Source organism: Rhizobium sp. FG113 (assembly GCF_057809895.1).
Genome location: NZ_JBMDKV010000006.1, coordinates 57,672 through 115,194, shown reverse-complemented (window position 1 = coordinate 115,194; position 57,523 = coordinate 57,672). Strand labels below are relative to the sequence as shown.

Here is a 57,523-nt window from a genome sequence, read left to right as displayed (position 1 = left end):
CGGCTGCTCGGCGGGATCGATCCCAGCCGAACGGCAGGCCGCATGGATCGTCGGAAAGCGCGAGGCGAAGCGCGCGCCGATCGCGCGGCGCGCATCAAGAAAGACACGGCCGCCGCGGGCGATCTCGGCGCTGATTGCACGCGCGACGACATCGCGCGGCGCGAGTTCGGCACCGGATACATGCCTCATGAAGCACTCGCCGCGCTCGTTGATCAGCACGGCGCCCTCGCCCCTCACCGCCTCGCTGATAAGAGCCAGCGGACGCTGATTGCCGTCGAGTGCGGTTGGGTGGAACTGGACGAATTCCATGTCGGCGAGCACAGCACCCACGCGGGCAGCGAGCGCAATCCCCTGGCCGAAGTTGCCGGCCGGATTGGTCGTCGCCTCGTAGAGGCCGCCAATGCCGCCGGTGGCGAGAAGAATGCGCGACGACGGCAAGACCATGCCTCCGCGAGCACTGGCGCAGAGCAACCCGGAGACAACGCCATCAGTCGTCAATATCCGCCGCGCCTCCACCCCTTCGATAACGGTGATTGCAGGATCGGCAAGGACCGCCCTCGTGAGGGCAGCAATGATTGCCGCACCCGATCCATCACCGCCGGCATGCACGATGCGGCGGCGCGAATGGGCGGCCTCGAGCCCGAGCGCCAGACTCCCATTGCCATCATCGTCAAACGAGACCCCGAGACGCTGCAAGGCTCCGATCACGGACGGCGCTTCGGCGATGATTTCGGCGGCTGCAGCTGCATCGCAAAGACCATCGCCCGCAGCGAGGGTATCGGCAAGATGCAGGTCGGCACTGTCATCCGCACCGATGCATGCCGCAATGCCGCCCTGCGCCCATCCGCTCGAGCTCTCGGCGCCGAGATGTGCGCGGGTGACGAGCACGCAGGGTTCGGGAGACAGCGTCAACGCCGCGATCAGCCCGGCAAGCCCACTCCCGACAATGACGGGGCGATCGGCAAGGTTCTGGAGGATCTCGGTCATATCGCCAGCATCCTTTCGACAGCCCGGCGAGCCGCGACCGCAACATTGGCGTCGACGACGACTTCGTGCTGGTTTTCCTCAAGCGCGGTTCGAATGTTGCGCAAGGTGATGCGCTTCATGTGCGGGCAGAGATTGCAGGGGCGAATGAACTCGACGTCAGGGTGATGCACCGCGACGTTGTCGCTCATCGAGCACTCGGTCAGAAGCACTACGCGTGCAGGCTTCTTCTCTCCGACATAGTCGGACATGACCGCTGTCGAGCCCGCGAAGTCGGCTTCCGCCACGACATCCGGCGGGCATTCGGGATGGGCGAGCACGGTGACGCCTGGATGGTTTTCGCGAAGCCGGCGAACATCCTCGGCGGAAAACAGCTCATGCACTTCGCAGTGTCCGTGCCAGGCGATGATTTCGACGTTCGTTTCCTTGGCGACGTTGCGTGCCAGATATTCATCGGGGATCATCAGAACCCTGGGAACGCCGAGCGCTTCGACGACCTGCTTGGCATTGCCAGATGTGCAGCAGATATCCGACGCTGCCTTCACCGCCGCAGATGTATTCACGTAGGTGATCACGGGAACGCCGGGGTAAGCCTTGCGCAGCAGAGCGACGTCCTCGGGCGTGATGGAATCCGCCAGCGAACAGCCTGCCCCGGTGTCGGGGATCAGAACCGTCTTTTTCGGGTTCAGCAGCTTGGCCGTCTCGGCCATGAAATGTACGCCCGCGAGCACGATCACATCGGCATCAACGTCGATTGCCTTGCGGGCAAGCGCCAGACTGTCGCCGACGATATCCGCGACGCCGTGGAAGATCTCCGGCGTTTGATAGTTATGCGCCAGAATGACCGCGTTGCGTTTGCGCTTCAGCTCCAGGATTGCCTCGACATCCTCCTCGAAGCTCATCCATTCCGCTTTGGGAATGACCCGGCTGACACGATTGTAAAGCGACGCGGCAGACACTGCGGAATTCATATCGTCCTCCGTTATACTCATTTTGAGTATATTCCAGACAAATATATATTCTCACAATGAGCATATGTCAATTGCGGGCGAGAGGCAGCTTTGTCCCTGACAGAGCACGTTCTTCGACGACCGTCTGCCGGAAGCGGAAGAGCTTGGCGGGGCGGCCGCCAGTTTCGCTAGTGATGCCACCGGTTTCCTCGACTAGCTCCTGCTGCTCGATAAGGCGGCGGAAGTTCTGCTTGTGGAGGCAAAGGCCAGCCAAGGCCTCGACCGTTCGCTGCAGTTGCAGCAAGGTGAAAGCGCTCGGCATCAGCTCGAAGACGACAGGGCGGTATTTTATCTTCGCGCGCAGGCGCGCTATGCCGGTCGCCAGGATCCTGCGGTGATCGGCAAACATCGGCCGGCCAAAATTGTCGCTCACATCACCCGCTTCGGCGACCAGCCCGGCTTCGTAGAGCAGCTCGTATCGCTGCAACGTGAGATCCTCGTTCCAGCCGCCGCGATCCAGGCCGAAGGTGAAGTCGGCGCGCTGATGACGCTCGTCGCGTCGCCTTGGATCGGCATCGGCCCAGACCCTCAGCTTCTCGATGATCGCATCCAGAACCTTGGGCCGCCCCTGCCGATGATCCTCCCACGGTAGATATTCGTACCATCCGTGCCATGCCGGACGGCCCGCGCCCGGCGCCTCCTGTTCGAGCACCAGCCCGAGATAGCTGATCGAGATCGTCCGTCCGCCGCGGATGTCGTTGTTACGGTCCCGGTCGGCGAATGTGTAGAGCTGCTCGAGATAGCCGATCGGGTGGCCGGTCTGCTCCTGGATCCATTCGCGCAAGCCGCTCTGCAGCGTGCGATGGCCAAGCTCGAAAGGGCCGGACGGCAAGGATTCGCCGGAACGCACCGTCATTACACGTGGCTCGTTGCCAGTGACGGCTGCCACAACAGCCATGAGTTCCGCGTGGGCAAGCCCGATCGTCAAGCAATTCTCCCTGAATTTAGCAACATCAAGTGCATGCCGGCCGCTTTATCGCCTGCCCGCAACCTTTTGCCCCAAGAGGCCTGCAACGTCGAGCATCCGGTTTGCGAAGCCAAATTCGTTGTCGTACCAGCCGAACACGCGAAGCAGTCCACCCGGCGCGATCGATGTCTCCGGACCGGAGATGACCAATGACTCCTCGCGCGCCCGCACGTCCACGGAAACCACCGGCTTCTCCGTCCAACCAAGAACACGCGACGCGGCGACAGCCTTTTGCATTTGGGCACGCGCATCGGCAAGCGACGGGGTGTCTTGCAACAACACCGTGAGATCGATCGCCGAAACACTCGCCGTCGGCACCCTTATGGCGCGCGCCTCGATCGCGCCAGCCAGCGACGGCAGGACCTTGCCGAGAAGCTTGTGCGCGCTGGTGGTCGTCGGAACCATGGAAAGCGCGGCGGCGCGGCTTCTTGCGAAATCGTCACGCGGCTGATCAACCGTGGGCTGGCTGCCCGTGTAGCAATGGACGGTGGTCATCTGGCCGCCCACCACGCCCCAGGCATCGTCGATAACCTTGAGCAAAGGGGCAAGCGCATTGGTCGTGCAGGAGGCGTTGGAAACGATAAGGTGGTCCCCAAGCATTTCCTCGTTGGCGCCTAGGACCACGGTCACGTCGGCGGCCTCGGCGGGCCCTGAGATCAACACGCTCTTGGCGCCGGCTTCCAGCGCGCGAGAAATGAACTCGCGCGTATAGGGCTGGCCCGTGCACTCGAGAAAGACATCGACATCCGAGAGGTCAAGCTGGCGAACATCGCGAACATTGTGGAAGGCGATCAGCCTGTCGCCCACCTGCAGCGCCTGTTCGCGGGCCGCGACCTCTTCCGGCCACGGGCCGAAAACACTGTCGTACTGGAAGAGATAGGCACAGCTCTCCAGCGCGGCGACATCGTTGATCAGGATGAGCTCGAAGTCCCCGCCTTTACTCAGCAGGATACGCAACACCGTTCGGCCGATGCGACCGAAACCATTGATGGCTATTCTCGTCTTCCGCTTTGTCATGTGTGCCCGGACTCACATTGCCTGTCATTGCTCGGTACGCCCGTCAGACGGATTTCGCAACATGGAGATATGGCTTCCTCAGCCTCCGTGGCAGCCCAGCCGCCGACTGCGCGGATATGTCCCTCTCCGGTCTGCGATTGATTGTTACAAATGGAAAGATCGGGGGCACATCTCTGCGACAAATCAATGTTAGCTATGCGTCACGCAAAGCTGGCAGGCACGATCCAAATGCCAACGGCTAACTCGGGTCACGGTCAATCACCGAAGCGAACGTCCGTTGAGTTGGATCGGATTGGTGGCCGTTCTGTTTGCTGCAAGCTGTTGGCCGATGAATGCCAAGAACAGTGCGCAGCAACGCCGACGTGTGAAACAGACGAAAGAGAACGTGAATTATGTTAGAAAAAATGATCCACGTCCTGTTGGCGATCGTCAGCGGATTGCTCGTTCTTCTCGGCGCCACTGTCATGCTGTTGGTCGGAGGCAGCCCAAGCAGGGCATTTGCCGAATCGAACGCTGTCACCTTCCCGCCACTTGAGCAGTTTGTGCACTACACCACGGTGGAGCGTGGGGACTCCACTGAGCACATGATGGCAAGCCCGGCCACCTTGGCCTTGCTCAAAGCCGGCTCGCCTGTGCCGGTCGGCAGCCACCTTGTTCTCGTCGACTACCGCAATGGTACGGTTTTCCGATACTTCGTTTCCCAGAAGATTGGAGCAGGCGTCGCGGACTGGCAGTTTCAGTGGTTTCATCCCGACCGGTCGATAAAGAGCGACGAGAACACCGCGCGTTGCCACTCATGTCACCGCTCTCGTCAGGAGAGCCAGTTCATGTTCACGCTGTCTGAAGCAAAGAGCTTCAGCAATTGAGCACGCCGTTCACGAAGATCTCGGGCAGCGCACGCCAGCGGCTCGGCGGACGCATCGTCCTTGCCGTCTGCATGGGCGCGCTCATGTTGCTTGGTCTCGCATACTGGTGGCTCGAAAATTTCGCCCACGAGCTTTTCGGAACCGCGCTGTTCCTGCTTCTTGCAAGGCATATCTACCAGAACCGGAGCTGGTTTCGGAACATCGTCAAAGGGCGATATGGGTTGCGACGCACGGTCATCGTCACGTTTCATGCCGCGCTCGCTCTGAACATGGCTGCGCTTCTCGCAACAAGTCTCGCCATATCCCAATCCCTATTCGCGGCTCTGCCACGGCCGGATAGCGCCGTGCTGACCGAAATACACTGGTTCTCTGCCTATTGGGCCGTGATCGCGATCGGGTGCCATGTCGGGCTGCATTGGCCGAGGATCAGGGCAATCACGAGCGCTGCCCTCGACCTGCCGCCGGCCACACCGGCTCAGACACGGCTCCTGACGTTGCTCGCCGTCGTGCTTGTCGCAATCGGCATATCGAGCCTTTCAGCCCTCGATGTCCAAACGAAGCTATCCTTTGAGCTAAGTCCCAATTTCTGGGACTTCAGCACCTCGGTAACGCCATTCTTTGTCCGCTGGACCGGTGTTCTTGCACTGCCCGCGATCGCAACGCATTGCGCAATGAATATTATTCCACGCCTCCGAACGCGATCGAAGCTCTGACCCTAGGAGCGGCTTGCGCTCGTTGCGGCTATCGCATTGAGCGTCTGCGCATCACGACCATAGATGTCGTCGTAATAGTGAATGATCCCATCGGCCGTCGGCCATGCCGTAAAATAGGAGACATAAACGGGAACTTCCTCGGGAACCGGAACGTCCTTCTTCTCACCGCCGGCGATTTCCTGCGCGACCGAATCCACCGATGTCTTCAAGACGGCGGCGGCCATGGCTCTCGGATTTTCCAGCCGCACGCAACCGTGGCTGAACATTCTATCCTGAGAAGCGAATTTTCCGCGCGCCGGCGTATCGTGCATGTAGATGGCATGCGGATTGGGGAACAATATCTTCAGCTGGCCGAGCGCATTATCGGGGCCTGGCGGCTGTACGACAGCGATATTCTCGAGCGGTTGCGCCCAATCGACTTTCGCCGAGGCCATCGGCTTACCGTTCACCGATACCTTGTAGCCCTCGCGGTCGAGGTAGGACGGATCCCGCTTCAGATGCGGAAGCATCTCGTTCTTGATGATCGACTGCGGCACCCCCCAATCGGGATTGAATTCGACCGTCTTGATCGAAGCATCGAAAAAGTTCGTCTGGTGATCTTGCTGTCCAATCACCGCCTTCATCGAAAGCGTGACATCGCCGTTCTCGGTGTAGTAGGCCATATAGGCTGGCTGATTGATGAATACGTACCGATCCGGAAACTCCTGCGGCAACCACCGCAGCTCCTCCATGGCGACAATCACCTTGTTCTTGTTGACGGTAGTATCCCCGCCCTGGCCGGATGTTCGCAGCCAGTGCAATTCGGCGGCGAGCTGGGCAAACTTCGGGCTGCTCGGCATGAAACGGTCGACCGCCGACGCCAGGTTTTGCGCTGCTGCCAACTGAGCAAGCGTCGCTTTCAAATCGACGGGCTTACGCTTGAAATCATAATAGTTCGACAGCTTGTTCGGATCGATGCGCCCCCTGAAATTATCCTGGAGAAACATCAGCATATTGCTCGAGAGGGACAGTTCGAACGCTGCCAAAGCTTTCGCGCGGTCGGGCGAATTCTGCTGCAAAGTCTCCGGAGATGGCGAAACGGCGTAATCCGAGGCGGTCAGTCCCCAATCGTCGGCCTGCCGCAAGAGGTCAAGCGCTTGCCTTGCCTTGGCGTTCGGTCCCTTCGCGTCCGTCCAGATGAGCTTTGTTTTCGGCTGGCCATAATAGGCTTCAAGCGCGGCGGCAATGTCGCTGTTCATCGATGGAGAAAGGCCAGCCATCTCCCGCAGGACCTTAGCCGGGTTTCCAGCCCCGCTTTCGAACAGCGTCGACAGCGCTGAATCGTCACCGTGACCCATGACATGCACGGGCCGGCGCTCGGGAACGGCATATCCCTTCGACGCGGAGAGCTGCGCAGCGGGCGCGGCGGGCTGCGGCTCCGCACGGGCGCCTATCCCGCTTGCCATAAGCGCGACCACGCTCATCAGAGTGATCTTCAGGCGTAAAGCTGATGTGTCTGCCATTCCAAATATCCCCAGCACTCGACGAGAAAAGCCACTCCGAATGAGCACACTATCTTCGCTTGTCGTCACCGCGGACTAGAGCGGCAACATTCAGGCAGAAGCTGGGCAAAACGCCATCACGAGAGGTTGAAAGCAGGACCACGACAAAAATGTCACGCGTATGAAATGCAGGCGCAACAGCATGGTGGGCGGGTCATCACTCAGGTGAATCGATTACCCCCGATTGATTCATAAGTCTCGTTGGACGCCAGCACGTGCATCCCCGATTCTATGGGCATGATCGCTCAGCCATATCATCACCATGTCGAACGCACGGATGCCAAGAGGAACATGGCCCGGTATTACATCATGGAGATCTCCCTGACGCTATTCGGCGAGATCCGCCTGACACGCAGCTGGGGTCGGATTGGCCAAAATGGACAAACCAAGGAGCACCATTTCGAGCGTGAGACGGACGCAGTCGATCTGTTTCTCGCGCTCGTCCGGCAGAAGCGGGCACGCGGTTATCGGCCGCGTGTCGCACCTGTCACCCATGATATCGGGCTGCAGCCGGTCGATTTGACACCGTATCAGGCGCCACACCGGCGACGCCTGACACGATCATAGGCTCAGAAGTCTTCCCAGGCTTTGTCCACGACCGCTACCGCAGCCGCCCGGCCACCAAAGGCGTTTGCGATCTTGCGTCCAAGCACGCGCGCCGGAGACGGCACGGCGTTGCTGGCGGCCGATGCCTCGCGAACCGTACCCGGTGCGGAGACCACACGCTGAGCGTCGTCGCCGAAATTGAACCGTGACAGCAATTGGTTGAGCGAGGCCGCGTCCCGGGCAAGGCTATGGCTGGCCGCCGTCGACTGCTCGACCATCGCGGCATTCTGCTGTGTGCCCTGGTCCATGGCGTTCACAGCGGTGTTGATCTCCTGCAGTCCGATCGATTGCTCGCGGGCCGATTTGACGATGGCATCCACGTGCCGGTTGATCTCCTGCACCTCCGCGACAATGACCTCCAGCGCGGTACCGGTATTGCCGACAAGCGCTACGCCGGAACGCACATGGTCGCCCGACATGATGATCAGCGCCTTGATCTCCTTGGCGGCCTGGGCGGAACGCTGCGCGAGTTCGCGCACCTCCTGGGCGACAACGGCAAAGCCCTTGCCCGCCTCCCCGGCACGGGCGGCTTCCACCCCAGCATTGAGAGCAAGCAGGTTCGTCTGGAAAGCGATCTCATCGATAACGCTGATGATGTTGGTAATCTCTCCCGACGAACGTTCGATCTCCTTCATCGCAACGACAGCGTCGCGAACGACCAGGCCGGATTTTTCGGCTCCGGTACGCGCTTGCGCTACAAGATTGCCCGCATCCTCCGCCCGCTTGGTGGCATCCTTTACCGTCGTGGTGATCTCCTCAAGCGCGGCGGCCGTCTCCTCGACGGAGGCGGCTTGCTGTTCAGTCCTCTTCGACAGGTCGTCGGCCGCGGCGCGGATTTCATTTGCGCTCGCATCAATTCCCCGCGCATTGCTGCCGACGGCGCGGAGCGCCTCGCTCAGATTGGCAACGGATTCATTGAAGTTGGCTCGCAATGCATCGAGATGAGCGACGAAAGGCGTGTCGATGCGATAGGCGACATCACCCTGCGCCAGTCGACCCAGCGCGTCGCCCAGCTTGTCCACTGCGAATTGCGTGTCTGCGTCGTCCCGAGCTTTCTGGGCGTCGCGCGCGATACGCTCCTTGTCTGAAAGGCTGCGATTGGCCTCGGCCTCATCTTCAAGGCGGATACGCTCCAGCGCGTTGTCGCGGAACACGGACACCGCCTTTGCCATCTGGCCGACTTCGTCGCGCCGGTCCTGTCCTTCCACGGCCATGGCCGTATCGCCGCTTGCAAGCGATGTCATGCGTTCGCGCAATCTCGCGATCGGTGCGGTAATCCCGCGCGCGGACACCAGAAGGGCCGCCGCGATACTTGCCGCGAAGACGAGGGTGAGCATCGTTAGGGAGATGAAAATCGTCGAACGCGTCTGCTGGGTCAGCTCGTTTGCTCGCGCATTGATATTCTTCTTCATCAATGTCGTGAGATCGCGCATATCGGACAGCAGCGGCCTGATCAGGATATCCGCCTGCGCCAGAATCACCAGCGCTTCGGCTGCACGCCCGCTTCCCAGTTTGACGGCGGCATCGGTCTTGGCAATCACGTCATTCGACCTCGCGATGAAGGCATCGATCGCCTCAGCATCCTCTGGACGACCACCCTTGGATTGCTGGAGGCGAGCGATCAGGCTGCCGGCGTTGTCCTTGTAAAAGTCGCTCGCCGCCTTGAAGGCCGGATCCTGAGCGTCGTAGGCAAGCGTCTGGTAGGCCGCGTAACCGATGGAAACCAGGCTTCGCGTGGAAGCGACGAGGTCGACCTCTGCCTGGTAGTCCTGCGCGATGAACTCCGAATAGGTGGAATCGACGGCTTTGAACTTATCGGACATGAAGAGCGTGGCGCCGATGCCCACCACACAGATGGGAATGATGAGAGAGAGAATTTTCGTGCGAATGCGCGCGTTTTTCAGAAACGACATGTGACCTCTGTTTGACGGGATCGAGTGTCACGAGGCCGCAAACTCCCATTCGACAGCACGACGGCGCCGGCACAACGGCACGTGACGTGACGTGCCGAAGCGATGCGTATCGTTACGCCATGCAGGGATAGGTCTATGGTTTCTTGGCCGCCAATCCACTCATCGATCGGGTGGGGATATCGACATGGCAGAGATCTTGGCCATCATGGCGACTTGAGCGGCTTCTACCAGTTACAAATTCGGCTCAAGGCTAAGGGTTTTCAGTATGTCTTACAGGCAAATCGAAAGCATGGCGTAGCATGCGCCATGCCTACGCTTAAATCATCTAAGCAAATGCAATCTAAGACTATTTACTAGTTGTGAGAGCGCGGCAGCACAATCAGTCTTTGCTGGAATCAGTTTTCATAAAAATTGAACCAATATGCATCTTCCCGGCATCTCAAAACGATGCCGGGACGCGGCTAGTAGCCCCGATCGAAATCGATCCCATCGGGCAGGACGCCGTTCGCGCGGTATTCGCTGATCCTGTTGGCAACGATCTTTGCTGCGGTCGACGGGTTGGTGGGAGCCGAGATATGCGGCAGCACGGTCACGCCCGGGTGATCCCATAGAGGGCTCTGCTCATCGAGGGGTTCGCTCTCGAAGACATCAAGCACAGCGTGCTTGACAGCGCCTGCATCGAGCGCGGCCATCAGATCGAGCGTTTTGACGATGCCGCCGCGTCCGAAATTGATGAAGCCGGCATTCGCCGGTAGCAGCGCGAATTCGCGCGCGCCGAGGAGCCCCGTCGTCTCAGCCGTCAGCGGCAGCAGGCAGACCACGATGTCGGATGTCCTGAGCATGGCGTCCAAGCCGTCTGCGCCGAAATAGGTCTCGACACCGTCGACCTGCTTTTCGGTCCGGCTCCAGCCGCTGACCTCAAAACCCGCCAACTGCAGTTGTCGTGCGGCTGCGCAGCCGAGCGCCCCGAGGCCCAGCAGGCCGACCCGCGTGTCGGGTGCCGACCGATAAGGAAGCTGCCGCCAAAGGCTTTGGCGTTGCTGCATGTCATAGGCGGGCATGTCGCGGGAGAGATAGAGCGTCCAGGCAAGCACGGCCTCGGCCATGGTGCGCGCGAGATCCGGATCGACGAGGCGTACGATCGGACGCGAGAAACCCTTGAGTTCCAAGACCAACCGCTCGACACCCGCCCAGAGGCTGTGCACCCATTTCAAGTTCGGCAGCCGCTCGAGATCGGCGGGGTCGGGATTGGCGACGATGGCGATATCGACACGGGCGAGCTCATCCGGCGACAGCTGACGAATGGAACGGATGGTTTCCTGCGGCATGGCTGCGCTGAGCGCCATGAGCCAGTTGCTTTCGGCTGCTTCCGACAAGCGCGTGGCAAGCGCGATGAGAGGCGACATCGATCTGCTCTACATGGATTGCCCGGCGTGAAAGCCGGGCGGTATCAAGGAAGAAAAGGCCGGGCACTTTCGGTGCCCGGCCATGCGATCATTACTGAATGGTCTTGATCGGGTCCTTCGGCGCCGGATCGAAGCCGACCAGATCGGTCGTCAGCTTGGCGTAGGTGCCGTCGGCAACCATGTCGGCCAGCGCCTTGTTCACGGCCTCGACCAGATGCGGCTTGCCCTTCTTGAAGGCGAAGCCCTTCTGAACGTGGCTGACATAATCGTCGGTCATGGTCAGCGGCATCTTCGCGGACTTGATGGCATAGGCGGCGGCGATCGCATCGGTGATGACGGCGTCGACATTGCCGTTGACGAGGTCCTGCATGGCGTCGGATTCGGCCTTGTAGCCCTTGGCGGTTGCGCCCTTCTCTTCGGCGATCTTCGTCCAGCTCGATGCAACGAGCGCACCGACCGTCTTGCCCTTCAGATCGGCAGCGCTCTTGATCGCGGAATCGTTCGGGATGACCACGCGGCCACCGGATTCGAGCCAGCCGTTCGAGAAGGTGACCTGCTGCTGACGGGCTTCGGTGATGTCCATGGCGGCGCTGATGACGTCGTACTGGTCAGCCTGGAGGCCGACGAGCAGCGAGTCCCACTTGATCAGGACGGGCGTGTATTCGAGGTTGAGGCGCTTTGCGACTTCGGTCATGACGCGGATTTCGAGACCATCGAGCTTGCCATCAGGCGCGCGCATGCTGAACGGCGCGTAGGTGCCTTCGGTGGCGACCATCAGCTTGCCCGGCTGAAGCAGCTCGAGGTCGGCGGCATGGGCGAGAGAGCCGACAGCCATGCCTGCAAGGGCGGCGGCGGTCATGATGAGAGACTTCAATTTCATGGTTCAGTTCCCTTTATGTTGGTTCAGTGCATTCACTCGGCATCGCACGCCGGTTTTCGTTAGCCCTTCGCCTGAGCGCGTTGGGAAGCAAGCAAGGCCATCAGTTCCGCCATCACGGTTGCGGCCATCAAGGCGGTGATCTGTCCCGGGCCGTCGTAGAGCGGATTGGCCTCGACCACGTCGCAGCCGACGAGGTTGATGCCGTGGAGGGCGCGCAGGATCTGCAAGGTCTCACGCGCTGTCGGCCCACCCGCCTCGGGTGTCTGGACCGCGGGGGCTGCGGACGGATCGATGAAATCCATGTCGAAGGAGATGAAGGCCGGCCGGCCGCCGACACGATCCGCGATGCGCTGGGCGAGACCATGAGGGCCGAGATCGAGCGTATCGTCGGTCGTCAGCACGTCGTAGCCGAGATCGATCGACTGGCTGATATCGTCCTTCTGGAAAAGCGAGCCCCGCATGCCGATCTGGATCGAGTGCGCGGGATCGATGATCGCTTCCTCAGCGCCACGGCGGAACGGGGTTCCAGCGCTGTACTTCTTGCCGGCGAAATACTTATCCCAGGTGTCGGTGTGGGAATCGAAGTGGATCAGTGAGATCGGGCCATGGACCTTGGCGAGCGCCCTGATCTCGGCCAGCGTGATCGAGTGATCGCCGCCGATCGCGAAAGGGACGATGCCGGCATTGACCAGCGCCGCGACAGATTCCTCGATGCGCTCAAGGGATTCGATCTCGTATCCCGGCACGACGTTGGCGTCGCCGACGTCAGCCACGGCAAGCTCTTCGAAGACATTGATATTGCCGCGATAGGGATTGATCGGACGCAGCATCACCGACATGGCGCGCACCGCGTTCGGCGCGAAGCGCGCGCCGGTGCGGTACGGGCCGCCGGAATCGGAGGGAAGTCCGATCACGGCCGCGTCCAGCCCGCTCAACGTTGTCGCCTGCGGCAGGCGCATGAAGGTCGGGACACCGCAGAACCGAGGCGTTTCAAGCGAGTCGATCGGCAGGACACTCATGGCTGACCTCAACCCAGGTTGGCGTAGCGTCGCTCAAGCCAGGAGGCGACGAATGTGAGGATCGTGGTCAGCACGAGATAGATGACGGCTACCGCGATGTAGAACTCGAAGGGACGGAAGGTTGCCGCGATCAGGGTCTGCGCATAAAGCGTCAGCTCAACGACGGTGATCGTCGAAAGAAGCGAGGTGTTCTTCAGGGTCGAGATCGCCTCGTTGGTGACCGCAGGCAGGATGATGCGGAAGACCTGCGGCAGGATGATCGTGCGCATGGTCTCGCTCGGGCTGAAGCCGAGTGCCAGCGCCGATTCATTCTGGCCGCGCGGGATGGCGTTCAGGCCACCGCGGACGATCTCGGCGACATAGGCGCCGCTGTTGATACCGAGCGCGATGACGCCGGCCGTAAACGGCGAAAGCCGGATGCCGATCTGAGGCAGGCCGAAATAGATGATGAAGACCTGGATCAGCGTCGGCGTGCCGCGAATGAACCAGATATAGAAGCCCGCAGCCACACGAGCGGATTTCCATTTGGAACGCTGCGCCAAGGCAGCCAGCAGGTCGCATGCCCAACTGACGACGATCGTCAGTATCGTCAGGCCGAATACCGTCCAGGCGGCTTCAAGAAACCCTGGACCATAAAGCTGAACTTCTTCGATAAAACCGCTCATTACGCCTGCGCTCCCTGACCTTGATCGTTCGAGAAGGAATGACCAACGTCGTCATGCAGGATGCGATGAAGGAACTGCTTCAGGCGGTCGCTTTCGGGGTGCCTCAGAATATCCGGCGGCCCCTCTTCGGCGATCACGCCCTTGTCGAAGAACAGAACGCGCGAGGAGACGTCGCGCGCGAAGGCGATCTCGTGGGTAACGAGCAGCATGGTCATGCCCTCGGACGCCAACGATGCCATCAGCACCAGAACTTCGTGGACGAGCTCCGGATCGAGCGCCGAGGTGACCTCGTCGAACAGCATCAGGCGCGGCTTCATGGCGAGCGCACGGGCGATCGCCACGCGCTGCTGCTGGCCGCCCGAAAGTCGCGACGGGTAGCTATGGCGCTTTTCGAACAGGCCGATCCGCGACAGCAGAGCTTCGGCCTCCTCAATCGCCTGCGCGCGCGGCAGCTTCAAGAGACGGATCGGCGCGTGCGTGACATTTTCCAGCACCGTCATATGCGGCCAGAGATTGTAGCTCTGGAACACCATGCCGACGCGCGCCCGCAAGGACTGCAGCTGCGACGGCGTCGGGAAGAAGCGCGAGGCTGGACGGAAATCGAAAGACAGGCCCTCGAACTCCATGAAACCCGACTGCGGCATTTCAAGCGCGTTGATCGAGCGCAGGAAGGTGCTCTTGCCGGAGCCGCTGGCACCGATGATCGAAACGACCTCGCCCGCCTTGACGTCCAGCGAGACGCCTTTCAGCACCTCGTTCTCGCCGAAGCTCTTGCGGATTTCGCGCAGTTTCAGAAGCTGCTCGCTCATGCTGACACCTCCGACGGATAGGTATCGAGGATATTGACCGCCACATCGCGCGGGGTGCGCGCGGCGCCGTTGATCGGCGTGATGTCCTGCGGACAGGCAGACAGGACGAAGATCAGATCCATCTCGGCGCGCATGACAACATAATCGCCGGCAGCCGTATCGGGCGGGACGCGATCGACCGTGCCGTCAGCGGTGACGGGCACGTTCATGAAGAGGTTCAACGACGCGGGCGTGAACGGCATTTCGACGCCTACGCCAGACAGCGCCTCGTGGAAATTGTCGGTGCAACTGCGATGATACTCCTCGCATCCGAGCTGCTGATAAAGCTCGCGATTGCACGGGCAAAGCAACGTGTCGTGCCTGACCTTGGCGCTGTCGGCCACCATTGTCAGCATGGGGCGGCGGCGTGAACTCATCAGCGCCATCCCCTCGGTGAAGAAGATGTTGCTGTTCATCGAACGCGTGTGATCGAGCGAAGACGTCTCGAAGTGATCGCTGTCCGCCAACGCCCAGGCATCGACAACCTGGTTGCCGTGGGTGTTCGTCACGAGGGCAAATTGCCCGGCCTTCATCTTGAAGGAGCGCCCCCTGCTGGCGGGCACGATATCTGCGTCTAGGCTCATTTCAAACTCGTCTTTCTTCGATGCGATCGGCATTGAGTGAGGGTCGATCGATCAAGTCCCGGCAACCCTATTCAGTATACCAGTGGAGTTCAAGTAGCAATTTCAATAAATTATAGCCTATATAATCGGCTTCGTGTGTATAATTTAAACAGAGAATGCTTATATCGTGAGCATATTTCGTCGATTGATGCTTTAATTAGCAGAGCCGCACATCGCTCGATTGACGTTCGGATACTGGTGGTGTACCGAAAATCAAGGCTTTACCGCAAGAGTGCATACGGAGTGACATGATGGATCGCTATTTTCCGCTGGACGAATACGAGGCGCGCTGGGATCGCGTTCAAAACGAGATGAAACGACGTGGCTTTGCCACGACGGTCGTCTTCGGACGCGGCGGCGGAACGACCGACAATTGCGGCGACATCCTCTACCTCTCCAACCACTATGCCATCAGCAGCGGCATGGACTCGTTGATCTGGACCGCGCGATCCTTCGCGGGCGTCATCTTACAGGAAGGACTTGCGCCGCAGCTGCATATCGACGAGCCGGAAGTTCGTCGCGATCTGGTATCGATCGATGATGTGCTCAGCAGCAACCATCCCTTTGAAAGCGTCGCCCGCTCGCTCGTCGAACGCGGCGTGAAGGGCCCGGTCGCGCTTGTTGGCACCAACCTGATCCCGGTGAAATACTACCGCGAGCTGGAAGCCATTGCGCCCGATATCGAATGGGTCCCGGCCGACGACCTTGTCAGATCCGTTCGGCGGATCAAGAGCAAGCGCGAACTCGACTGTTATCGCGTCGCGGGCGAGACCGCGACGGCGGGAATGACGATCCTGATGGAAAGCCTGATCAGCGGCATGTCGGAACGCGAAGCAGCCGGCGAGGCCGCGCGCGAGGTCGTGCGCCGTGGTGGCCGCATCCAGATGATCGGCACCAACCATGGCGATACGCTGGGCTTCGACCAGCGCTTCCCGCTCACGGGCTACAGCGCCGACGTGCCTGCTGTCGGCGACATCGTCACCGGCACGCTTCATGGTCCGCTGTTTCAGGGATATTACCTCGACCCGGGCCGGACAGCGGTGCGTGGCAAGGCCAACAGCGAACAGCTGCGCCTGATCGAAGCCGCCGGCAACATCGTGCATCGCTTGTCGGATATGCTGAGACCCGGCACGAAACTGCTTGACGTCGCGGCCGAAGGTGATCGCATGACAGCGGCATTCGGCGGCTCGATCTCACCGATCATGAAGAACTTCCCTTTCTATGGCCACGGCATCGGTCTCGGCTTTGAGCTGCCCCGCATCTCGACGACCATGTCGATGCCCGAAGATGTCGTAGAAGAGAACATGGTATTCGGCGTCGAGGCGTTTCTATCGCTCGACGGCGTTGGTGCTGCCTTCTTCGAAGACATCATCATCATCGGCAAGGATAGCAACGAGCTGCTGACGAAGTCGCCGAGCGTCTTCTAGGCTGGGCGCCAACCGCAACCTGAATAAGAAAGGACCGGGCGAGATAATCGCCCGGTCCTTTTTGCTTAGTGTGCGAAAACGCTATCGAAGTCCTTGAAGCCTTTGACCTCGATCGGGTTGCCGCTCGGGTCGAAGAAGAACATCGTCCGCTGCTCGCCCGGCTCACCCTCGAAGCGGATGACCGGCGGAATGTCGAAGGCGATACCGCCCTTCTGCAGACGCTCGGCAAGCACGAACCAATCATCGAGCGGCAGCACCACGCCGAGATGCGGCATCATCACCATGTGATCGCCAACCTTGCCGGTGCGCGTGACTTCGAACGGCTTGCCGAGGTGCAGCGAGATCTGGTGACCGAAGAAATCGAAATCAACCCATGTATCGGTCGAACGGCCTTCGGCGCAACCGAGGACGTCGCCGTAGAAGCGTCTCGACGCGTCGAGATCGGTGACGTGGTAGGCGAGGTGGAAGAGTGAGCGCACGGTGGTCTCCTTTGTGATGGCGAAATGATCTTGATCAGCGAATGGTGAGGGTTCTGGGCAGGCTCGATAGCAGCTCGGCGCCGTGTTCGGTGACGATCACCGTCTCCGACGCACCGACCGTCCAATGGCCGTAGCTGCGAAGCGTGGCAGGCAGGTGGAACACCATGCCGGGCTCGATCACGCGCGAGACGCCGGTAAACAGGCTGAGGATACCCCCCTCGCCCCAATCGGGCGCGAAGGCGACGCCCATCGAGTAGCCGATGCGCTTGCGAAACGCGGCGGTGTAGCCGGCCTCGTCGATGACGCTCTGTGCGGCCTCATGCGGCGCCGAACACGGCGCGCCCGGACGGATCGCCGATAGCGCGGCATCAAGGGCGCGCAGCGAGCAATCCATCATCCGCTGTGCGTCATCAGGCGGGCCGCCGATCCAGACGCTGCGCATGAGCGCGGAATGATAACGGGCGTGGCTGCCTGCGAGTTCGAGGAACACGGGATCGCCCGCTTCCAACAGGCGCCGGCGCCAGGTCATGTGCGGCAGGCCGCTGCGCGGTCCCGACGAGACGAGCGGCTCCATGGCCATGGCCTCGGAGCCGGCCTGCGTTGCAGCCTGCAGCATGGCGGCTGCTATGTCGTTTTCGTTGGCACCACCCCGGCAGGCGTCGATGGCCGCGATCATGCCCGCTTCGGCATAACGCGCGGCAGCACGGATCGCGGCGAGCTCGTCGGCGGATTTGACCATGCGCAGCGGCGGCAGGATATCCGAGCCATCTGCAAGACGCTGCTGTCCAAGCTCCGTGGCGATCTCATCTGCGAGCCTGGGCGGCAGGAACCAGCCACCGAGCTCGATCGCCGGCCGCATGATCTTGCGGTCTCGCAGCAGTGCCACTAGCGCCGAGACAGGGCTCTCGCCATCCTGGTAGACGACGATGTCGGAAAGCCAGGTATTGGCCACCGTTCCGTAGAATTCCAGCTGCCGAACCAGCAGCGTGAGCTCACCCGATGCCGTCAGGATCAGCGCCTGAAACGCGAAGTAACCGGCAGTCTGGCGCCCTGTCAGCCAATAGATCGTCTCAGGCCCGGTGACGACAAGCGCCTCGTGGCCGCTGGCCGCTAGCGCCGACACTGCCCGCGCCTGACGCCTGGCGAATTCGTCTCGCGAAAACGAAGCCTCGCTTCCGCGAAGAGCGTCCAGGCTGTCATTGGATATCTTGGATTGCATGTTCATTGCCTCAGCTCCGCGCCAGCCAGCCCAGGAAACGGGCGCGTACGCTGTCGAAGTGGGCCTCCATCGCCAGTCTCGCAGCGACGCCGTCGCCTGCTTCGATCGCATCGATGACGGCGATGTGCTCGAGCGCCTGCTGGTCGAAGCGGTCGTGGGTGCGAGTGATGGTGCAGCGGCGGGCGATACCGCGCATTTCGGTCAGCATGGCCGCGAGCAGAGGAAGCTCGGCGGCATAGGCGACAGCATTGTGAAACGCATCGTCGTCGAGCCAGAAGTGATCGAAAGCGATGTCGCCGCCATTGGCGTAGGCGCGCATGCGTTCGCGCGACTGGATGAGATCGGGCGTGAGCGGTCGCGTGGCCGCTGTCTCGGCTGCTGCTCCTTCAAGCAAGCGCCTGAGCTGGACGATCTCCAGCAGCTGCTCCACGGTCACCTGGCGCACCATGAGCGCGCCGTTCGGCAGCCTTGAGATCACGTCCTCTTTTTCCAGGCGCGAGATCGCAGCGCGCAGCGGCGTCCGGGAAATGCCCGAGTCCTGCGCGAGCGAGCGCTCCGTCAGCATATCGCCGGAGGAAAACTGCCCTTCCAGGATACGCTGCTTCAGATCGCGATAGACCTGTTGTGTCAGGTTTTCCTTTTCACTCATCGTGAACCGCCCGTCTCGCCGGCAATCGCGGCGTACAAGGTTTCGACTGCCGCGGCCAAATCCGCATTGTCCATGGCTTCATCGGGATTGTGGCTGCCGTTCCAGTTGCGCAGGAACACCATGACGGAGTCCCAGCCCGCCTGCGCGAAGGCTGCCGCATCATGGCCGCCCCCCGACAGCATCCGGCGCGGCGAGTGGCCAAGCCGTTTCGCCGCATCGGCAATCATGTCGCCGAGATCAGCCGACAGCCTGGTCGGCTGGCTACGCGACTGCTGACCGAAATCGAAGCGCACGCCACGCGACGCGGCGATCGATGCCGCCTCGGCCTGCAGCAGCGCGTTGGCGCGTTCGAGAACCGCGACATCGTCGCTGCGCAGATCGACGCAGAAATCGACCCGGCCCGGCACTTTGGCGAAAGCGTGTTCCGAGCTTGCAGCATCGACCCGGCCGAAGGTGACGGCGAGATCGTCGCCACCATCGAGGATGTCACCCCAGTGCTTGTCCATGGCAACGATCAGATCGGCCAGCGCAAAGACCGCGTCCGAGCGTGCCGCGCGCGGTGCTCCGCCCGAATGCGCCCATGTTCCTTCGATGCGCGCCTCGCGATATCGCAAACCACCGCGTACGCCATCGACGATGCCGAACGCTTCCTTCGCATCGTCGAGCACGGGCCCCTGCTCGATATGCAGCTCGATGAAGCGCGCGGGTGAGAGGCCCGGACCGCCCAATATGGCATCGGGATCCCCACCTTCCGCGCGGATGTGGTCGCTGAGAGTGCGGCCATTATCGGCCCGCTTCGCCTGCAGTTCAGGCGCAGTCAGGCGCCCGAGCGCAGCACGCGAACCGGCATAGGAGACGGGGAACCACACGCTCTCTTCAGCGCGCGTGACGATGACGACCAGATCGACCGGCGGCGCCTGTCCGCTGTCCACGAAAGCCGCCGCAAGGGCAACAGCGCCGGCGACACCGGCTGCGCCGTCATAGGCGCCTCCCATGGCAACCGTATCCACGTGCGAGCCGATGTAGATCGGCGGCGCATCGCGATCACGTCCCGGCAGACGCGCGAAGAGATTGAGCCCGGCATCCCGCGTCACGGTCATGCCCAGCCGCTCTACTTCCTCTGCCACCACATTATGCGCGCGGCTTTCGAGCGGGCTGTAGGATGGGCGGGTGAAGCCCGGGCCGGGGTCGGAAATGGCGTTGATGCGATCGAGCAGGCGATCGATCGTGTCCCTGATGATTGCGCTCACGCGGCTACCTCCGGCAGAAATTCAATGGTTGTGGCCGGCTTCTCGCCGGAGAGCGCCAGGAGCACATTGCGGGCGGCGCCGACTGCGACCCGCTGCAACGCCTCTGGCGTCGTGCCGCCGAGATGCGGGGTGAAGATAACCCGCTCGGTGGTGCCCAGCGGACCGTTCGGTGCTTCTGGCGAATAGACGTCCAGTGCGGCCGCAGCGACAATCCCGCCTGCAAGTGCCTCGGCAAGCGCCGGTTCGTCGATCAGACCTGCGCGCGCGGTGTTGACGAGAATGGTGCCCGGCTTCATGGCCGCAAAAGCACCGGGACCGATCATCCCGCGCGTCTCATCACGCATGGGGGTGTGGAGCGAGACGACATCGGCCTGTGCGAGGCCCTCGGCAAGCGTGGTCACCCGCTGGAACGAACCGGTATCCGAGCTTCTCGGCGAAAAGACGAGAACCCGCATGCCGAGCGCTGCGTGAAGCATCCGCCCCAAGCCGGCGCCCGTCGCGCCCCAGCCGACGACGAGCGCGGTCTTGCCGGACAACTCATGAAACGTATGGGCCTCGCGAAAGCCGCGCTCGCCGGAGCGAACCGCACGATCGGCGGCCGGAACAAGTCGAGCCGCCGCGAGCGTGAGCCCCAAGGCGAGTTCCGAAACCGATTTCGCGTTCGCGCCGGGTGTGTTGCACACCAGCACACCCTTTTGATGCGCCGCGTGCTTGTCGACGGCATCGTGGCCCGCGCCGTGAACGACAACGACCTTCAGGCAATCGCTTGCTAGGATGGGCGCAGCCGAGAGGCCCGCATCGCGGGTAATGGCGGCGTCGCAGCCCATGATCATCGTCGATACGGTCTCAGCATCCGGCGATGGGCACAAGACGGGTTCCACGCCCGCCTGCCGCAGGAGATCAAGGCCATCCTTGTGAATGGGCTGAACGATCAGGCACTTCATCGCGTTGCTTTCCGCTCGTTGCTTTCAAGCCGGCCGACAATGGCGTCGCGGGCATTGAGGACATGTCGGCTCATCAGCTTTCCAGCCTGTTCTCCATCCTTGGCGCGCAGCGCCGCGATGATCTCGAGATGCTCCTCGCAACCCTTCAGATAGCGTGCGGGAACGAGGCTGTGGTCGAACATGCAGGTCCGGCGCCTGAGATCGCTGATGGTGCGCACCACCATCTGGTTGGACGTGGAACGCGCCAGCGTCAGATGGAAATCGTCATCGACCCGGCGCTGCTCGTCTTCCTCGCCCGGTCCTTCGGTCATCAGGGCGGTCACACGCCTCTCAAGACCGTCGAGGATAGCGGGAGCAACCGCTGTCGCATGGCGGGCGCAATAGCCTTCGATGACACTTCTGAGAAAGAAGATCTCGTTCACCTCGCCTGAGGTCAGCGTGCGAACCTTGAGAAAGCGCCCTTCCTGGACGGCAAGTCCTTCGGCCTCGATGCGCTTGATCGCTTCGCGAACCGGCGTGCGCGACATGGCAAGTTCCTCGCCGAGCTTCGCCTCCTGCAAGACGTCTCCGGGCTTCAGTCCGCCGGCGAGGATCATCTCGATGATTTTCGCATAGGCCTGCTTGGCAAGCGGTTGGCTCATATTTGTCGGTCCTCCACCTTTGCCGCGTCCTCTGGTTTTTCTTCGAGAGACGCAAGGATATCCGCGAGCGCGTCATTACGCGCGATCAGCAGCTCCTCCGCCTCTTCCTGGGATATGGATTTGAAGCGAATGGTGCTGCCCGTCGCCGTCTGCGCCAATCTTGGCAGGTCGACCGAGGCAACGGTCGCGATCTTCGGGTAGCCGCCCGTGGTCTGGCGCTCCGCCATCAGCACGATCGGCCGCCCTGATGACGGCACCTGGATCGAGCCCGCCACCGTCCCATCAGAGACGATATCGTGACCGGCGAAGGCATGGATGACGGGACCATCGAGAACCTGCGCCATCCGGTCCCGGCTTGGGGTGACACTAAAGGGTTCCTGCAGGAAATTCTTCCAGGCGGTGGCGTCGAAATGATCCGCCTGCGGCCCCGGAACGACGCGCACCGGACCGTTCGATCGCGAGAAGGGCTTGCGCAATGCAAGGAGCGAAGACTTCTTGGTCTCGCCAAGCGGCAGCGCATCGCCGATCGCAAGACGCCGTCCCTCAATACCGCCGAGACCGGAGCGAAGATGCGTGGAGCGCGCCTCCAAAACCTTCGGCGTGTCGATGCCGCCCGAGATGGCGAGATAACCCCAGACGGCCTGCCGCAGGGCGCCGATCTTCAGCACCTCGCCCGGCATAAGCCAGTGGCTTTCCCAACCATGCCTGACCTGACCGTCGACGGTGATGTCGATGGCGCCGCCGGTCACCGCGAAACGCACCGGCTTTTCGGCCACGAACGCCCCGCCGACATGCGCGAATTCCAGCGCCGCGTCACTATCCGCGTTGCCGACCAGCCGATTGCCAATCAGCATCGACATCCGGTCCATCGCGCCGGCGCCGGAGACGCCGAGGTGCATGAGCCCGGTACGGCCGAGATCCTGGACCGTCAGCATGGGCCCGGCCTGCTTGATATGGAGCATGGTCATGGTGCCTCCCAGTCCTCCACTGCCCCGCCTCGGCTGACCGCAGCATCGAGGCTTTCGGCCTCGTCGGCATCGACAGGACGAAAGCGCACGCGATCGCCGGCGCGCAACAGGAATGGCTGAGGTCGCGAGGGATCGAATAGCCTGAGCGGCGTGCGGCCGATGAAGCGCCAACCACTAGGGCCGGGAACGGAATTGATACTGGCCTGCTTGCCGCCAATGCCGATCGCGCTGGCCTCGATCCGCTGGCGCGGAACGGCAAGGCGCGGTGTATGCAATTGCTGCGGCAGGCCGCCGAGATAGGAAAAGCCCGGCGCGAAGCCGATCATGTAGACACGATAGTCCGCGGACGCATGCAACGCGATCAGCTCCTCGCGCGACATCTGCTTCATATCCGCGAGCTCATCGAGATCGATCCCGACCTTCTCGCCATAAAGAACAGGTACGGTGATACGGCGCGCGGTTGCGCCGCCCACCGACAGCTGGCCGAGCAATGTTTCGAGCGAAGAGGAAAGGGTCTTCCCGCGTATGATGACGGGATCATAAGCGACGAGAAGCGAACGATAGGTCGGAACGGTTTCGATGACGCCTGTTATCGGCCGCGTCGCCAGCATGTCCGCCAAGGCGATGACACGCTCATTCGTCTCTTCATCGATCTGGTCGGAGAATTCGACCACGAGCGCACTGTCGCCGGACGCGATAATGCGCGGATAGTTGGGATGGACCGACTGCATCATGGCCATGGGCGCGACTTTACCTGTAAGAGGGGCGCGGGCGCAGTAGAATGCCGCTCGATAGGCCTAAGTGCCGAGCGCAAACGGAAAGCGAGAGATATTTCCACCATCACCATCAAACACGTCTCGACAAGCGAGATTCTCAATCGACAATGCCCTTGTCATTTCAGTACACCAACTGTATGTCAAGCATTATCCTACGCCCAGCGGCAATTGACGAATGGCCGGCGGCGCCCTCGCAAACAAGGAGTTCAGCCATGGTATCAGTAGATTTGAACTGCGACATGGGCGAGAGCTTCGGCGCCTACAAGATCGGCGACGATGCGGCCATGATGGAGATCATTACCACGGCGAATGTGGCCTGCGGTTTCCATGCCGGCGATCCCGTTGTCATGCGCGACACGATCCTCAACGCCAAGAAGCATGGCGTCGCCGTCGGCGCCCACCCATCCTTCATGGACCTCTACGGTTTCGGCCGACGCAGAATTTCGGGCGAGCGGCCTGAGGATATCGAGGCGCAGATCATCTATCAGATCGCCGCGATCCAGGGGATGGCGTCGGCGCTCGGCTGGCCGATCACCCATGTGAAGACGCATGGCTCGCTTGGCAACATGGCGGCCGAGGATGCGGAACTGGCGGCAGTTTGCGTGCGCGCCATTCGCGCCGTCGATCCGAACCTCGTCTTCATCACCCTCCCCTATTCGCAGACCATGCGGGCCGCAGAGGCCGCCGGCCTCAGCGTCGCCTGCGAGGTCTATGCCGATCGCCGTTATCTCGACAATGGCATGCTGGCGCCACGGCAAATGGAGGGCGCCGTCATTCATGATGTCGACCAAAGCGTCGATCAGGTGCTCTCGATGGTCTGCAACAACAAGATTCCGACGATCGGTGGCACAAGCCTCGACGTCGACGCGGCCACCGTCTGCATTCACGGCGATACGCCGGGTGCGGCGGTAACGGCACGCGCCCTGCGTGACAAACTTATCGCCGCTGGCGTAGATATCGCACCCTTTTCCAAGCCTGAAATCTGAACGAGGAATGATTTTGACCCGTACCGTATATCTGAATGGCAGCTGGCTCGCCGAAGCTGACGCAAAAGTCTCCGTTTTCGACCGCGGCTTCCTGTTCGCCGACGCGATCTACGAAGTCACCGGCGTGATCGGCGGCAAGCTGCTTGAATATGCCGGTCACGCGGCACGCCTGCAGCGCTCCACGGCCGAACTGGGAATCGCCTGCCCGCTGACGGAAGAGGAACTGCTTGAAGTTCATCGCGAGATCGTGCGCAGGAACGATCTTCAGGAGGGACTTATCTATCTGCAGATTTCCCGCGGCGCGGCCGACCGAGACTTTGCCTTCCCTGAGAACGCAACCCCGACGCTGGTTCTGTTCACCCAGGCCAAGTCCGTGCTCGACAACCCGAAGGTCAAGACCGGGATTTCCGTTGCGCTCGTTCCCGATCAGCGCTGGGCTCGGCGCGACATCAAGACGGTCCAGCTGCTCTATCCCTCGATGGCGAAGATGCAGGCTGCATCCGTCGGCGCCGATGACGCCTGGCTGGTCGAGGACGGCTTCGTAACCGAAGCAAGCGCGGCAACGGCACACATTATCAGCAAGGATGGGACGCTGATCACGCGGGGCCTGTCAAACGCGATCCTGCATGGCATCACGCGCCACAGTGTTCTCGACATCGCTCGCAACGCCGGCCTTGCCGTCGAGGAACGCGCTTTCACGCCAGAGGAAGCGAAGGATGCCGCCGAAGCCTTCATCACCTCGGCGACCAACTTCGTTCTGCCCGTGACCTCGATCGACGGACAGGCGGTCGGCGACGGAAAGCCAGGACCCCAGACGCTAAAGCTCCGCCAGCTCTATATCGAAGACAAGCTGGCAAACGCCATCTGACCCCTCGTTGTCGCCCGTTTACGGGCGACAACCGCTATTTCGCCGGCGTCGGCTCGCCGAGCGAGAGCATGAGGCGGTTCGCCCAGTTGAAGAAGGCGGCGCCGTGAATGACGTCGGCGATTTCGAGATCGTCGAGACCCTCCTTATGCAGCTGGTCGACCTGCTCCGCGCCGAATGCCGGTGGTGTCGCGGTCAAAGCCACCGAGGCCGCAACCACAGCCTTCCAACGGCGGCTGGAGAGATCGGCGCCGGTGCCTTCGTCAAGCAGCCTCTGAACCTCTTCCGTGCGCTTCGAATGATGCGACGCAAAGCGCGAATGTACCGAGGCGCAAAAGATGCACCCGTTACTGCGCGAAGCGGCCGTGGCGGAAAGCTCACGCTCGGCGCGCGGCAAACCGGCCTCCGTGTTGTAGAAAATGTCCTTGTCCGTCTTGGTGCGGGCTTCGAGGATCCCCGGATCGCGCGCAAGAAGCATGAAGTACGGAGACTTCGACCGAGAGGCGTCAACGAGGCCGGCCCAGTGCCGTTCCGTGAGCTCTCCTTCTGAAAGCGGCTCAAGCCAGGGCGTCCAGCCGATTTCTTCCTGGGTAAAGCTATTCGGGCGATTTTCGATCCGCGGATGAATGACGGTATCGGTCATGACGAGCTCCTTATTCCGCGGCCGCGCGTGGAGCGCGCGCCTGTACGGCGGTCCCCAGCGCTGAGAGCGCGGCGACGACACGGATCTGGAAAGAGAGGAACGCAACGAGTTGCGAGAGGGTGACGATCGCCGTTGTCGTCCATCCGGCGTCGAGCAGCTTCTGCAAGGCATCCGGGCTCGCCTCGCGCGGACGGAAAACGAGGAGATGTGCGTGCTCCAAAGCTGCCGACAGTCTGGCGCCGAAAACGGCGCGGCCAAAATCAGATACAGCATAGGCTGGCCCCGGCCTGTCTTCGACAGATAGCGGTCCCGCCGGATAATGCCCGTAGGGGCCTTCCGCCGCGGCCCGGAGCAATTCAGTCCTCACCGCTGCCACAAGTGACGCGCCGCCACTCGCTTCACTCAAACCGGCGGCGTAGAACTCGGTGACACCTGCGTCGCGATGCAGACCGGCAACAAATGCCGCAAGCGCAAGCCGTTCCGGGCGTGTCACATCGATCTCACTCACCGGGTCGAAGAGCGCGAGATAACTCTTCTGCGCGTTGATGCGCGTTTCCGGGCGCTGGTTACGGATGCGATCCAGAAACGAGCCTGGCTCGATTGCCGCCAGAAGATCGATAATGTCGGGTGTCTGCGCACTCATATGGGTTCCTTTCCTGATATCGTCCTAAACCGTGGCAAAGCGTCGCTCCTGGGTTTTCGGGTCCGGAGTCTTCTGCGATATCCAGCCGAGCGCGGGTGCGACGTGGCCTGCGATCAGTTCCAATGATCGCAGGATGTAGTCGTGCGGCGGATCGACGGAGTGGACCTGGAAGACGAGATCGGTGACGCGCTCGAGCGCCGTGTCTGCTTTCAAGGAGGCGATCACATCCTCTGGTGTGCCAACATGAACGTCGAACGCCCGGATGAGATCTTCCGTCTTGGTGCTCGCAACCTTGTGTCCGCTGGCGATGAAGCGCTCCACGCTGCGCCGAAGCCCCAGTTCGGCAAAATGAAGAGCCTGCTTGCGATCATCCGCCACGAAAAGGCTTCGCGATCCGAGAATGCGCGGCGCCCTCCCCTGTGGCAGGTTTTGGAGATAGGCGTCGATGATCGGGTTTTGCAGCTCCCAGAGAGGCGTGTCGGGGGCATCGGCGGCGCGCGGCTGCGTCCGGGACAGCATCAGTCCATCGCCATCGCGCCCTGCTCTTTCGCCGCCACCAACAGAGAAGGTTGCCTGCCAGACACGATCCAGAAGATGTGGCGCCGTTGGATAGAGCCGGCTACCCCCTGTAAGCGGGCGTCCCGCCCAGGCGTCGCGAACCGTTGCCAGGCTCTTGGCGTAGACGGCGGCCCGCGCGCTGCTCTCCAGTCCGAAGGGCAGGAAGGACGACGGCGTTCCACCCGTCCCGAAGCCGATCTCAAGGCGGTTGCTTGAGAGAATGTCGAGGACGGCGGCATCTTCCGCCACGCGCACAGCGCTTTCCATCGGCAGCGTGATGACGCCGGTCCCAAGCCTTATCCGCGAAGTCCGGGCCGCAAGCTCCGCCAGGAAAATCAGCGGCGACGGCAGGCCACCTTCTTCACCATCGAAGTGGTGCTGTGCCACCCAGGCGCTGTCGAAGCCGAGTTTCTCGGCATGAACGATCTGCTCGGCAACCAGCCGGTAACGCGTGGCCGCATCGGCCTGATCGAGCACGCGGCTGAAAAAGCCCAGCCGCTTGGGCGCAATTGCCTTCGTCATCGTTTGCTTCCCGTATTCGTCAAGGTGGATGGCCGCCGTGCCGGGGCGAATGTCTTGCCCGGAATTGCGGCGATGAGTTCGCGTGTGTAGTCGCTTGCGGGGTTGCCGAAGACCTGATCGACCGGACCGCTGTCAACCAGCTTTCCGCCGTTGAGCACGGAAACCGTGTCGGCGATCTGGCGAACGACGGCGAGATCGTGCGAGACGAAAAGGTAGGTCAGGCCGAGCTCGCGCTGCAGGTCGCCGAGCAGGGAAAGAATTTGCGCCTGCACCGTGACGTCGAGGGCGGAGACGGCTTCATCAAGCACCAGGATTTTCGGCTTCAATATCAAGGCGCGAGCAATCGCGACGCGCTGCCGCTGCCCGCCCGACAGCGCTTGCGGGCGTCTGCCCAGAACATCATCGGGAAGCCCGACTTTGGCGATGATCGCCTCAACCCGCGCCATCCGCTCGCCACGGGCCACCGGCTCGAAGTTCAAAAGCGGCTCCTCGACGATGCGCCGGATCGTCTGACGGGGATCGAGTGAGCCGAAGGGGTTCTGGTAGACGAGCTGTATCGCCTTGCGGAACAGCCGCAACGTCTCGCCGCGCAGCTCCGAAAGCGGCAGGCCGTCGATGACCACCCGACCCGAGGTCGGCTTCTCGAAAGCCGCAACGATACGGATGCTCGTCGTCTTGCCCGAGCCGGATTCGCCGACCAGTGCATGCGTCGTGCCCCGCCGAACCGTGAACGATATGTCATCGACCGCACGGAAGCGCCCATCCCCGCCGATGCCGAAGTCCTTGACCAGGTTCTCGACGACAATGATATCGTCACCCGGTTGCTCCCTTCGAGGCGTGGCAACGATGCGCGGGCGCCGGTTGAGCGATGGCGCATCGAGGAGCAGCTGGCGCGTATAGGCGCTCTTGGGGTTGGCCACGACATCCACTGTCCGGCCCTCCTCCTGGATTCTGCCGTTCTTTAGAACGATCAGGCGATCGGACCGGTCCACCGCCACGCCAAGATCGTGCGTGACGAGCAGGATCGCCGTGCCATATTCCCGGCGGAGCTCATCGATCAGGTCGAGAATGTGTTTCTGCACCGTCACGTCGAGCGCGCTTGTCGGCTCGTCGGCGATGATGAGCGCGGGCTTCAGCGCGATGGCGATGGCGATAAGCACACGTTGCTTCATGCCGCCGGAAAGCTCGTGCGGATATTGCTGTGCGCGCAGCCTCGGCTCGCTGAGGCCTACCCGCGTCAGGAGTTCGACGGCCTGCGCATAGGCGACCGGACCGGATGCCTTGCCATGGATGGCAAGAATCTCCGCGACTTGCTTGCCGATCGTCTTGACGGGATTGAGCGAGTTACCCGGATCCTGCGGCACGAGGCTGATGACCGCGCCACGAATGCCATCAAGCCGCCCTTGCTGCCAGCCGGCGATCTCCTCGCCATTTAGCCGGATGCTCCCGGCTTCAAGCCTGCCGTTACCGGGCAGGAGGCCGATGATTGCTTGCGCGGTCGAACTCTTGCCCGAGCCGGATTCGCCGACGAGCGCGACAACTTCGCCGGGATTGACGTGAAAGTCTATGCCGTGAACGGCAGTCCGCCTTCCGCCATGGCCTTCATAGCTGACCGTCAGCCCGGCAACGTCCAACACCGGCAATGGGTGGAGCAGGTTCCTTGGCAGATCGTTCGGTCTTATCGTCATCTCTCTCCTCCTCCGATTGCCTGGCTGATGCGGTTTACGCAGAGCACCACGAGAACAACGACGACACCGGGCGCGGCGGTGAGCCACCACGCGGTCGCGATGTAATTGCGACCTTCGGCGATCAGAAGTCCCCATTCCGGCGTCGGTGGCGGCGCGCCGTATCCGAGAAAGCCGAGCGTCGACAATTGCAGGATCGCCGATCCGACCTGCAGCGCCGCGAAGGCGATCACTGAGGTCAGGGAATTGGGCAGGATATGGCGCCAGAGGACCCTCAGAAACGTGCCGCCGCTGCCGAAGGCAGCTTCGACATATTCGCTGCGCCGAACTGTCACGACCTCGGAACGCACGATGCGGGCAAAGCTCGCAACCGAGGTGATGCCGACCGCGATCGCAGCGTTGAGCGTACCGAAACCGAGGAGGATGATGATGCTGAGAGAGAGCAGCAGAACCGGGATCGACAGCAAGACATCAACCAGCCGCATGATGACGGTATCCGTCCGGCCGCCGAGCGATCCGGCAAGCACACCGAGCGTGGTTCCGAGAGCGAGCCCGATCGCGACCGCCGCCAGAGCACCGGACAGCGAATGAACGGCGCCGTGCACCAGGCGCGCGAAGAGATCGCGCGCGAGTGCATCCGTGCCGAGGATATGCGTGAGGCTGGGCGCTTTCAGCTGCTGGCCGGGGAGCCCCTTGATGGGATCGTAGGATGTAAAGAGCAGCGGAACGATAGCCCACAACAGCACGATGGCCAGCACGGCGACGGCAAGCACGAGGCTGACATCAATACGCTGCCGGCGCGGCGCATCTGCCGCTGCCGGATCGCCAATGCTGTTGGCATCGTCGATTTCAAGCGGGCGTTCGGCGACATCAAGGCTTGTCATCGGGCAGTCTCCGGCTTGGCTTTGAGCCGTGGGTCGAGAATGGGATAGAGAAGATCGACCATTAGATTGATGGTCACGAAGGCGGCGGCCGACAGCACGACGATCGCCTGCAGCACCGCCACATCCTGGAAGTTCACGGCCTGCTCAGTGAGACTGCCGATGCCGTTGAGGCCGAAGACGGTTTCAGTGATCACGGCACCGGCCAGAAGTTCACCAAACAACACGCCGCCCACAGTCAACACTGGCAAGATTGCGTTCTTCGCCACGTGCCGCCACAGGACACCGGCATGCGAGGCTCCCTTGGCGCGCGCCACGGCGACGAACGGCCGCGTTTTAACCTGATCGATATTGCGAAGAAGGATTTGCGCCAGCGGTGCCGAGATGGGAACGGCGACGGCAAGCACCGGCAGTATCAAACCTTCCCACGGCCCCGGATTGATCACGGGAACCAATCTCAGGCGAAACGAGAAAATCTGGATCAACATGATCCCGAGCCAGAAGGTCGGCACGGACACGAATAGCGAGGGCACCGACTGAATGATGCCGCGCAGCCTGCCAAAGCCCTGGATGTTGGCGAGAACTGCCAACAATAGCGCGATCAAGATGGCGACGACGAAGGCAAAGCCGGCGAGGCGGACCGTGGGAGGCAGGTTCGTTGCGAGCTGGGCGCTGACGGCGACGCCCGCCTGCAGCGAGTAGCCGAAATCGCCGACCAGGAACCGTCCGGCGGTGTGCAGATACTGCGTGAACACAGAGCCGTCAGCTGCGTACGCCGCGCGAATATCGGCCAGCTGCTCGGGGCTCAGGCCATATTCGGGGTTCTGGAACTTGATCAGCACGGCATCTCCCGGCATCGCCTGCAAAAGGACGAAGGAGATGGTGAATGCGGCCCACAGCACCAAAAGCGCCTGACCTATGCGTGACGTGATATAGCGGGTCATACCGATCCCTTCGCGTGAGGGTGTGCCCGGCCAGCGCCGGGCACCTTGTTCAGTGCGCGGCTATCCAGGTGCCGTAGAAGCTCGGGCGGCCGACAGCTTCGAAGGCAACGCCATTCACATATGGGGCACCGGCGAAGGCCTGCGGCTCTTCGAAGATCGGGATCGCGTAAGCCTGATCGATCACGTAGTTCTGGACATCGCCGGCGATCGCCAACCGCTTGGCGCGATCAGGCTCCGAGGATAGTTGCTCGAGCAGGCCATTCAGCTTGTCGTCGACGAAGGACTTGACCTTGTCGCTTGGCCCGCCTTTTTGGCGAAGAACGTCGCGGTTCTTCGGATAATACTGGCTCTTGATGACATCGGGATCGGCGCGGCCGACCATCGCCGGAGAGACCGGCGTCTTGGCGGGATCCAGATCATCGACAGTCTTGCTGCCGGAATCGCCGGCAAGGACATTGAGCGTCACGCCAAGCTTGGCCCATTGCTCGGCAACCAGCTGAAGCGTCGCCTTGTTCTGTGGCTGAGGCGGCGATTCATAAGCGGTCAACACCAGCGGCTGACCATCCTTTTCGCGAATGCCGTTTGCACCGGCCTTCCAACCGGCCTCGTCGAGCAGCTTGGCGGCCTTGTCGCCGTCATAGGCCAGTTTTGGAGACAGATCGACATAGCCCTGTGCAGTGGAGGCGATGATCGACTTCGCCTGCGGGTAGTTTGCCGAAAACAATGTCGAGATAATCTCGGCGCTGTTGGTCCCGTGGAGCAGCGCCTGGCGCACCCTGATGTCCGACACGAGCGGATTGTCGGGCCGGAAGACGACGCTGTTGTTAACGCCCCGCGTCGGAGCGGCGTAGATTTTGTAGCCTTGGCTTTCGACCTGTTCTTCGTCATAGGCCTGAACCTGGCGGATGAAGTCCGCCTGGCCTGAGAGAAGCGCGCCGATCCGCACGCTGTCTTCGCCGGTGATGATGTACTTGATGCCATCGAGATAGGCGCGGCCCTGATGCTCAAGCTTTGCCGGCCCCCAGCCGTAATCCGGGCGAACTTTCAGGCTGAGCTCCTTGCCGAGTGTCTCGCTGTCGACGACGAAGGGACCCGAGCCGACGATCTTCGTCGCGTCTCCCAGCTGGTCAAACGGCAAGGCCAGCGTCTTCAGCGACACGAGACCGGATCCGATGACCGACGTGCCCTGCAGAAAGCCCGGCGACGGCTTCTTGAAATAGAACTTCACCGTCAGCGGATCGATAACCTCGGAGCGATCATAATTGTTGATCACCTCCGACACCGGTTGTTTCAGTTCCTTGTTGCCAAGACCGAAAGTGTCGAAATTCTTGGCGACCGCGTTGGCATCGAGCGGCGAGCCGTCTGAGAAGGTCACGCCCTTGCGCAGCTTGAAGGTATATTCGGTGGCGTTTTCATTCACCGTCCAGGATTCGGCGATCCACGGTTCGATCTCGAGCGTCTTCGGGTTCTGGTAAGTCAGCTTGTCCGTGATCTGGTTCAGCACCCCACCGTTCGGATAAAAGCCGCCAGCCGGCGGATAGAGGTTGGTGTGGGGTTGCTGCTCCAGATAGATCAACGTGCCGCCTTCCACTGGCTTGGAGGACTCCTCGCCCCAGGCGCTGGCCGCCGTGGCCGCGATCGTACCGGCAAGAAGAAGGCTCTTTATCGTCGTCGTGAAGCTCATCGATTTTCCCTCTGAAACGAATGGGAAAACAATAATCGGATAAGCATATAGTATATAGAATTAGTATTCTATAATCAGCAAACTCCTGAAAAATCTCCGATGCGCTTGGCGCGAGCCGTTGGAATTTTACCCCGCGATGCTGTCGCTGATCCGCTGCGCAACAGCGCGTGCCTGCGCCCGGATATCAGGGACAGCCGTGATCTCCCAGAACTGACCGGCCGTCAGCGCGCCTACCGCATGCATCGGCACTGAACCGGGATTGCCGCCCAAAACGCTGGAAGCCTCGTCCACTCCAATACCGAGCTGAAGCGGGTCGGCCTTGATCAAACCCTGTCGCATCATCTCCTGCAGCAAGGGCGAATGAGCGATGCCGGCGCGTTCCACGCCCGTACAGTTAACCAGCCAATCGCAGGCAATCTCGCTTGCATCATGCGTTCCTCGCCCGCGGTAGCGGAGCATCAGCCGATTTCCTGCCTGCTCGACACTTTGAAGATATCCGGCATGAACCGACACCTGACCGCTTGCCATCATGTCGCGAAACCTGTCGTAGACATCCGGCGCCACGCGATGGCGGTGGATGTTCCACCATGCAAGGCCGTGACGCAGGAACCTGGAGCGCTCCGACGGCGCCAGTCGCTGCCACAAAGCCTGCGTCTTCGGACGCAGGGTGTCCATAACGCTGCGCCAGTCCCCGGAGCGGCGGCTCTCGCGGCGCAATTCGCGCAGAAGTGCACTCATGCTGCTCGGCAGGCTGGCCGGATCAAAATCCGCCGGTGGTTTTGGTGCTCTTGCATGCCCGTGCGGCACAAGGCCCCTTCGCGACAGCACGTCGATCTTGCCGCGGAACCCCTGGGCAAACAAGGCAAGGACCTGATCAATCATCGTCAGTCCCGAGCCGAGGATGCAGACACTGTCATGTGCCTCCACGCGACGAAGCCAAGAAAGGCGCCAGGGATTTTCGACAGTCCTGTCGCGTGCCTCCGCGGAAAGTCCAGAGAGCCCAACGGGCAGCGGCGCATTGCCGACACCGAGACATAGCACCACGTTTCGTCCGACGATCTCGTCGCCATTGTCGAGCAGGAAGCCAAGCGTGGCGCTATAGCGCTCCACGCAGCCGGTGGCCTTTGCGCGGATGAAATCGACCTTGCAGCGTGATCGCTTATCCCGCAGCAGGGCTGCGAGCGTATCTCGAACGTAGAGCCCATAATCTTGGCGCGAGGCGAAATCGCCATCCCGCAGCGGACGCTTGCGCTCGGCAAGCCACGTCACGAACGCATCCGGCTTGTCGGGAAAAAGGCTCATCCTGCCGGCGGGCACATTCAATCTGTGCAGATAAAGCTCCGAGCGATAAGCGGTTCCGCGTCCAAATCCCGGATCATCGCCAACAACGGCAACCTTGGCCGAAGCGGGAAGATGCTCGATCAGATTGCAGACAGTGGCGATTGCCGAAAAGCCCGCCCCTACCACCACCACGTCATAGCTCATGCGCATCTCCTTCGCGGCCTGCATAAGACGTGGCTTCTCCGGCGGGAGTTTCAAGGCCGCTACAGCGGGCGGTTGATGCCACGCCAGTCTGCGACAGCCTCGAACTGTTGTTCCCAACCCAAGCGCCGGCCGGGAACAACCGGTGGGAAAATTCGTTGTGTCAGCATCTCGGAATAAACCCCATCCGAGACTCTCCTGTGGCGAAGCGCTTGAAGCGTCGGGCGCTTTGCCATCGGGCCTGTGGAAAGGAGACTAGGATGATCAACCGCGCCAAGCAGACAGCAGACGAGTATCGCCACCTCGGAGGACGGCGGTTGGCAGTTTTTGACGACAACAAGGCCTCGACGCGAGCCTGGGACAAGGACACGCCGGAAGCCGAGCGTTTTTGGCAGACGAGGATTGCGCCCCTCCCGGATAAGGAGCGCGCCGAGGTCCAGTCGTTCTTGCCATCAATCGTTGACGAGACCGACGAGCCACGCGGCAGACACTAACAACCTGTCCCGGTTTTGAAACTTTCTGATTTTCAGAACGTTTAGCTGGTCATGAGGGACGATGATGTTGATCCGACCAACGCTGGCGGCACCCGACCGGGTGATGGCGAAAACCCGGCCCAGGAGAACACGCCAACGCCTGATATTGCCCCTCCACCAGAAGTCCTGAAACCCGAAGAAGACATGACCCCCGAGGAATTCGAGGCGGCACGCAGGGCTTATCTTCTCAAGCGGTTCTGGATCAGCGCGCGCGGTTACTGGACGCGGCGCGGTGACAAGCTGGCCTGGCCGCTATGCATCGGTCTGCTGGCGCTGATCGGACTGAACGTCTGCTTCCAGTACGGTATAAACGTCTGGAACCGCGGCCTTTTCGATGCCATCGAAAAGCGCGATGCGCCCACGGTCTATTTCCTCGGCGCCCTCTTCCCGCCGCTCGTGCTGGGAAGCGTCGCCCTCGTAACCATTCAGGTCTACATGCGCATGAAGATGCAGCGGCGTTGGCGGTCATGGCTGACGAAGGCGCTCATTGGACGGTGGCTGGCCAGTGGTCGCTACTATCAGCTCAATCTCATCGGTGGTGACCACAAGAATCCGGAGGCTCGCATCTCCGAGGACATGCGCATCGCCACCGAATCTCCCGTCGATTTCGTCGCCGGCGTCATCGCGGCCTTCGTCTCCGCTTCGACCTTCATCGTGGTGCTCTGGATGATCGGTGGAGCATTGTCTTTGCCGATCGCGGGAACCGTGATTACCATTCCCGGTTTTCTTGTCGTCACGGCCGTTCTCTACGCCGTCATCACATCAACCTCGATCGCCTATATCGGCCGCCACTTCGTCAAGGTCTCGGAAGCCAAGAACCAGGTCGAGGCCGAATTTCGTTACACGCTGACGCGTGTGCGCGAGAATGGCGAGAGCATCGCTCTGCTCGGCGGCGAAGACGAAGAGCGCAACGACCTGGACAAGACCTTCGGGAGCGTTCTGCACCAGTGGGCCCTGCTCGCGCGTCAGTACATGCGAACGACCCTGGTGTCGCACGGCTCCATGCTGATCGCGCCCGTTGTGCCTGTTCTGCTCTGCGCGCCCAAATTCCTCGACGGCAGCATGAGCCTGGGCCAGGTCATGCAGGCAGCATCCGCGTTCACCATTGTCCAGAGCGCGTTCGGATGGCTGGTCGACAACTATCCGCGGCTTGCCGACTGGAACGCATGCGCAAGGCGCGTCGCGTCCTTGATGATGTCGATCGACGGACTGGAGCGAGCCGAACAGAGCGACGCGCTTGGACGTATAAAGAGGGGCGAAACCGAAGGTGATGCGATCCTCAGCTTGAACGACCTCTCCGTCTCGCTGGGCGACGGGACGGCCGTGGTAAAAGAGACGGAGGTGGAGATCCAGCCAGGGGAGCGGGTGCTTGTGGCAGGCGAATCCGGGTCCGGCAAAAGCACTCTGGTCCGGGCGATCGCCGGCCTCTGGCCTTGGGGGGATGGTGCCGTCAATTTCCGCCCCGACAAGCGCCTGTTCATGCTGCCGCAGCGACCATACATTCCATCAGGAACGCTGCGCAGGGCCGTTACTTATCCGGCGGGCGCCGACACATGGAGCGTCGAGGAGATTGGCGGTGTCCTTGAGCAGGTCGGCCTCGGCCATCTGAAGGAGAGGATCGAAGACGAGGCGCCGTGGGATCAGACATTATCAGGCGGCGAAAAGCAGCGGTTGGCGTTTGCAAGGCTGCTGTTGCACGATCCCGACATCATCGTTCTTGATGAAGCGACTTCGGCCCTAGACGAAAAGAGCCAGGATCGGCTGATGGAGATGCTGATTGCCGAATTGCCGAAGGCCACCATTCTAAGCGTCGGGCACCGGGTCGAACTGGAAGCGTTTCATAGCCGCAAGATCACGTTGGAAAAACGCGATGGCGGCGCAAGGCTTGTGAGCGACGTCGATTTGATCCCGCGGAAGAAGAAGCGCAACGTCTTGTCGCGGCTTGTGCGGCATCGAAGCCGGCGCAGTGGCGGCGGAACGCCTGTGTCCGGGGCTAAGCAGTGAACCAACCCAAAGCGCGTCAGCCCGGACCTGTCGAGCGCGCCCCGACAAGTTCCAGCACATCAACCTTGCCCGCCCGCCCCTTGAGCTGCGCCAGGCCGAGCGGTCGAAAATCGAACCCACTACCGACCGCATCCCTCACAGCTGCGCTGACCAGGATCGACGTGTCGAATTCCTTGTTCAATCCTTCGAGCCGTGACGCCACGTTGATCGTATCGCCCATTGCCGTGTACTGCTGGCGTGACGCGGCGCCGAAACTGCCGACAACAGCCGGCCCGGTGTGCAGGCCAAACCGCGTCAACAGCAGCGGACGCCCATCCCTCTCATTGGCATCGTTCAACGCATCCACGGCTGCCTTCATCGCAAGCACGCACCGGCAGCCCTCTTCCACATGCGTTGCGGTCTCGACGGGCGCGTTCCACATGACGAAGATGGAGTCGCCCAGATATTGGACAACCGTTCCGCCGTGGCGCTCGGCAACGCTGTTCAGCAGTTCGAAATAGGTGGACAGCGTTTCGACGACGTCTTCCGGCGAGTGCTGCTCGGAGATGGTGGTGAAGTCGCGGATGTCGGTGAACAGCGCGGTTATTTCCTGCCGCTTGGCAGTGACGATCGCCGGCCCGCCCGGCCCGACGATCCGCCGAACCACCTCACGTGGCACATAGAGCGCGAACTGGCCGATGGCCCGGCGGCTTGCCGCGAGAGCGGTCGCGAGCGTGTTGATCTCGGTGATCAAGGAATGCGAGGTGGTCTTTTCGTGCACATCGAGGTTGCCGATCTCACGTGCTTCCCCCGCCAGCTGGTTCAGCGAGCGGCTGACCATGCGCGACAGAAGCACCGACGCGACGACACCGGCAATGACAAAGCCAGCAGCGATAATGAGATTGTGCATCAGCGATCGGTTCGCTTGCTCCACGAGGTCCGCCAGTGGCACGACGATCGCCGCCTCGCTTCCTGCAAACAGTCCGGACACGCTGATCGGCGCGACCTGGATCAGATAGCGCTCGCCGTCGAGGTCCAGCCGCGCCAGTCCGCCGGCCCCGAAGGCCGAATCTCGCCGCAGGTTGGCAACGGTTGCCAGGCTGGTGTCGAAACCGCTTGCCGTCGCGCCGATGCCACCGGCACTTCGGGACCACAGGTCCATGAGCCTAGCCATGATTTCGGGGTCCGAATGAGCGACCAGCTGATCTTCGTCGTCAATTATGTAGGCACGGGCGCGCGGCGAAATCTGGCTGGCATCAAGGAGACGGCTGATCGTTCTCAGGTGGATGTTGATACCGACCACGACCTTGCCGTTGTCACGCATCGGCGCGGCGATCGTCAGCGTTGGCGTCTTGAGCGTTCCAGCGACGTAAGGCCCGACCGAGACGGCCTTTCCATCCTGTACGACCGCCTGATACCAGGGCCGCTGCCGTGGATCGAAGGATGCGTACTCGACGGCGCGCTCCTCGATCACGCCGGCGTTGGCATCCAGAAAACGCAGCGTCGATACGGCATCCGGCCGGTCTCTGCCGGTGATCGTCCGGATCGCGAAAGCCGTTCCATCAGGCGCCAACAGCGTTTGCCTGACGTCATCGCGGATAGCGGCGATCACCTGCAGGTACGAGCCATCAGGATATCCCGTGTAGACGCTTGTCGCATTGGGGACATTGCGCAGAACCTCGAGAAAGAAGCCCTCTTTCGCGCTGATATCCGCCGGCGGCGCGGAGACGAGCTGCTGCATGGTCGAGGCCAGCGCCACCGCTTCGGTGCCTTCCTGCAATGTGTTTCGGTATCCCTCGATCAGCCGCAGGCTCATCTCGCGCATCTGTTGCGCGCCCGCGGTGACTGCCGCGCTCGTTCCCTGGCTGAAAGCCATCCAGATGATGGGTATCGATGTGCAGAGAAGCGATCCAACGACCAGCACGCCAAGATGCAGCCTGAGCGGCCGGGACCAGTCCACCAGCCCCTTGGACGTGCCATGCCGCTTCATGCCGTCCCCCTCAACCGCGCTCCCTTAACACCAGCTAAGCGTGTTTTAAGCCGGCGCACAAGATGGGCAAAGGACGGACGGTGCAGAGGTTAGGAAGCGTTTGCCGGCGTCATGTCACGCACTACCGCGATGTTCGACATGGGGCTCGATCAAGACATGTCTGGCCTCGCGTCTTCCGTCGATCCGCTCAAGCAACATTTGCGTCGCCGTTCGTGCCAACTGGACGGGGTCTTGGTCGACGCTTGTCAGCCCGACCAGCGGAAGCGCCGAGACGGGCGAGTTGTCGTAGCCGATGATGGCCAGGTCCGAGGGGACGCCGATATCGCGCATCCGCGCGATGTTGATCAGCGGCACCGCATCGAGATCCGACCAGACGAACACGGCTCTCGGACGATCAGGTGCGGATAGAAAATCGTTCAGGGCGGCGGTTCTGTCGGCATCAACAGGCGGCAGCCGCAGCACGCGCGCCTCCAAGCCGGCCGCCCGCATGGCGTCCAGATAACCGAGTTCTCGCTGCATGGCGACGATGGTGGCCGGTGACCCCTCTATATCGTAGCCGAGCATCGCGATATCGCGATAGCCTTTCGAAAGAGCAGCCTCGACAGCGAGGTAGGCGCCCTTCCGGTCGTCGGAATTGGCGGTGTCATAGGTCTGGGCGTCCGGCTCGTGATGCGCAATGACCACAATCGGAATCTGCTTGGCGTAGCGCTCGAGAACCTTGCCGGAAATACGGGGGGCGATGATCAGAACGCCATCCATCCGGTTGTCGATCATCGACTCGATCATCGACGCCTCGATCGGCTGTGCAGATCGCCCAAGCCCGACCAGAGCCTTGAAGCCGCTGTCGGCGAGCGTGTTGCTGGCCGCCTCGATCAGGCCGGGCAGGAACGGGTTGGACAGCTCGATCGCCAGCACGCCGATGGTGTTCGTCCGCCCCCGCATGGCGCGGGCAGCGACGGAAGGGCGATAGTTGAGCTTCTCGATCGACGTCTCGACCTTCGTGCGCAGAAGCGCGCTTACGCCATATGCGTTTCGAAGGACTTTCGATACCGCCGCGACCGAGACGCCTGCGTCTTCCGCGACATGGCGGATCGTGACCCGCGCTCGCGCTCCGTCGTTATCCTTCTGAAAGGTCTGCATAATTTTCCGTTCATATCAATCTTGTCCGGAGTATAGGCATTTTTCTGTTGCACATCAAACAGGAATGTAGAATGATATACATATAACGATACACACTTCGTTTGATGGGTCCGCCTCAAGCGGATCGGGAGGGGACATGGATATTCTGCAAGGGCGCGCGAGAGCCGCCGCTGGCTCGTCGTTTCAATTCACCGCCGCGATGGTGGCGCCACTATGCGACGATGGCCAAGGCACCGCGGGTACGTTCGTATCGCGCAACTTCCAGCTTGAGCATGCCCCGCGCGAAGCCGTGCTGACCATTTCCGCACTCGGGCTCTACCGCGCTTTTATCAACGGCCGCCGCGTCGGCTCGGACCTGCTGACGCCGGGCTGGACCTGCTACGACGATCGCATCGCCTATCAGACCTATGACGTCGCCAGTCTGCTTCAGCCGGGCGAGAACAGGATCGAGATCTGGCTCGGCGACGGCTGGTATCGCGGCCAGCTCATGTGGGCGTCGAACCCGATCTTCAATTGCTGGGGCGACCGTACGGCTGCCATCGCCGAACTCAGCGTCGATGGCGCGTTGGCGGTGAAGACAGATTCCACTTGGAAGAGTGGACTGACCCCCGTCACCAGGAACGGCATCTATTACGGCGAGGACTATGACGCCCGCTTGAAGCCAGAAGACGCGTTCGGCGTTGAAGAACTCGCCTTCGACAAAACCCTGCTTGTGCCCCACGAGACCGCCGCCGTTGTCGAGCTCGCCCCGTTCGAGCCGATCGATAGCTGGACGGAAGAGGATGGTCGGCTGGTCTATGATTTCGGCCAGAATGCCGGCGCGTATATCCGCATCGAGGCGCAAGGCGAAGCCGGCGCGAGCGTACGCGTCGAGCATTCCGAAGTCCTCGGGCCCAACCGGTTCTTCGATAACCGCAACTACCGCAGCGCCAGGGCCGAGCTGGTCTACACGCTGTCGGGAGATGGCGTCGAAACCTACGCGCCGCTGTTCACCTTCATGGGCTTCCGCTACGCCCGCGTGACCATCATCGGCGATGCGAAGCTTCTCTCCATCAAGATGATCCCGATCACCTCGGTCCCGATCGCGACAGGCGGCATCACGACCGGCGTGCCCGCCGTCAACCGCCTTGTCGAGAACACGATCTGGTCTCAGCGATCGAACTTCATCGAGATACCGACGGATTGCCCGCAACGCGACGAACGGCTGGGATGGACGGGCGACGCCCAGGTTTTTGCCGGCACCGCATGCTGGCTTGCCGACAGCCAATCGTTTCTCAGGAAATTCTTGCGCGATGTGATGCACGATCAGAGAGAGAACGGCGCGGTGCCGCACTTCTCGCCGGATCCGACGCGTCTGCATCCAATCAGCAATCGCGGCGATTGGGCCGGCTCGACCGGCTGGGGCGATGCAATCGTCATCATCCCGTGGCAGCTCTATCTCCACTATGGCGACAAGGCCGCCCTGCAGGAGAGCTTTCCGGCGATGCTGCAATGGCTGGATTACCTCTGGGGTATTTCCAGCGGGCCCATCATCCGCCCTCCGGCGGTTTGGGGCGAGCACGGCTTCACCTTTGGCGACTGGCTGCAGCCGGTCGGCGACAATCGCAAGCCGCGCCCAACCGTCGCCGACGATTGCGCCGCAACACTCTATCACTTCGTCGCCACGCAACTGACGGCGAAGATCGCGCGGGTCCTCGGCGACACGAGCGAGGCGCAACGCCTCGACAGCAAGCTCGAGGACATCCGCGCGGCATTCAAGAGCGAGTTCTTTTCCCCATCGGGGCGCATTGCGCATAACGATCAAACGTCGTGGGCGATCGCCTTCCTCTATGGTCTCGTTCCGCCGGAATATGACGAGGCCGGTCGCGGCTATTTCCGCCGGGTCGCGGAAGAGACCGATGGCGTGATCGGCACCGGCTTCATCGGCACGCCCGCGCTGCTGCCGGCGCTTACCCGGCTCGGCATGCTCGATCTCGCGGAAAAGATGTTCCTCAATCGCAAGGTGCCCGGCTGGCTCTATCAGGTGGAGCGCGGAGCGACGTCGATCTGGGAGCGCTGGGATGCGCTTGCCGAAGACGGGACGATCTATGATCCCGATATGAACAGCTACAACCACTATGCCTATGGCGCCGTGTGCCAATGGCTGTTCGAGGATGTGGCTGGCATCAAGCCGCTTGAAGACAAGCCTGGTTTCGAGGAGATCGAGTTCGATCCCGCTATCCTTCCGGCTCTATCGCCCGTCGCGGCATGGCACGACACGCGCTTCGGCCGCATCGAGGCCGGATGGGATATCGACGGCGGCAAGGTTACCTGCCATCTTAAAATCCCAGATGGCATCACCGCGCACATACGCGGCAATCGTGCAAGAAAGAACCTGACGGTGAACGGCGCCGACGTGGCGGATGACGAGCGTGTCCAGATCGGACATGGCAGCCATTCGATCACCTTCGACGTCTGATCAAGACAGCGCGGCAGGCCGCGCACCACATGACTGATCGTAACGGTAAATCGCAAGTCCTTGGAGGAGGAGACGACCATGCGGATGACCAAGTGCAGCATTATCGCAGCGGCCACTTTGGCGCTGGCGAGCAGCGTCGCGCACGCAGACGTGACATTGAGCGTATTGATCGACACGAACCCGGAAACCATCGCTTCCTTCGATGCCGTTTCCAAAGCCTATAGCGAGAAGCGTCCGGATGTGACCTTCGATGTGGAGCAGCGCGCGGGCGGTTCCGCGGGCGACAACATCGTCAAGACGCGGCTGGCGACCGGCGAGATGCCGGATATCTTCCAGTATAACAGTGGCTCTCTGTTCCAGGCCTTGAAGCCCGAGCAGACGATGGCCGATCTCTCCGATCTTCCGTCCGCCGCCGGCATTCTCGAAAGCTTCAAGAAGGTGGTCAGCGGATCCGATGGCCATGTGCGGGGTATACCGTTCGGTCCGGCGATGGGCGGCGGGATTTTCTACAACAGGAAGATCTACGCCGAGCTCGGCCTGCAGCCGCCGAAGACCTGGGCCGAATTCATGGCCAACAACGAGAAGATCAAGGCAGCCGGCAAGGTGGCAATCGCGCAGACTTACGGCACCACCTGGACATCGCAGATCTTCGTCCTGGCGGACTTCTTCAACGTCCAGACCGAAGTTCCGACCTTTGCTGACGATTACACGGCCAACAAGGTCAAGTACGCCACCACACCCGCAGCACTTCGTGGTTTCGAACATCAGGAAGAGGTCGCAAAAGCGGGATTCTTCAACGAGGATTTCGGCGCGGCGAGCTTTGATGACGGCATGCGCATGGTCTCGACCGGTGAGGCAGCGCACTACCCCAGCCTGACCTTCGGGATCGGCAACATCCAGCAGAACTTCCCCGACAATGTTCAAGACGTCGGCTTTTTCGCGGAACCCGGGACCGATGCGGCGAAGAACGGTTTGACGATCTGGATGCCGGCGGCACTCTATCTGTCAGCCAAGGCCGAGCATCTCGACGAAGCCAAGAAGTTCCTCGATTTCGTGGCCTCCAAGGAAGGGTGCGAGCTGATGGCGAAGGCCGTTCCGTCGGGTCCCTATCTGATCAAGGGCTGCGAACTGCCGAAGGACGTGCCGCAAGCCGTCACGGACATGCTGCCCTATTTCCAGACGGAAGGCCGTGCCGGCCCGGCGCTGGAATTCCTGTCACCCGTAAAAGGACCGGCGCTCGAGCAGATCACCGTCGAGGTCGGAACGGGGATCCGCTCCGCCAAGGACGCGGCCGCGCTTTACGACCAGGACGTCGCCAAGCAGGCCAAGCAGCTCGGCCTCCCGAACTGGTAACATCCAGACGCACCTTGCCCGGCAAATATCCGGGCAAGGTGCTTAGGAGCCGCTATGGTTATACGCAAATCACCCTACCCCTATTGGTTCATCCTGCCGGCAGCGGTCATCTTCACCGTCCTGTTCCTGGCGCCCACGATCGCATCCTTCTGGTTCAGCCTGACGCGTTGGGACTTGTTCACGACAGTGTTCATCGGGCTTGAGAACTACAAGCAGTTCTTCCGCGAGCCCTTCCTCATCCAGGGGCTGACCAACACCGTCATCTATGCGGTGGCGACATCAGCCGCGAAGACGGTTCTCGGTCTGCTTCTGGCCGTCCTGCTGACATCCGGCCTCTGGGCCCAGGGTCTTCTTAGAACGGTGATCTTCTTTCCCGTGCTGGTGTCGACCATCGGCGTCGGCATAACCTTTTCGGTTCTCATGCATCCAACGCGTGGCATCATCAATGTCGCGCTGGCCGCGATCGGCATACACGGACCGGGCTGGCTGACGGATCCGGCGCTGGCGCTCTACTCGATCGTCCTCGTCGATCTGTGGAAGGGCATCGGGCTTGCGACGGTGATCTATATCGCCGGACTGGCATCCATCAGCGCCGACTATTACGAGGCCGCGCGCATCGACGGCGCAACCAGAACGCAGATGCTCTTCCGCGTGACCATACCCTTGGTCAAGCCGGCGACGATCACCGTCATCACCCTGTCGCTGATCGGCGGGCTGCGCAGCTTCGATCTGATCTGGGCGATGACAAAAGGCGGCCCCGGTTTTTCCTCGGACGTGCTCGCAAGCGTGATCTACAAGCAATACCAGGCGGGTTTTTATGGCTTGTCCACGGCCGGGAACGTCATCCTGTTCGTGCTGATCGCGGTGATCGTTCTGCCGCTCACCTTCTGGCTTAATCGCAGGGAGGTCGATGTATGACCCGGCGCCAATTCTACACCGGAGCCTCGGCGCTGGCCGCATGCTGCGTGATCTTCGTCATGCCGTTCCTGTTCATCTTTCTGACGGCTGCGAAAACCAAGCAGGATGCAGCGGCGCTTAAATTCACCCTGCCGAGCGAATGGCAGCTCTGGACCAATTTCGTCGATGTGATCCAGGCCCGCAACTACATGCTGCTGCTGGCGTACTTCAACTCGACGGTCATCACGGTCGCTGCCGTCACGTTGCTCGTGCTGTTCGGCGCGATGGTGGGCTATGTCCTGCAGCGCCGGCCATCACGGTGGAACGCGGTGATCTATGCCTTTGTGCTCGCAGGCTTGATGATCCCGCCGGCCGTCGTGCCGACGATCTGGGTGCTCCAGGCGCTTGGTCTCTTCAAGACAATTTCCGGCATGGTCCTGATCCAGGTCGCCTACGGACTGTCGTTTACCGTGCTGCTCTTTCGAAGCTTCATCGCGACCATCCCGCGCGACCTTGATGAGGCGGCGATCATCGACGGCGCAAAGCCGCTGCAGATCTTCTTCCGCGTTGTGCTTCCCTTGTTGAAGCCGGTGACCGTGACCGTCATCGTCGTCCAGTCGATTGCGATCTTCAACGATTTCACCAACCCGCTCTACTACCTGCCCGGCCGGGAAAATGTCACCGTGCAGCTCACCCTCTATAATTTCCAGGGACAGTTCCAGACGCAGTTCAACCTGCTGTTCATGAACATCCTGCTTGTGACCATACCGCCGCTGATCGTCTTCATCTTCTTCAACCGACAGATCGTTGCGGGCATGACTGCCGGCGCAGTGAAAGGATAAGCCATGACCAGCGTTGTTCTCGATGGCGTCAAAAAGAGCTTCGGCAGCCTCGAAGTTATCAAGGGCGTCGATCTCAACATCGGCGCCGGGGAATTTTGTGTATTCGTCGGACCGTCAGGCTGCGGAAAGTCGACGTTGCTGCGAATGATCTCGGGGCTTGAAACATCGAGCGCCGGAAAGATCGTCATCGACAACAAGGATGTGACCAACGCCGAACCCTCCGAGCGCGGCATCGCGATGGTGTTTCAATCCTATGCTCTCTACCCGCACCTCACAGTGGCCGAAAATATCGGCTTCGGCCTTTCGCTTGCGAGACGACCCAAGGCGGAAATCGCCGAGAAGGTGAAGCAGACCGCCGATATCCTGCAACTGTCGCATCTGCTCGATCGCAAGCCGAAGGCACTCTCCGGCGGCCAACGGCAGCGCGTGGCGATCGGGCGGGCGATCATCCGCAATCCGAAAGTGTTTCTATTCGACGAACCGCTTTCCAACCTCGACGCATCGCTGCGCTCGCAAATGCGCATGGAACTCACCGAGCTGCATGCTCGCCTTGGCGCGACGATGATCTATGTCACCCACGACCAAGTGGAGGCGATGACCATGGCCGACAAGATCGTGGTGTTGAACGGCGGCCACATCGAGCAGGTCGGCTCCCCGATGGCGCTCTACAACGGCCCGCAGACCGCCTTTGTCGCAGGCTTCATCGGATCCCCCAAGATGAACCTGTTTGAAGGCGCCGTTGCAAAGGCCGAAGGATGCCGCATCTACGGCATCCGGCCCGAGCACCTGGCGTTGTCTGCCACCGACGGCAAGTGGCGAGGCACTGTCCGGCACATCGAACGGCTGGGAGCGGATTCGATCATTCATCTCGATGTCGACACCCTCGGCGCCGTGCTCGTAAGGGCTGATGGCGACAGCACCATCAGCGTTGGCGACACGGCATTTGCCTCACCCTTGCCAAACAAGGAACATCGTTTTTCTTGAGACAGGCTCGGAAGTAAGCGCCGGCCGTTGCGGATGGCATCGGAAGCTATTCGTCTCTCGGGTTTAAGCCACGCGATCCCGCGCCGGCCGCACTCTCGAGACCGTTCGTGTCAACGACACCTTCCTTCCCTTGATCGCGGTGTCGGTGCGTCCTTCCTTCGGAAGAGAGATGATCGCCCTCAAGCCAGGATCATTGGAACGGAGAATGATGTCGCCGCCGTGCTGTCGCGCGATCGCCCGTGCGATGGACAAGCCAAGGCCGACACCACCTGTATCTCGATTGCGCGACGCCTCAAGCCGATAGAAGGGATCAAATACCTTCTCACGCATTGCCTCCGGAATTCCGGGGCCGTTGTCCTCAACGACGATATCGACCGTCGCAAGCGACTGCACAATATGCACGCGCGCCTTCCCACCGTAGCGCACGGCGTTTTCAGCGAGATTGCGCACAGCGCGCCGCAATCCATCCGGGCGGCATCGATAGGTCATCGTTGGGCCCTCGACATATTCGACGGCCTGGCCGAGATCGGAGAGATCGTCGCAGATGCTGCCGACCAGCGCATCCAGTTCCATGGCTCTCGTCTCCTCGACGTTCGCCTCTCCGCGCGCGAAAGCAATCGCGGCCTCGGTCATGTTCTGGAGCTCGTCGATGGTGGCCAGCATCTTCTGCTGGACGTTCTTATCGGTAACGAACTCCGCCCTCAGGCGCAGTGACGTCAGGGGCGTTCTGAGATCATGACCGATAGCTGCGAGCATTCTGGTCCGGTCGTCGACGAAGCGACGGAGCCGTTCCTGCATCTTGTTGAACGCCTCGGCCGTTCGACGAATGTCGTCCGGGCCTTGCTCGGGAAGTGGCGGAAGGCTTTCTCCCCGACCAAGGGCTTCGGCCGAGATCGCCAATCCCCGCAATGGCCGCGCAATCCTGCGCGCGACAAGAATGCAGATCAGGGCAAGGACAATAGCGGTCAGGCAAAGCGAGATCAGGGATTTGGCGTTCCACCATTGATCCACGTCGGCCTTGTAATAGGCCGTGTTCAACCACATCCCGTTGTTAAGCTGGACAGCCAGTCCGTAACCGTTGCGATCATCGAAATAAACGAACTTGGCGGGCTGCGGCAAATTCCACAACACTTGCGAGGGTGTCGTCCAGCCTTCGTTCGTGTTGGACTGTGCTACCCCCTGCTGAGTAAGACGCTTGGTCTGAGATCCAAGACCGTATTTCCGCATGAGATCGACATAGTTCTCGAGCGGTCGGTCGAGTTCCGACACTGCCCGGCTGCGCCATGTCGTGGCATCCGTCGGATCTTCCGCCGACAACCAGAAACGCGAATAGACCGTCTCACTTGCCAGCAGGGCCTGATCACGCAACGGCTGCGGCATTGTCTCCATGAGACGGGTAATGGACGCCGACCGGCTGAAGAACTCGCTCTTCATCGCCGCGTGCAGCGCTTTCGATCGCTCGTCCCAGGAAATGAGGATGGTAAGACCCTGTGCAACGACGAGCGCCATCAGCGTGAAGCCGATCAGTTGCGCCGCAAGGCTTCTTTTCCACCAGTGCCTCATTCGAAACCTACTTCTCCCGACAGGCTATATCCGCCGCCCCAATGCGTCTTGATGATCGACGGATTCTTCGGGTCCGGTTCGATCTTCTTGCGCAGACGGCTCACCTGATTGTCGATGCTTCGATCGAAAATATCGGCTGTTCTTCCGGCCGTCAGGTCGAGAAGCTGCTCGCGGCTCAGCACCAATCCGGGCCGTTCGAGAAAAACCTTCAGCAGGCGAAACTCCGCCGTGCTCAGCGAAATCCCCACACCGTCATCCCTGAAAAGCTCCTGCCGCCCGACATTCAGGCGAAGATGGCCGAGACGCACGACCTTTGATTTAAGCGTTTCCCTTTCTTGTGCCGGAAGGCTGTTGGCGCGCCTGAGCACCGCACGGATGCGGGCCAGCAATTCTCTCGGATTGAAAGGCTTCACGAGATAATCATCGGCGCCGAGTTCGAGACCGATGATCTTGTCCATCTCCTCTGCCATCGCCGTCAGAAAGATGATCGGGATCTGGGTGCTGGTTCGCAGCTGACGGCAAACCGAAAGTCCGTCCTCGCCGGGCATCATCACATCGAGAACGATGAGATCGACGTTGCTGCGTTCCATGATCCGGCGCAAGGATGCGCCGCTGTCGGCAACACTGATCCGGTAGCCTTGCTGTTGCAAGTACTCTCCAACAAGATCCCTAATGTCCCCATGGTCGTCGACGACCGCGATATGTGAAGCTTTCTGCATCATCCAAGTCCGTAATTTGCGCAACTCTACAGAAAGGCGGTCAAGGGCGCATCGAAAAAAGTGTAACAAAGTTTCGCAGTCACGAATCCTGCCCCGCGGACCCAACAACGCTAAGCCGCGGCCTTTCTTCTCTGGCCTTTGCTTTGAAACGCCCAACGAGGCTGAGCACGAAGGCGAAGAAGACTGGCACGAAGAAGATTGCCAGCACGGTCGCCGAAATCATGCCGCCGAGGACACCGGTGCCGATCGCATTCTGGCTCGCGGCGCTCGCGCCGGTGGCGATCGCGAGGGGGACGACCCCGAGTGTGAACGCCAGCGAGGTCATCAGGATCGGCCGGAACCGGAGATGCGCCGCTTCGACCACCGCATCGGGAACGGATCGGCCCTCGGCGACCAGATCCTTGGCGAACTCGACGATCAGGATCGCATTCTTCGCCGACAGGCCGACAATCGCAATCAAGCCAACGAGGAAGTAGACGTCATTGGGAAGACCTCTCATCATGGCCGCGCAGACCGAGCCAATCACGCCGAGCGGGACGACGAGCATGACGGACAGGGGGATGGCCCAGCTTTCGTAAAGCGCCGACAGAAGCAGAAACACCAGAAGGATGCTGAGGCCGATCAGCGCCGGAGCCTGAGAGCCCGAGCGTATCTCCTGAAGCGACTGGCCTGTCCATTCGTGGCCGAAGCCCGCCGGCAGCTGGCTCGTCAGGCGCTCCATTTCCGCAATGGCATCGCCCGAGGAGTAGCCGGCTGTGGACTGGCCACTGATGCGCAGCGAAGGGTAGCCGTTGTATCCCACCACCTGCGACGGTCCGCGAACCCAGTCGATCGAAGCAAACGAGGAGAGCGGCACCATGCCTCCGTGACTGTTGCGCACATTCAGTGCCAGCAAGTTGTCCGGCTGTGTGCGCTGAGAGGAATCGGCCTGCACGGTGACGCGCTGCATGCGGCCCGCGTTTGGATAGTCGTTGACATAGGACGATCCGAAGTTTGCGGAGAGGGTTGCGTTGATATCGGCGAAGCCGACGCCGAAGGCATTTGCCTTTTCACGGTCCACCAGAAGATTGATCTGTGCCGCATCAGGTAGCCCCTCAACTCGCAGCCCAGTCAAGATCGGGCTGTTTCGGGCAGCTTCCAACAGCTGAGACGCGGCTCCAGCAAGCGCCGCCTGCCCCGCGCCGGACCGATCCTGCAGACGGAAGGCGAAGCCGTTGGAGTTGCCGAGGCCCTGGATCGGAGGCGGCGACAGCGCGGTGGCCGCCGCATCCCGAATTCCACGAAATTTGGCATTTACCCGCGATGCAATCGCGGCTGCGCTGTCATTGGGTCCGCGCTCGCTCCAATCCTTCAAGGTTACGAAAGCCAGTCCGGCGTTTTGTCCCGAGCCGGAAAACGAAAATCCGGAAATGCTGACGACCCTTGCGACGGCGGGCTCGGCCGTGACGATCGTTTCCATCTGCCGGATCGCCTCGCGTGTCCGGTCCGAGCTCGCCTCTGCGGGGGTCTGCAGATCGACGATCAGAAAGCCCTGATCTTCATTGGGCAGAAACGAGGAGGGAAGCTGGAGATAGGCCCAGCCCAATCCGCCGAGCAGGACGACGTACAGGATCATGAAACGCCCGGCTCGGCGCACCGTCATGGCGACGCTCGATGAATAGCGTTTCGTGAGGCGGTCAAAGCCTCTGTTGAACCAGCGGAAGAACCGCCATTTGCTTTCGTGGTGCTTGGTGATCGGCTTAAGGAACGAGCCGCACAGAGCCGGCGTAAAGGTCAGTGCCAGAAGCCCGGAGAACAGGATGGACGCGACCATCGTCAGGCTGAACTGCTGGTAAATGACGCCAACGGCTCCCGGGAAAAACGCCATCGGCACGAAGACCGCGGTCAGGACAAGCGTGATGCCGATGATCGCCCCGGTGATCTGCGACATGGCCTTCTTGGTCGCCTCCTTGGGCGGGAGCCCCTCCTCGGCCATTATTCGCTCGACATTCTCGACAACGACGATCGCGTCGTCGACGAGGATGCCGATCGCAAGCACCATGGCGAACATGGTCAGAACGTTGATTGAGAAGCCTGCCGCGAACATGATCGCGCAGGTTCCAAGCAGCGCGACGGGAACGACCAGCGTCGGAATGATCGTGTAGCGAATATTCTGCAGGAAGAGGAACATCACGATGAAGACAAGGCCGATCGCCTCGAGCAGCGTGTGCAGCACCTTCTCGATCGACACTTCCACAAACGGCGTGGTGTCGTAGGGAATTTCGAACGAAAGCCCTGCCGGAAAGAACGGCGCAAGTTCCTGCATCTTGGCGCGCACGGCTTCCGCAGTCGAAAGCGCATTGCCGGTAGGCGCCAGCTGAATACCGATCGAGGCGCTGGGCTGCCCGTTCAACCGGCTTGCGAAATTATAGTTCTCCCCGCCGACTTCCACGCGGGCAACATCGCGAAGGCGCACGTTCGAGCCATCGGAATTTGCCCGCAATACGATGTCGCCGAATTCGTCGGGATTGGTCAGCTGTCCGGGAACGTTGACGATCGTCGATATCTGCTGGCCCGGCATGTTCGGACTGGCGCCAATCTGCCCGGCGGCAACCTGAGCGTTCTGCGCCGAAATCGCATTGGTGACATCGGCGGCAGTCAGGTTCAGGCCAAGCATCTTCTCCGGATCCATCCAGATGCGCATCGAGCGCTGCGTGGCGAAGAGCTGGGCGCTGCCGACGCCCGGAATGCGGCGCAGTTCCCCGATGACGTTCCGGTTCAGGTAGTCCCCGAGACCGATCGCATCCGTCGCTCCATCGTCGGATTTGAGAACGACCATCATGAGAAACGACGTGCCGGCGCGGTCGACGCGAAGCCCCTGCTGCGTCACCGTTCTCGGCAGGCGAGCCTCAACGCGGGCGATGCGGTTCTGTACCTCGACCTGCGCCTCGCCGACATTGGTTCCGGTCTCGAAGGTGACCGTCATCTGTACCCGGCCGGATGCTTCGGACACGGACTCGAAATAGAGAAGCCCCGGGACGCCGTTGAGCTCTTCTTCGACAAGGCGCGTGACGGATTGGTAGATGGTTTCCGGTGTCGCGCCGGGATAGTTCGTCGAGATGGTTATCTGCGGCGGCGCGACCTGGGGATAGCGCGCGATGGGAATGAACGGCAAGGTGAGCACGCCCGCCAACGAAATGAAGATCGCGATGACCCAGGCAAAGATCGGTCGCTGAATGAAAAAACCTGCCATCGAGAATACCTTGTGGTCTGAGCGGGGGGATATTAGTTCACGCGGCCCGTGCTGCCGCCCACGGGCTCGGCGGCGGCCAACGCAGGGGGCGTCCATGGTTGCGGCTGCACACTCGCGCCGGCTCTCGCACGCTGAAATCCATCGACCATCACCTGGTCACCGGCCGCGATGCCTTCTTCGATCAGCCAGGTGTTGCCATCCGCACGCCCCACGACAACTTTTCGCTGCTCGAGCTTGTTCTCGCCATTCACCACCAACACGCTCGCCTGACCTCCGGCATCGCGCTGAACCGCCTGCTGGGGCACGGACAGGCTTTGATTGTCGACACCCTGTTCAACCGTCACACGCACATACATGCCGGGCAGAAGTTCGCCGCCGGAATTCGGGAACTGGCCGCGCAAGGTGATCTGACCGGTCGTCTCATCAACCGCAGCTTCGGAAAAAAGCACGCGACCGGGCTCGCCGTATTCCGATCCATCATCGAGACGAAGCGTCACTCTCGCTTCGTTGGGACTGGCGGCGAGACGCCCGGCCGCAAGCGCCTTTCGCAGGCGAATAAGATCAGCGGCCGGCTGCGTGAAATCCGCATAGACTGGATCGAGTTGCTGGATCGTTGCGAGATTCTCGCTTCCCTCAGCCGAAACCAGCGCTCCTTCAGTGATCAGCGCCCGCCCGATCTTGCCGGAGATCGGCGCCGTGACATTGGCATATTGCAGGTTCAACCTGGCCGTGACCACGCCGGCCTCCGCAACGGCAACGTCCGCGTCGGCCTGGGCAAGACGAGCGATCGCGGAATCGTAATCCTGTCTGGACGTCACGTTCGACCGGCGCAACTGCTCCTGACGGTCCGCCGTCTGCCGCGCGTCGAGTTGCGCGGCCTCGGCGCGACGAAGCGTGGCTTCCGAACTGTCGACCTGCGCTTGAAAGGGAGCCGGATCGATCCGGTAGAGAACATCGCCGCGCTGGACGATCGCCCCCTGTTCGAAGACCTGCTCCGTGACGATACCCGAAACGCGTGGGCGAACCTCAGCAACCCGCGTCGCAGCAATTCTTCCTGGAAGCTCGGTCACGACAGACGACGGTTTTTGCGCGACCGTGACGACGCCGACGGTCGGAAGAGGCTGCGCCTGCGGCGTCGATGCCTCACCCTGCTCGCATGCCGTCAAGGCACACGTGCTGATAAGAACCGCGGCCAGGCGTAGGGTCAGTCTGCTCATGAAGCGCTCCAGTAGGGTTTCAAGGAGGCGGCGACTTGCCGCGCAACCGGCTCGTCCGACAGTTCGCGCCGGCTGGCACCGGCTCTAGCTGTAGGCAAACGAGGAACTCATGCGGCGACGACAACGTCTTCGAGACCTTTCCGATCACCTTGGGGCCCAGGATTTACAGATCGGGTGTCGCAGATATTTGCCATCGGAGGACTAAATTGTATCAAGCTGTCGCAGCTGCCGACGCCGTTTGGCTGATCGTTGGTGCGCTTTTCCGAAAGCGGGCGGCACAACCAGCGTCGCTTTATGCATTAGCGATTCATTAACCGGGCTTGGATAGAAATTGTTAACCATCCCGTCGATGCATGGCGGGTGCCCGTTAGCCTCGACCGAACCAGATGAAATCACTGCTCTCGGCATTCTCCCGCCGCCTAGGCTTGTTCACGGCACTTGCATCGGCCACGCTGCCGGCGCACGGCCTTGCCCAGTCTGCGTGGTCCGGTACTGCGGATAATGAGTTCAGCAATTCATCCAACTGGACCCCATCCGCGCCGGGGTCCAGCGACACCGCGCGTGTGGATGCAGGTTCTCCGCAGGTCACAACGGACGTCACGATTGGCCATCTCGATGTCGGTGGCGGCAACGTTACCGTCACCTCTGACGGTACGCTCAATGCTGCGAGCGGCATTACGATCAGCGCGGGCAGTCTTGGCATCAACCAGGGGGGCGTCGTCAACTCGGATGTAAACCTGGACGGCGGCAGCCTGTCTCTTGATGGCAACCTCAGTGGCCAGCTAAACCTCAATAACGGCAATGTCACCGTAACCGGCACCGGCACGCTCACCAGCGCCGAGGTCAAGGCCGGGACGGCCCTCACCAATAATGGCGCCACCGGCGCGGCGAACATCTCCGCTGGCGGAACATTGGTCAACAACAGCGGCGCGACGATTACGACGGTCAGCAATGCCGGCACGGCGTCGAACGCCGGTGCGGTAGGCAGCCTGACCAATACGGCGGGGACCTTCACCAATAACGTCGGCGGAACGGTGACCGGAAAGACGACCATCACGGGCGGGACCGTCACGAATAACTTCGTCATCACCGATGCAGATGTGGCCGCGACCGCTGCCTTCATCAACAACGCCGGAGCCTCAGCCGGCGCGATCAGGAATTCCGGCACCGTCACAAACGCGGGAACGATCGCCTCCATCCAGAATGACGCTGGGTCATTCACCAATAATACGGGCGGTATCGTCACCGGCACGACCAACGTCGACGGCGGGAATGTGACGAACAACGCCACGCTTAATGGGGTTGAGGTCGGCACGGCAGGCATTTTCACCAACACCAGCGGCGCCATCGCAGGGGCGGTCACGAACGCCGGCACCACATCCAACGCCGGCGCGATTGCGAGCCTGACCAATACGGCGGGCACCTTCACCAACAACGCCGGCGGAACGGTGACCGGAAAGACCACCGTCACTGGCGGAACCGTCACGAACAACTTCGTCATCACCGATGCCGACGTCGCCGCCACCGCTGCCTTTATCAACAATACGGGAGCCACGGCCGGCGCAATCAGGAACTCCGGCGCAGTTACAAACGCCGGCACGGTCGCCTCCCTGCAAAACGATGCCGGAACCTTCGTCAATAATGCAGGTGGGGTCGTCAGTGGCAACACCAGCGTCAATGGCGGCATCGTTACGAACAACGCCACGCTCAACGGCGTTGAGGTCGGCACGGCGGGCATCTTCACCAACGCCACTGGCGCGACCGCCGGGGATGTCACGAATGCCGGCACGACATCCAATGCCGGCACGGTTGCCAGCCTGACCAATAGGGCTGGCACTTTCACCAACAATAACGGCGGCACGATTGCCGGGCAAACCGTGGTCGCAGGCGGAACTGTGATCAACAATTTCGTCGTTACCGACGCCGACGTCGCAGCCGTGGCCTCGTTCGTGAACAACAGTGGAGCCACTACGGGCGCGATCAGGAACTCCGGGAGCGTCACAAATGCCGGAACGATCGCCTCCGTTCAAAACGACGGTGGGAGTTTCGTCAACAATGCGGGTGGCTCGGTAACCGGCACCACGACAGTGAGCGGAGGCGAGGTCGTCAACAATGCGGCATTGGCCGACGTCGATGTCGGCGCGCAGGGCACGCTCATCAACAACAGTGGCGCAGTGGCGGGAACGATTACAAATGCCGGCAGCACCGCAAACGACGGAACGGTCGCCGCATTGGTGAACAATGGCGGCACGTTCTCGAACACCGGAACCATAGCGGGAACGGCAACGGTTTCGGGCGGCGCGCTGATCAACGACGGCACTATCTCGGGCGCGGTCGACGTCAATGACGGCGGTCTTCTATCCGGTAGCGGCGTCGTCGGCGGGCTCCTCGTGAATGCCGGCGGCTCGTTGTCACCAGGACCGGGTATTGCGACGCTCAGCGTCAACGGCGATCTGACGTTTGGCGCCGGCTCGACCTATCAGGTGGACATCCAGTCCGATGGCCATTCCGACAGTGTCAATGCGACAGGCGCGGTTTCCATCCAGGGAGGCACGCTCGATATCAGAGCGGCAGGCGGCAATTATGGGACGACGAGCAGCTACACAATCCTGACCGCCGGAAGCGTTACTGGCGCCTTCGATAATATCTCAAGCGATTTTGCCTTTCTGTCGCCGACACTCACCTATGATGTCACCGGCATAGACATGACGCTCGATCGCAACAATGTGCGCTTTGCAGACGTTGCCGATACGGCAAATGGTCGGGCAACGGCTACGGCCGTGGAAGCATCAGGGTCGGGCAACGCGGTCTATGATGCAGTGTTGTCACTGGATGACATCACTGCGAAAAGCGCATTCTCGCAATTGAGCGGCGAGGTTCATGCCTCGCTCAAGAGCGCCCTCCTGTGGGAGAGCCGCTTCACACGTGAGGCGATCCTCAATGACATCGCTTCACACGAGGACGACGCGGTTTTCTGGACCTCCGGCTACGCATCGTCCAACCGTTGGTCGGACAATGGAAATGCGGCGGGGATCGATACCGGCGTTTCCGGTGTCGTGTTTGGAGCCGATGCGCCGATCTCCGATCAATGGCGCGTTGGCGCGGTAGCGGGTTACAGCAGAGGCTCCTTCAACCAGGCGGACACCGATTCCTACCACGCCGGGCTTTATGCCACGGGCGACTTCGGGCCGATAACCCTCACAAGCGGCGCCGTTTATTCCCATAACGAAGCTTCAATACACAGGGACGTCTCGTTTGGAACATTTTCGGATGAACTGAACGCCAAGTATGCGAGCGCCACCAGCCAGCTGTTCGCCGATGTCTCGTGGACGCAACAATGGAATGCCGTCAGGTTCCAGCCATTTGCCAACCTCGCTTACGTCAACCTCAAGACCGACGCATTTCAGGAAAGTGACGGCGCTGCAGCTCTGTCATCGGCGGGCGGTAACGATGCGATCGCCACATCGACGGTTGGGTTGCGTTGGTCCATGGATTGGTCGCAAGGCGACGTGCCTATCCTGTTCTCAGGCATGTTGGGATGGCGACATGTCGCGGGTGATGTGACGCCATATTCCAGCCTCGCCTTCGCCGGCGGTTCGCCATTCCTCATCGGTGGCGTCGATATTCCGGAAAACTCGGTCGTGACACAGTTTGGTATTTCGGCAAAGCTTTCCAAGTCGGCGCGCTTGACACTCGCCTACACCGGTGAGTTTGGCAAAGATCTGCGCTCCAGTGCAGCACAGATCAATTTTGTCACACGCTTCTAGAGGCCGACCCGCAAGGGCATCAGGCATAGCCCTTGGCAAGAGCCGGTGCAATCTGGAGCGTGCCATCGCCTCGATAACATGAGTTAAAAGGTAATATTTTCTACCTGCCGGAATTGTCAGAGTTGACGATCGCTGGTAGTGCCACCCCCGTGATGGATACGGCTTATTCCCAGGATCTGCTTACGATATTTCTAAGTCTGCGTAAGCGTTTGCATCTTACGATAGCCCGGCACGTGCGATCTCAATCGACAGCCGAGGATCTCGTGCAGCCACGTTTTTGCGACTTTGGGAGCGCCGATCCCACCTGCCGCAACGGTCGATGCTATCCGGCTACGTGGTTCGCACAGGGCGCAATCTTGCGATCGATTTCAACCGACGCGCGCGCATCGTTCCCTTCGTTTATGATATCCGCTTGCTTGAGTTCATGGTCGACACCACCCCGTCGCCCGAAGAGAACGCAATCGCTGCACAAACCCTGCGGGGTCTGTCCAGCGCAATTGCCGCCCTTCCTCCGAGAGCGCGGAAAGTCTTTGTAATGGCG

At 61.3% G+C, this 57,523-nt stretch carries 48 protein-coding genes and 1 pseudogene (2 of these 49 only partly in view); 15 read left to right on the top strand and 34 right to left on the bottom strand.

The features are described 5' to 3' along the window. From ACODTZ_RS16855 to ACODTZ_RS16840, 4 genes are all read right to left on the bottom strand, one after another. A protein-coding gene (locus ACODTZ_RS16855) for an L-aspartate oxidase (protein ID WP_489026884.1) crosses the window boundary here: on the bottom strand, window positions 1-987 show its 5' portion. It extends 552 nt beyond the left edge of the window; only the first 987 of its 1,539 coding nucleotides appear in the window; the start codon lies at window positions 985-987; its stop codon lies off the left edge, out of view. Next, entirely contained in the window at window positions 984-1,955 is a 972-nt protein-coding gene (nadA, locus tag ACODTZ_RS16850) for a quinolinate synthase NadA (RefSeq protein ID WP_489026883.1), read from the bottom strand. Before nadA ends, ACODTZ_RS16855 begins: the two co-directional genes overlap by 4 nt. A gap of 67 nt (window positions 1,956-2,022) precedes the next feature. Continuing rightward, window positions 2,023-2,922: an NUDIX hydrolase gene (locus ACODTZ_RS16845; RefSeq protein ID WP_489026882.1), complete on the bottom strand. Its 900-nt coding sequence runs from the start codon at window positions 2,920-2,922 to the stop codon at window positions 2,023-2,025. Window positions 2,923-2,967: 45 nt separating this feature from the next. Continuing rightward, window positions 2,968-3,978, bottom strand: a complete 1,011-nt coding sequence (locus tag ACODTZ_RS16840) for a type I glyceraldehyde-3-phosphate dehydrogenase (protein WP_489026881.1) — start codon at window positions 3,976-3,978, stop codon at window positions 2,968-2,970. A 392-nt stretch (window positions 3,979-4,370) separates the two neighbouring features. Here ACODTZ_RS16840 and ACODTZ_RS16835 point away from each other — a divergent pair, with 392 nt between their 5' ends. Both ACODTZ_RS16835 and ACODTZ_RS16830 read left to right on the top strand, forming a co-directional pair. Beyond that, complete coding sequence (locus tag ACODTZ_RS16835) at window positions 4,371-4,844, top strand: hypothetical protein (protein ID WP_489026880.1); 474 nt, start codon at window positions 4,371-4,373, stop codon at window positions 4,842-4,844. Continuing rightward, entirely contained in the window at window positions 4,841-5,557 is a 717-nt protein-coding gene (locus ACODTZ_RS16830) for a DUF4405 domain-containing protein (protein WP_489026879.1), read from the top strand. The genes ACODTZ_RS16835 and ACODTZ_RS16830 overlap by 4 nt, the downstream gene beginning before the upstream one ends. A gap of 2 nt (window positions 5,558-5,559) precedes the next feature. Here the strand turns inward: ACODTZ_RS16830 and ACODTZ_RS16825 are convergent, their stop codons facing one another. Beyond that, the gene (locus tag ACODTZ_RS16825; RefSeq protein WP_489026878.1) at window positions 5,560-7,059 is read right to left on the bottom strand and encodes a L,D-transpeptidase family protein; all 1,500 of its coding nucleotides are present in this window, start codon (window positions 7,057-7,059) and stop codon (window positions 5,560-5,562) included. A gap of 276 nt (window positions 7,060-7,335) precedes the next feature. Here ACODTZ_RS16825 and ACODTZ_RS16820 point away from each other — a divergent pair. Then, window positions 7,336-7,575: pseudogene (locus ACODTZ_RS16820) on the top strand (WGR domain-containing protein); the annotation flags it as partial. Window positions 7,576-7,667: 92 nt separating this feature from the next. Here ACODTZ_RS16820 and ACODTZ_RS16815 read toward each other — a convergent pair. The 7 genes from ACODTZ_RS16815 to ACODTZ_RS16785 form a co-directional block, all read right to left on the bottom strand. Next, window positions 7,668-9,617, bottom strand: a complete 1,950-nt coding sequence (locus ACODTZ_RS16815) for a methyl-accepting chemotaxis protein (RefSeq protein WP_489026877.1) — start codon at window positions 9,615-9,617, stop codon at window positions 7,668-7,670. A gap of 461 nt (window positions 9,618-10,078) precedes the next feature. Next, window positions 10,079-11,023 (bottom strand): 2-hydroxyacid dehydrogenase, encoded by a 945-nt coding sequence (locus tag ACODTZ_RS16810; protein ID WP_489026876.1) that lies wholly within the window; start codon window positions 11,021-11,023, stop codon window positions 10,079-10,081. Window positions 11,024-11,114: 91 nt separating this feature from the next. Next, window positions 11,115-11,903 (bottom strand): transporter substrate-binding domain-containing protein, encoded by a 789-nt coding sequence (locus ACODTZ_RS16805; RefSeq protein WP_489026875.1) that lies wholly within the window; start codon window positions 11,901-11,903, stop codon window positions 11,115-11,117. A 59-nt stretch (window positions 11,904-11,962) separates the two neighbouring features. Further along, on the bottom strand, window positions 11,963-12,922 hold the full coding sequence (locus tag ACODTZ_RS16800; RefSeq protein WP_489026874.1) for an agmatinase: 960 nt from the start codon (window positions 12,920-12,922) through the stop codon (window positions 11,963-11,965). A gap of 8 nt (window positions 12,923-12,930) precedes the next feature. Then, window positions 12,931-13,587, bottom strand: a complete 657-nt coding sequence (locus ACODTZ_RS16795; RefSeq protein ID WP_489026873.1) for an amino acid ABC transporter permease — start codon at window positions 13,585-13,587, stop codon at window positions 12,931-12,933. Next, window positions 13,587-14,396 carry an amino acid ABC transporter ATP-binding protein gene (locus tag ACODTZ_RS16790; RefSeq protein WP_047510755.1) on the bottom strand — a complete coding sequence of 270 codons (810 nt, stop codon included), beginning with the start codon at window positions 14,394-14,396 and terminating at the stop codon, window positions 13,587-13,589. Before ACODTZ_RS16790 ends, ACODTZ_RS16795 begins: the two co-directional genes overlap by 1 nt. Continuing rightward, on the bottom strand, window positions 14,393-15,019 hold the full coding sequence (locus ACODTZ_RS16785; protein ID WP_489026872.1) for a DUF1989 domain-containing protein: 627 nt from the start codon (window positions 15,017-15,019) through the stop codon (window positions 14,393-14,395). Before ACODTZ_RS16785 ends, ACODTZ_RS16790 begins: the two co-directional genes overlap by 4 nt. Window positions 15,020-15,309: 290 nt before the next feature. On the opposite strand from ACODTZ_RS16785, the gene ACODTZ_RS16780 reads away from it, so the two are divergent. Continuing rightward, complete coding sequence (locus ACODTZ_RS16780; RefSeq protein ID WP_489026871.1) at window positions 15,310-16,485, top strand: M24 family metallopeptidase; 1,176 nt, start codon at window positions 15,310-15,312, stop codon at window positions 16,483-16,485. A gap of 65 nt (window positions 16,486-16,550) precedes the next feature. Here ACODTZ_RS16780 and ACODTZ_RS16775 read toward each other — a convergent pair whose 3' ends face one another. The 8 genes from ACODTZ_RS16775 to pxpB are packed head-to-tail and all read right to left on the bottom strand — an operon-like array spanning window position 16,551 to window position 23,375. Next, complete coding sequence (locus tag ACODTZ_RS16775) at window positions 16,551-16,964, bottom strand: VOC family protein (protein WP_489026870.1); 414 nt, start codon at window positions 16,962-16,964, stop codon at window positions 16,551-16,553. Window positions 16,965-16,998: 34 nt separating this feature from the next. Beyond that, window positions 16,999-18,189, bottom strand: coding sequence for a M24 family metallopeptidase (locus ACODTZ_RS16770; protein ID WP_489026869.1), 1,191 nt, complete (start codon window positions 18,187-18,189; stop codon window positions 16,999-17,001). Window positions 18,190-18,193: 4 nt separating this feature from the next. Then, a complete protein-coding gene (locus tag ACODTZ_RS16765; protein WP_047510761.1) occupies window positions 18,194-18,832 on the bottom strand; it encodes a GntR family transcriptional regulator in 639 nt (212 codons plus the stop codon). Next, on the bottom strand, window positions 18,829-20,082 hold the full coding sequence (locus ACODTZ_RS16760) for a hydantoinase/carbamoylase family amidase (RefSeq protein ID WP_489026868.1): 1,254 nt from the start codon (window positions 20,080-20,082) through the stop codon (window positions 18,829-18,831). The genes ACODTZ_RS16765 and ACODTZ_RS16760 overlap by 4 nt, the downstream gene beginning before the upstream one ends. Then, entirely contained in the window at window positions 20,079-21,026 is a 948-nt protein-coding gene (locus ACODTZ_RS16755; protein WP_489026867.1) for an NAD(P)-dependent oxidoreductase, read from the bottom strand. Before ACODTZ_RS16755 ends, ACODTZ_RS16760 begins: the two co-directional genes overlap by 4 nt. Next, complete coding sequence (locus ACODTZ_RS16750) at window positions 21,023-21,667, bottom strand: GntR family transcriptional regulator (protein WP_047510767.1); 645 nt, start codon at window positions 21,665-21,667, stop codon at window positions 21,023-21,025. Before ACODTZ_RS16750 ends, ACODTZ_RS16755 begins: the two co-directional genes overlap by 4 nt. Next, the gene (locus ACODTZ_RS16745) at window positions 21,664-22,635 is read right to left on the bottom strand and encodes a 5-oxoprolinase subunit C family protein (RefSeq protein ID WP_489026866.1); all 972 of its coding nucleotides are present in this window, start codon (window positions 22,633-22,635) and stop codon (window positions 21,664-21,666) included. The genes ACODTZ_RS16750 and ACODTZ_RS16745 overlap by 4 nt, the downstream gene beginning before the upstream one ends. After that, window positions 22,632-23,375 carry a 5-oxoprolinase subunit PxpB gene (pxpB, locus tag ACODTZ_RS16740; protein ID WP_489026865.1) on the bottom strand — a complete coding sequence of 248 codons (744 nt, stop codon included), beginning with the start codon at window positions 23,373-23,375 and terminating at the stop codon, window positions 22,632-22,634. Before pxpB ends, ACODTZ_RS16745 begins: the two co-directional genes overlap by 4 nt. A 248-nt stretch (window positions 23,376-23,623) precedes the next feature. Here pxpB and ACODTZ_RS16735 point away from each other — a divergent pair, with 248 nt between their 5' ends. Further along, window positions 23,624-24,397, top strand: coding sequence for a LamB/YcsF family protein (locus tag ACODTZ_RS16735; protein ID WP_489026864.1), 774 nt, complete (start codon window positions 23,624-23,626; stop codon window positions 24,395-24,397). A gap of 7 nt (window positions 24,398-24,404) precedes the next feature. After that, on the top strand, window positions 24,405-25,265 hold the full coding sequence (locus ACODTZ_RS16730; protein ID WP_489026863.1) for a D-amino-acid transaminase: 861 nt from the start codon (window positions 24,405-24,407) through the stop codon (window positions 25,263-25,265). A gap of 34 nt (window positions 25,266-25,299) precedes the next feature. On the opposite strand, the gene ACODTZ_RS16725 is transcribed toward ACODTZ_RS16730, so the two are convergent. From ACODTZ_RS16725 to ACODTZ_RS16690, 8 genes are all read right to left on the bottom strand, one after another. Beyond that, window positions 25,300-25,905, bottom strand: coding sequence for an alkylhydroperoxidase domain protein (locus tag ACODTZ_RS16725; RefSeq protein WP_489026862.1), 606 nt, complete (start codon window positions 25,903-25,905; stop codon window positions 25,300-25,302). A gap of 10 nt (window positions 25,906-25,915) precedes the next feature. After that, the gene (locus tag ACODTZ_RS16720) at window positions 25,916-26,548 is read right to left on the bottom strand and encodes a CMD domain protein (RefSeq protein WP_489026861.1); all 633 of its coding nucleotides are present in this window, start codon (window positions 26,546-26,548) and stop codon (window positions 25,916-25,918) included. A gap of 24 nt (window positions 26,549-26,572) precedes the next feature. Beyond that, the gene (locus ACODTZ_RS16715) at window positions 26,573-27,628 is read right to left on the bottom strand and encodes a putative FMN-dependent luciferase-like monooxygenase (protein ID WP_489026860.1); all 1,056 of its coding nucleotides are present in this window, start codon (window positions 27,626-27,628) and stop codon (window positions 26,573-26,575) included. Continuing rightward, window positions 27,625-29,316 (bottom strand): dipeptide ABC transporter ATP-binding protein, encoded by a 1,692-nt coding sequence (locus tag ACODTZ_RS16710; protein ID WP_489026859.1) that lies wholly within the window; start codon window positions 29,314-29,316, stop codon window positions 27,625-27,627. Before ACODTZ_RS16710 ends, ACODTZ_RS16715 begins: the two co-directional genes overlap by 4 nt. After that, window positions 29,313-30,197 carry an ABC transporter permease gene (locus ACODTZ_RS16705; protein WP_489026858.1) on the bottom strand — a complete coding sequence of 295 codons (885 nt, stop codon included), beginning with the start codon at window positions 30,195-30,197 and terminating at the stop codon, window positions 29,313-29,315. Before ACODTZ_RS16705 ends, ACODTZ_RS16710 begins: the two co-directional genes overlap by 4 nt. After that, window positions 30,194-31,138: an ABC transporter permease gene (locus tag ACODTZ_RS16700; protein ID WP_489026857.1), complete on the bottom strand. Its 945-nt coding sequence runs from the start codon at window positions 31,136-31,138 to the stop codon at window positions 30,194-30,196. The genes ACODTZ_RS16705 and ACODTZ_RS16700 overlap by 4 nt, the downstream gene beginning before the upstream one ends. Before the next feature lie 49 nt (window positions 31,139-31,187). Next, window positions 31,188-32,822: a TIGR04028 family ABC transporter substrate-binding protein gene (locus tag ACODTZ_RS16695; protein ID WP_489026856.1), complete on the bottom strand. Its 1,635-nt coding sequence runs from the start codon at window positions 32,820-32,822 to the stop codon at window positions 31,188-31,190. A gap of 126 nt (window positions 32,823-32,948) precedes the next feature. Further along, complete coding sequence (locus ACODTZ_RS16690) at window positions 32,949-34,313, bottom strand: FAD/NAD(P)-binding protein (protein ID WP_489027023.1); 1,365 nt, start codon at window positions 34,311-34,313, stop codon at window positions 32,949-32,951. Between the two features lie 251 nt (window positions 34,314-34,564). Between ACODTZ_RS16690 and ACODTZ_RS16685 the strand changes: the two genes are divergently transcribed. Beyond that, window positions 34,565-34,798 (top strand): hypothetical protein, encoded by a 234-nt coding sequence (locus ACODTZ_RS16685; RefSeq protein ID WP_489026855.1) that lies wholly within the window; start codon window positions 34,565-34,567, stop codon window positions 34,796-34,798. Window positions 34,799-34,849: 51 nt separating this feature from the next. Continuing rightward, a complete protein-coding gene (locus ACODTZ_RS16680; RefSeq protein ID WP_489026854.1) occupies window positions 34,850-36,841 on the top strand; it encodes an ABC transporter ATP-binding protein/permease in 1,992 nt (663 codons plus the stop codon). A 16-nt stretch (window positions 36,842-36,857) separates the two neighbouring features. Here ACODTZ_RS16680 and ACODTZ_RS16675 read toward each other — a convergent pair whose 3' ends face one another. Both ACODTZ_RS16675 and ACODTZ_RS16670 read right to left on the bottom strand, forming a co-directional pair. Continuing rightward, entirely contained in the window at window positions 36,858-38,810 is a 1,953-nt protein-coding gene (locus ACODTZ_RS16675) for an adenylate/guanylate cyclase domain-containing protein (RefSeq protein ID WP_489026853.1), read from the bottom strand. Window positions 38,811-38,924: 114 nt separating this feature from the next. Beyond that, window positions 38,925-39,950 carry a LacI family DNA-binding transcriptional regulator gene (locus tag ACODTZ_RS16670; protein WP_489026852.1) on the bottom strand — a complete coding sequence of 342 codons (1,026 nt, stop codon included), beginning with the start codon at window positions 39,948-39,950 and terminating at the stop codon, window positions 38,925-38,927. Between the two features lie 199 nt (window positions 39,951-40,149). On the opposite strand from ACODTZ_RS16670, the gene ACODTZ_RS16665 reads away from it, so the two are divergent. The 5 genes from ACODTZ_RS16665 (at window position 40,150) to ACODTZ_RS16645 (ending at window position 46,484) form a co-directional block, all read left to right on the top strand. After that, window positions 40,150-42,408, top strand: a complete 2,259-nt coding sequence (locus ACODTZ_RS16665) for a family 78 glycoside hydrolase catalytic domain (protein WP_489027022.1) — start codon at window positions 40,150-40,152, stop codon at window positions 42,406-42,408. Between the two features lie 78 nt (window positions 42,409-42,486). Beyond that, window positions 42,487-43,761 (top strand): ABC transporter substrate-binding protein, encoded by a 1,275-nt coding sequence (locus ACODTZ_RS16660; RefSeq protein WP_489026851.1) that lies wholly within the window; start codon window positions 42,487-42,489, stop codon window positions 43,759-43,761. A gap of 54 nt (window positions 43,762-43,815) precedes the next feature. After that, window positions 43,816-44,679, top strand: a complete 864-nt coding sequence (locus ACODTZ_RS16655) for a carbohydrate ABC transporter permease (protein ID WP_402929850.1) — start codon at window positions 43,816-43,818, stop codon at window positions 44,677-44,679. After that, a complete protein-coding gene (locus ACODTZ_RS16650; RefSeq protein WP_047510793.1) occupies window positions 44,676-45,500 on the top strand; it encodes a carbohydrate ABC transporter permease in 825 nt (274 codons plus the stop codon). Before ACODTZ_RS16655 ends, ACODTZ_RS16650 begins: the two co-directional genes overlap by 4 nt. A gap of 3 nt (window positions 45,501-45,503) precedes the next feature. Continuing rightward, complete coding sequence (locus tag ACODTZ_RS16645; protein WP_489026850.1) at window positions 45,504-46,484, top strand: ABC transporter ATP-binding protein; 981 nt, start codon at window positions 45,504-45,506, stop codon at window positions 46,482-46,484. Window positions 46,485-46,547: 63 nt separating this feature from the next. On the opposite strand, the gene ACODTZ_RS16640 is transcribed toward ACODTZ_RS16645, so the two are convergent. The 4 genes from ACODTZ_RS16640 to ACODTZ_RS16625 form a co-directional block, all read right to left on the bottom strand. Then, window positions 46,548-48,047 (bottom strand): ATP-binding protein, encoded by a 1,500-nt coding sequence (locus ACODTZ_RS16640; protein ID WP_489026849.1) that lies wholly within the window; start codon window positions 48,045-48,047, stop codon window positions 46,548-46,550. Continuing rightward, the gene (locus tag ACODTZ_RS16635) at window positions 48,044-48,766 is read right to left on the bottom strand and encodes a response regulator (protein WP_209234291.1); all 723 of its coding nucleotides are present in this window, start codon (window positions 48,764-48,766) and stop codon (window positions 48,044-48,046) included. The genes ACODTZ_RS16640 and ACODTZ_RS16635 overlap by 4 nt, the downstream gene beginning before the upstream one ends. A gap of 79 nt (window positions 48,767-48,845) precedes the next feature. Further along, window positions 48,846-51,998: a multidrug efflux RND transporter permease subunit gene (locus ACODTZ_RS16630; protein ID WP_489026848.1), complete on the bottom strand. Its 3,153-nt coding sequence runs from the start codon at window positions 51,996-51,998 to the stop codon at window positions 48,846-48,848. Between the two features lie 32 nt (window positions 51,999-52,030). Next, window positions 52,031-53,215: an efflux RND transporter periplasmic adaptor subunit gene (locus ACODTZ_RS16625; RefSeq protein WP_052214154.1), complete on the bottom strand. Its 1,185-nt coding sequence runs from the start codon at window positions 53,213-53,215 to the stop codon at window positions 52,031-52,033. 386 nt (window positions 53,216-53,601) lie between these two features. Here ACODTZ_RS16625 and ACODTZ_RS16620 point away from each other — a divergent pair, with 386 nt between their 5' ends. Then, window positions 53,602-56,982 carry an autotransporter domain-containing protein gene (locus tag ACODTZ_RS16620; RefSeq protein ID WP_489026847.1) on the top strand — a complete coding sequence of 1,127 codons (3,381 nt, stop codon included), beginning with the start codon at window positions 53,602-53,604 and terminating at the stop codon, window positions 56,980-56,982. A 319-nt stretch (window positions 56,983-57,301) separates the two neighbouring features. Next, on the top strand, window positions 57,302-57,523 hold the 5' portion of the coding sequence (locus tag ACODTZ_RS16615) for an RNA polymerase sigma factor (protein WP_489026846.1). 123 nt of this gene lie beyond the right edge of the window; only the first 222 of its 345 coding nucleotides appear in the window; its start codon is at window positions 57,302-57,304; its stop codon lies off the right edge, out of view.

Excerpts from the sequence above, each read along its gene's own strand:
- ACODTZ_RS16675 (WP_489026853.1), bottom strand. The coding sequence starts at position 38,810 with ATGAAGCGGCATGGCACGTCCAAGGGGCTGGTGGACTGGTCCCGGCCG.
- ACODTZ_RS16630 (WP_489026848.1), bottom strand. The coding sequence starts at position 51,998 with ATGGCAGGTTTTTTCATTCAGCGACCGATCTTTGCCTGGGTCATCGCG.
- ACODTZ_RS16650 (WP_047510793.1), top strand. The coding sequence starts at position 44,676 with ATGACCCGGCGCCAATTCTACACCGGAGCCTCGGCGCTGGCCGCATGC.
- ACODTZ_RS16825 (WP_489026878.1), bottom strand. The coding sequence starts at position 7,059 with ATGGCAGACACATCAGCTTTACGCCTGAAGATCACTCTGATGAGCGTG.
- ACODTZ_RS16690 (WP_489027023.1), bottom strand. The coding sequence starts at position 34,313 with ATGCGCATGAGCTATGACGTGGTGGTGGTAGGGGCGGGCTTTTCGGCA.
- ACODTZ_RS16695 (WP_489026856.1), bottom strand. The coding sequence starts at position 32,822 with ATGAGCTTCACGACGACGATAAAGAGCCTTCTTCTTGCCGGTACGATC.
- ACODTZ_RS16665 (WP_489027022.1), top strand. The coding sequence starts at position 40,150 with ATGGTGGCGCCACTATGCGACGATGGCCAAGGCACCGCGGGTACGTTC.
- ACODTZ_RS16625 (WP_052214154.1), bottom strand. The coding sequence starts at position 53,215 with ATGAGCAGACTGACCCTACGCCTGGCCGCGGTTCTTATCAGCACGTGT.
- ACODTZ_RS16660 (WP_489026851.1), top strand. The coding sequence starts at position 42,487 with ATGCGGATGACCAAGTGCAGCATTATCGCAGCGGCCACTTTGGCGCTG.
- ACODTZ_RS16680 (WP_489026854.1), top strand. The coding sequence starts at position 34,850 with ATGAGGGACGATGATGTTGATCCGACCAACGCTGGCGGCACCCGACCG.
- ACODTZ_RS16805 (WP_489026875.1), bottom strand. The coding sequence starts at position 11,903 with ATGAAATTGAAGTCTCTCATCATGACCGCCGCCGCCCTTGCAGGCATG.
- ACODTZ_RS16715 (WP_489026860.1), bottom strand. The coding sequence starts at position 27,628 with ATGACGAAGGCAATTGCGCCCAAGCGGCTGGGCTTTTTCAGCCGCGTG.
- nadA (WP_489026883.1), bottom strand. The coding sequence starts at position 1,955 with ATGAATTCCGCAGTGTCTGCCGCGTCGCTTTACAATCGTGTCAGCCGG.
- ACODTZ_RS16640 (WP_489026849.1), bottom strand. The coding sequence starts at position 48,047 with ATGAGGCACTGGTGGAAAAGAAGCCTTGCGGCGCAACTGATCGGCTTC.
- ACODTZ_RS16835 (WP_489026880.1), top strand. The coding sequence starts at position 4,371 with ATGTTAGAAAAAATGATCCACGTCCTGTTGGCGATCGTCAGCGGATTG.
- ACODTZ_RS16755 (WP_489026867.1), bottom strand. The coding sequence starts at position 21,026 with ATGAAGTGCCTGATCGTTCAGCCCATTCACAAGGATGGCCTTGATCTC.
- ACODTZ_RS16635 (WP_209234291.1), bottom strand. The coding sequence starts at position 48,766 with ATGCAGAAAGCTTCACATATCGCGGTCGTCGACGACCATGGGGACATT.
- ACODTZ_RS16730 (WP_489026863.1), top strand. The coding sequence starts at position 24,405 with ATGATTTTGACCCGTACCGTATATCTGAATGGCAGCTGGCTCGCCGAA.
- ACODTZ_RS16645 (WP_489026850.1), top strand. The coding sequence starts at position 45,504 with ATGACCAGCGTTGTTCTCGATGGCGTCAAAAAGAGCTTCGGCAGCCTC.
- ACODTZ_RS16700 (WP_489026857.1), bottom strand. The coding sequence starts at position 31,138 with ATGACCCGCTATATCACGTCACGCATAGGTCAGGCGCTTTTGGTGCTG.
- ACODTZ_RS16705 (WP_489026858.1), bottom strand. The coding sequence starts at position 30,197 with ATGACAAGCCTTGATGTCGCCGAACGCCCGCTTGAAATCGACGATGCC.
- ACODTZ_RS16720 (WP_489026861.1), bottom strand. The coding sequence starts at position 26,548 with ATGAGTGCGCAGACACCCGACATTATCGATCTTCTGGCGGCAATCGAG.
- ACODTZ_RS16795 (WP_489026873.1), bottom strand. The coding sequence starts at position 13,587 with ATGAGCGGTTTTATCGAAGAAGTTCAGCTTTATGGTCCAGGGTTTCTT.
- ACODTZ_RS16735 (WP_489026864.1), top strand. The coding sequence starts at position 23,624 with ATGGTATCAGTAGATTTGAACTGCGACATGGGCGAGAGCTTCGGCGCC.
- ACODTZ_RS16670 (WP_489026852.1), bottom strand. The coding sequence starts at position 39,950 with ATGCAGACCTTTCAGAAGGATAACGACGGAGCGCGAGCGCGGGTCACG.
- ACODTZ_RS16815 (WP_489026877.1), bottom strand. The coding sequence starts at position 9,617 with ATGTCGTTTCTGAAAAACGCGCGCATTCGCACGAAAATTCTCTCTCTC.
- ACODTZ_RS16810 (WP_489026876.1), bottom strand. The coding sequence starts at position 11,023 with ATGTCGCCTCTCATCGCGCTTGCCACGCGCTTGTCGGAAGCAGCCGAA.
- ACODTZ_RS16655 (WP_402929850.1), top strand. The coding sequence starts at position 43,816 with ATGGTTATACGCAAATCACCCTACCCCTATTGGTTCATCCTGCCGGCA.
- ACODTZ_RS16785 (WP_489026872.1), bottom strand. The coding sequence starts at position 15,019 with ATGAGCCTAGACGCAGATATCGTGCCCGCCAGCAGGGGGCGCTCCTTC.
- ACODTZ_RS16685 (WP_489026855.1), top strand. The coding sequence starts at position 34,565 with ATGATCAACCGCGCCAAGCAGACAGCAGACGAGTATCGCCACCTCGGA.
- ACODTZ_RS16620 (WP_489026847.1), top strand. The coding sequence starts at position 53,602 with ATGAAATCACTGCTCTCGGCATTCTCCCGCCGCCTAGGCTTGTTCACG.
- ACODTZ_RS16770 (WP_489026869.1), bottom strand. The coding sequence starts at position 18,189 with ATGAACATGCAATCCAAGATATCCAATGACAGCCTGGACGCTCTTCGC.
- ACODTZ_RS16725 (WP_489026862.1), bottom strand. The coding sequence starts at position 25,905 with ATGACCGATACCGTCATTCATCCGCGGATCGAAAATCGCCCGAATAGC.
- ACODTZ_RS16840 (WP_489026881.1), bottom strand. The coding sequence starts at position 3,978 with ATGACAAAGCGGAAGACGAGAATAGCCATCAATGGTTTCGGTCGCATC.
- pxpB (WP_489026865.1), bottom strand. The coding sequence starts at position 23,375 with ATGGCCATGATGCAGTCGGTCCATCCCAACTATCCGCGCATTATCGCG.
- ACODTZ_RS16790 (WP_047510755.1), bottom strand. The coding sequence starts at position 14,396 with ATGAGCGAGCAGCTTCTGAAACTGCGCGAAATCCGCAAGAGCTTCGGC.
- ACODTZ_RS16765 (WP_047510761.1), bottom strand. The coding sequence starts at position 18,832 with ATGAGTGAAAAGGAAAACCTGACACAACAGGTCTATCGCGATCTGAAG.
- ACODTZ_RS16750 (WP_047510767.1), bottom strand. The coding sequence starts at position 21,667 with ATGAGCCAACCGCTTGCCAAGCAGGCCTATGCGAAAATCATCGAGATG.
- ACODTZ_RS16745 (WP_489026866.1), bottom strand. The coding sequence starts at position 22,635 with ATGACCATGCTCCATATCAAGCAGGCCGGGCCCATGCTGACGGTCCAG.
- ACODTZ_RS16800 (WP_489026874.1), bottom strand. The coding sequence starts at position 12,922 with ATGAGTGTCCTGCCGATCGACTCGCTTGAAACGCCTCGGTTCTGCGGT.
- ACODTZ_RS16710 (WP_489026859.1), bottom strand. The coding sequence starts at position 29,316 with ATGACGATAAGACCGAACGATCTGCCAAGGAACCTGCTCCACCCATTG.
- ACODTZ_RS16780 (WP_489026871.1), top strand. The coding sequence starts at position 15,310 with ATGGATCGCTATTTTCCGCTGGACGAATACGAGGCGCGCTGGGATCGC.